Here is a 57,671-nt window from a genome sequence, read left to right as displayed (position 1 = left end):
CCCCCTCGTCGAGGGCGGCCAGGGTGCGGATGCGCTGGGTGAACAGCTCCTGCTGCTCGGCCGGGACGACCTTGCCGCCCTGGCTGTGCTTGGGCTTGTCGGAGACGTCGTCCTCGTTGAACGCCGGGGACTCCAGCGACGGCAGCGCGACGTCGCCCAGGATGTCGGTGTGCCGGTCGGCGGCCGGCGGCGGCCCCGAGCAGTCCTTCTTGGCGTAGCCCTCGCAGGTGCCGTGCGGGGCGATGAAGCTGGACCACAGGAAGAACGGCTTGCCGGCGGCCGCGAAGTCGCCGACCATCTCGCGCGACTGCTGCGCCACGGTGTCGGTGTGGTAGTCGTCGGGCCCGAACCGCACCAGCTCGCCGTCGTCGTACTGGAGGAAGTTGCGGTAGTTGGAGAGCACGCCGATGATCGGCCGCCACCGGTCCCAGCCGGGCTCGATCCCGTCCTGGTCGTCGTAGCCGTGCATGTACTTGCCGACGAAGCCGGTCGCGTACCCGGCCCGCTGGAGCCAGACCGGCAGCGCAGTCGCCGGGTCGAAGCCCTCGTGGCCGCCCCAGGGCGGCGAGTTGGTCCGCACGCCGTTGTTGTGGGCGTACTGGCCCGACAGGATCTGGGCCCGCGCCGGGCAGCAGTTGGGGTGCGGCGCGACCATGTCGTCGAAGGTGACGCCGGCGCGGCCCAGGAGACGCCTGGTCCGCGGCATCCACTCCAGCTCGACGGCGGTCTGGTCGTCGGAGGTGATCAGCACGATGTTGGGCGCGTCCGGGGCGGCGTCCTTGGACGGCGCCAGCGACGGCGTCGCGGGCCCCTCGCCGCTCGGCCCGCCCCCGCCGTCCCCGGCGGTGCAGCCGGTGACCAGGAGCAGGGCGGCGCAGCAGAGCAGGGCGAGGCGGTGAAGACGGGGCGGCACCCGAGCAGGCTAGTCAGTCGGCCACGACACGGCGACCGCGCCCGGACGCCGGCGCTGGCTAGGCTGCGGGGCGTGATCCTCCGGCTCCTGCTCCTCGTCGTCGTGGTGTCCGCCCTCGTGGCGATGGCCCTGGTGCTGCTCGCCGGGCAGCGCAGGGAGTCCGGGCGCCACGCCGCCGCCCTGGGCCGGGTCCGGCAGGTCACCGACCTGGCCTACCACCACGACGAGATCTCGCCGGCGCTGGCCGGCGTCCTGATCGAGCGCACCCGGGGCCTCGGGCCGGACTCGGCGGTCCACCAGCTCGAGTCGGCCCTCGACGACGTGCTGGCCCTGGCCCGCGAGCACCGGGCCGCCGAGCCCGACCTGGCCGCCATCGTGATCGACACCGTGCGGACCAACGAGCTGGGCTGATCCCGCCTTCGGCATGATGTGCCCGTCCCGGACGTCCCGGGGGAGCACGTCACGCAGCCGGCGCAGCCCGGCCAGCGCTGCCACAGACCACAGGGGGAACATCCGCATGCCCGAGAACCCGTCCGTCCCACAGATGTCCGGACGCCGCGGCCGCGGCGTCGCCAAGGTCGGCACGGCGGTCGCCGTCCTGGTGCTGGCGCTCCTCGTGACGCTGGTCTTCGTCCGCCCCACCACGGTCTCGACCGGGCCCGACCAGGTGGCCCTGCACTACACCGGCGGCGCCTTCACCCCGACCCGGTTCGGCGACTGCGTCGGCACCTCCTCGCGGGCCTGGCACGGCCCCGGCGACAAGCACTTCTCCTACCCGTCGTCGCAGCGCAACTACGTCTTCGGCGCCGGCGGCGACCGTGAGGGCATGACCTTCGTGACCAAGGACGGCATCGAGATGAGCGTCGACGGGGTCGCGTCGTTCATGCTCAACACCGAGTGCCAGACGCTGCGCCGCTTCCACGACCTGATCGGCAACCGCTACAGCGCCTACATGGACTCCTCCGACGGCAACGGGTCGCACGGCTGGCTCTCCATGCTCTCGGTCTACCTCTCCAAGCCGCTGGAGACCGCCGTCGACCGGGCCAGCCAGAACTACACCTACACCGACCTCTACATGGACCCCAACGTCAAGGCCCAGTGGGAGCGCGACGTGCTGGACCAGCTCCCCGACCTGGTCGGCCGGCAGATCGACGGCGACGAGGAGTTCTTCACCAACTTCTCCATCACCCTGCAGAAGCCGGTCCCGCCGGAGTCGGTGAAGGCGGCGCTGACCGCCCAGCAGGAGGCGGTCGCCAAGGCCAAGGCCAAGGAGGCCGAGGCCGACGCCCAGGTGAAGGCGGCCCAGGCCCAGGTCCAGGTCGAGAAGGCGGAGGCGCAGAAGATCCAGGAGCGGATCAACGTCCTGGGTCGCGACGGCTACCTGCGCCAGTACGCCATCGACAAGGGCCTCAACCCCTACCAGCCGAGCACCAGCGGGATCATCCAGAACCGGGAGTGAGCCGCCGGCCGCGGAAGAAGCCGTCCAGCAGGGCGGTCGACTCCGCGGCCAGCACCCCGGCCACCACCTCGGGGCGGTGGTTGAGGCGCCGGTCCCGGACGACGTCCCACAGGCTGCCCACCGCCCCGGCCTTCTCGTCGAACGCGCCGAAGACGACGCGGTCGACGCGGGCGAGCACCGCCGCGCCCGCGCACATGGTGCACGGCTCCAGGGTGACCACCAGGGTGCAACCGTCGAGCCGCCACTCGCCGCGGGCGCGGGCGGCCTCGCGCAGCGCGACCACCTCGGCGTGGCCGGTCGGGTCGGCCTCGGCCTCCCGCACGTTGCGCCCGGCGCCGAGCACCTCGCCGTCCTCGCCGAGCACGACCGCGCCGACCGGCACGTCGGTCGACGCCGACGCCCCAGCGGCGAGGTCGAGGGCGAGGCGCATGGCCTCCTCCCACCTGGAGGTCTGCACGCGTTCAGGCGGACCTGAGCCCGACGGTGGCGTCGAACTCGGGGCCGAAGCCCAGGCGGCCGGCGATCTCGGAGAGCATCTCGTCAGGGTAGAGCTCGGCGTCGTCGAGCAGCACGCGCATGTCGGTCGCGGGCATCCCCAGGTCGCCGACCAGGTCGAGGTCGCCGGCCGGCTGCGGATCCTCGTCGTCCTCGGGGATCAGCCCCAGGAACTCCACCGCGGAGCTGGCCAGCTCCCACTCGATCGCGGCGCTGACGTCGCTGAGCAGCACCCGGGCCACCGTGCCGTGCGCCCGCACCATCACGAAGAAGTCCTCGTCGATCGAGACCATGCCGATCGCCCCGGAGTCGCCGGGCAGCCGGCGCAGGCCCTGGGCCATCGCCTCGACCGAGGCGCACGAGGTCTCCGCGAGCGGGGCGACCTGCCAGGACCCCTCCTGGCGGTAGGCGGCCAGGGCGAAGTCGATGTCGTCGGCCTGCTCCGGGGCCAGTGCCACGGTCGACCCCTTCCCACGCGCCTGGTGGACCTTGTCCGAGGTCCAAGCGTGGCACGGAAGCAGGACCCGGCCAACCCCCCGCGGCCCGTGCGGGCCCGCCGGGACACGTCGGGGCGAGCGCCTCGACTAAAGTCGGCAGCATGCGCATCCAGGTCGTCGACCACCCGCTCGTGGCCCACAAGCTCACCGCTCTGCGCGACCAGGACACGGACTCCCCGACGTTCCGTCGTCTCACCGACGAGCTGGTCACCCTGCTCGCCTACGAGGCGACCCGCGACGTCCGGGTGGGAACGGTCGAGATCCACACGCCGGTCTCGCCGACCACCGGGGTCAAGATGGCCACGCCGCGCCCGCTGGTCGTGCCGATCCTGCGCGCCGGGCTGGGGATGCTCGAGGGGATGATGCGGCTGCTGCCGACTGCGGAGGTCGGCTTCCTCGGGATGGCGCGCAACGAGGAGACGCTCGAGGTCGCGACGTACGCCGAGCGCCTGCCCGACGACCTCTCGGGCCGCCAGTGCTACGTGCTCGACCCGATGCTGGCCACCGGCGGCACCCTGGCCGCCGCGGTCAGGTTCCTCACCGACCGAGGCGCCGACGACATCACCGCCCTGTGCCTGCTGGTGGCACCGGAAGGCTGCGAGCGGCTCGAGCAGGAGCTGGCCGACCTCGAGGTGCCGGTCGCGGTGGTGACGGCGGCGATGGACGAGCGGCTCAACGAGAAGGGCTACATCGTGCCCGGGCTCGGCGACGCGGGCGACCGGCTCTACGGCCTGGCCGACTGAGCCCCACCGCGGGTCCTCACGCCGGAGCCCTCACCCGGAGCCCTCACCCGGAGCCCTCACCCCAGAGGCCGGCGGGTCCGCCGGGTCCGGCGAGCCGGGGTGCGGCTGGAGCATCGAGAGGAACACGTAGGTGCGCCGGGACGCGTCCCGGCCACGGGTCCGGTGACCCCACTCCTGCAGCAGGTCGCTCAGCTCGCGGGTGAGAGCGAGCGCCTCGTCCTCGGTGAGTCGCAGGGACTGCTCGGTGACCGCCCGGTGCACCCCGTCCTGCGGGCCGCCGGTGTGCGCCGCGTCGACCAGGGTGTGCGCCCAAGCGGCGGCCTGGGAGCGGAAGACGGCCGCGGCGGCCGGGCCGCCGGGCTGCTTCTCCAGCTCGCGCAGGTCGAAGTCGAGACTCTCCTCCCGCACCCGGCGCCAGACGCGGTCGCGACGGTCCCGGCCCTCGTCCGGAGCCTCCTCGACCAGGCCGTACTTGGCGAGCTGGCGCAGGTGGAAGGAGGCCTGGTTGGCCGGGATGCCCAGCTCGCGGGAGAGGTCGGCGGCCCGCAGCGGTCCCTGGGCTGAGAGCTCGCCCAGGATCCGGTTGCGGACCGGGTGGGCGAGGGCGCGCAGCACCGTCGGGTCGTGCACGTAGGCCATGGCCGGCAGACTACCCGCCACAGATATTGCGCAAGACTAGTTGCGCAACATGTCGTGCGCATCTACCGTCGGACCGTGACCGGCTACCGCTCCCTCGCCCGCAACCGCGACTTCACCCGCCTGTGGGTCGGCGAGGCCGTGAGCCAGCTCGGCACCGTCTCGACCCTCTTCGTGCTGCCGCTGATCGGCTACGCCCTCACCGGCTCGGCGCTGCACGCCGCGGTCCCGGTCGCGGCGTACAGCCTCGGCATCGCGCTCGCCCTGCTGCCCGCCGGGGTGGTCGCCGACCAGCTGGACCGCCGCCGGGTGCTGCTGGCGGCGAGCGCGGTCGGGCTGGTGCTCAGCGCCTCGCTCGGGATCGCGGGGCTGCTCGGCTCGCTGACCCTGACCCACCTGGTGCTGGCGGCGCTGGGCTCCGGGGCGGTCGCGGGGATCTACATGCCGACCGAGCTCTCGGCCGTCCGCAGCGTGGTGACCCGCGCCGAGCTCCCGACCGCGATCAGTCAGAACCAGGCGCGCCACCACGTCGCCTCGCTGCTCGGCGGGCCGCTCGGCGGTGCCCTGTACGCCGTGGCCAGGCCGCTGCCGTTCCTGGTGGACGCCGCCACCTTCGCGGTCTCCCTGGTCAGCGTCTCCCGGGTGCAGGCAGACCTCTCCCCGACCGACCGGGTGCGCGGCACGCCGGGGCGCGAGCTGGTCGAGGGGCTGCGCTACCTGCTGGCCCGGTCCTACTTCCGCGCCAGCGCGGCCTTCTCCGCGGCCTTCAACCTGGTGGTCAACGCGGTCCTCTTCGTCGCCGTGCTCCGGCTGGCCCAGGCCGGGGTGCCGTCCACCACGATCGGCCTGGTCGAGGCGTTCGCCGGCGCCGGGGGAGTGGTGGGCGCACTCGTCGCGCCGTTCCTGGTCGAGCGGGTGCGCACGGGGCACCTCACCGTCGCGGCCGCCTGGATCTGGGTGCCGCTGCTGGTGCCGCTGGCCTTCTGGTCCTCGCCCTGGGTGGCCGGTCCCGTGCTGTGCGTCGGGCTGCTGCTCAACCCCGCCGGCAACGCCGCGAGCCAGTCCTACCGGGTGGCCATCACCCCCGACGAGCTCCAGGGGCGGCTCGCCTCCTCCTCGCAGTTCCTCTCCTTCGTCACCATTCCGGTCGCCCCGCTGCTCGGCGGATGGCTGCTGGAGGCCCTCGGTGGCACCAGCGCCGTGCTGGTGCTGCTCGCGCTGACGGTCCTGGCGGCGCTGATCCCCACGCTCACCGCGTCGGTGCGGACCGTGCCGCGACCCCGGGACTGGCCGGGGGCCTCCGGCGCCGAGGTGCAACCCGCGCCCCCTGTGACCGGCGCGATGTCGCCGTAATCCTGCACTTCAACCACCGGAGTGCAAGAATGCACTCCATGTCCGAGAGTGCAACGTCCGAGCGCGCGGCGTCCGAACCGGCGCCGAGCGCGCCCGCGACGGGCTCGCGCGAGGCGAAGCGCCAGGAGACCAGCCGCCGGATCATGCGCGAGGCGCTGCGGCTCACCTGCGACCGCGGCCTCGAGGGCTGGACGATGGAGGATCTCGCCGCCGCCAGCGAGGTCTCCCGACGCACCTTGTTCAACTACTACCCCGCCAAGCTGGACGCCGTGCTCGGGCCTGCACCCGCGCTCGGACCCGAGCTCTTCGCCGAGTTCCGGGCCGGCGGGCCGACCGGCGACCTGATGGAGGACTGCAAGGTCCTGGCCCGGGCGGTGCTCGCGGAGAACATGTTCCACGAGCGCGACCTGCGGCTCCAGCGCCAGGTGCTCACCGAGGTGCCGCGGCTGCTCGTCGCCGTGCACCAGCGGTTCGAGGCGGTCGCCGGGACGCTGGTCGAGCACATCCTCGCCCGCGAGGGGCAGGAGTTCGGCGACCAGCGGGCCCGGATGCTGGTCCGGCTGATGGTCGCCCTCTTCGACAGCTGCCTGGAGAGCCTGGCCGTGGAGCACGACGACCGCCCCCTGCCCGACCTCTTCGCCGAGGCCCTGGACACCGCCCGAGAGCTGCTCGCCTAGGCCCCGGCCCGCACGACGTACGACGCAGTTCCCGCAGACCGAAGTTCCCGCCCACCTCCTCAGGAGATCTGACCCAGATGGCAACCCTGCTCTACCGACTCGGCAAGACGGCCTACCGTCGCTGGCCGTTCTTCCTGCTCGCGTGGCTGATCGCGTTCCTGGCGATCGGCGGCTTCTCCGCCACCCAGTCCAAGCCGATGAACGACGCGCTGACCATCCCGGGCATCCCCTCGGAGAAGGCCTCGGACCTCCAGCAGGAGCTCTTCCCCAACGCCGAGGACCCGTTCGCCGAGGCGACGGTCAACATCGTCGCCGTCGCGCCCGAGGGCACGACCCTGGAGGACCCGGTGAACGTCGAGGCGCTCGAGGAGCTGCTCGCCGGCATCCCCGACCTGCCCCAGACGCCTCCGGCCGAGGAGCTGCAGCTGGTCGACCCGGCCACCGCGGCCGCCGGCCAGCAGAAGATGGTCCTCGACGCGGCCAAGGAGAGCGGCATGCCGCTCGACGTGGCGCGCGAGAACGCCCAGGTGCTCTCCCCGCTCTCGGAGGACAAGACCACCGGCATCGTCAGCTTCGAGTGGGACGTCGAGGCGTCCACCGAGGTGGAGGGCACCTCCATCGAGCAGCTCGAGGAGCTCATGGCCGACGTCGAGGACTCCAGCGGCCTGCGCCTGGAGATCAACGGCTCCGGCACCAGCGCCATCACCGAGCTCGGCCTGACCTCCGAGGCGATCGGCGTCGCGGTGGCGCTCCTGGTCCTGCTCATCACCTTCGGCTCGCTGGTCGCGGCGGGCATGCCGATCCTGATCGCCCTGGTCGCGGTGGGGCTGACCAACATCGGCATCATCGGCATGACGGCGTTCACCGACATCGGCTCCACCACCCCGCTGCTGGCCACCATGATCGGCCTCGCGGTCGGCATCGACTACACGCTCTTCATCCTGGCCCGCTACCGCAGCGAGCTGCACCACACCGACGACCGGCAGGAGGCCGTCGGCGTCGCTGTCGGCACCGCCGGCTCCGCGGTGGTCTTCGCCGGCCTCACCGTGATCATCGCGCTCGCCGCGCTGGTCGTCGTCGACATCCCGTTCCTCGCCTCGATGGGCTTCGCGGCCGCCTCGGGCGTGGCGCTGGCCGTGCTCGCCGCGCTCACCCTGCTGCCGGCGTTCCTGGGCGTGCTCAAGTCCAAGGCCTTCGGCGGCCAGGTGATCAAGCACAACCCCAAGCGCGAGGCCGACGGCCACATCATCAACAACGGCGTCCGCTGGGCCCGGCTGCTGGGCAAGGCGCCTGCCGCCTTCGCGCTGCTCGTCGTGGTGGTCCTGGGCGCGCTGGCCTTCCCGATCAAGGACATGCACCTGGCCTTCCCGACCGACGGCACCAAGCCGACCTCCACCACCCAGCGGCAGGCCACCGACCTGACCGCTGAGGCCTTCGGCGCCGGCCGCGAGGGTCCGCTCGTGGTCGTCGTGGACGCCCGCGACCTGCCCGAGGAGGAGCGCGGCCAGGCCTTCGGCGCGGTCGCCGGCTGGGCGGCAGAGATGGACGGCGTGGCCAACGCCCAGGTCGTCATGGCCAACGAGGAGGGAACCGGTGCCCAGGTGCTGGTCACCCCCACCACCGGGCCGGACGAGGAGGAGACCACCGAGCTGCTCGACGCGCTGCGCGAGGGCCAGCCCGAGATCGAGGAGGAGACCGGCGCCACCACCGGCGTCACCGGCCTGACCGCGATCACCACCGACGTCTCGGACCGGCTCAGTGATGCGCTGCCGGTCTACCTGGCGGTCGTGATCGGGCTGGCGTTCATCCTGCTGGTCCTGGTCTTCCGCTCGATCCTGGTCCCGCTGACCGCCACCCTGGGCTTCCTGCTCTCGGTGCTGGCCACCCTGGGCGCCACGGTCATGGTCTTCCAGAAGGGCACGTTCGGCATCATCGAAGGGCAGCCGATCGTCTCCTTCATGCCGATCATCCTGATCGGCATGGTCTTCGGCCTCGCGATGGACTACCAGGTCTTCCTGGTGACCCGGATGCGGGAGGCGCACGTGCACGGCATGTCGACCCGCGACGCGGTGGTCGACGGCTTCCGCAACAGCGCGCGGGTGGTGACGGCCGCCGCGGCGATCATGATCGCCGTCTTCGCCGCCTTCATCCTGCAGACCGAGCCGATCATCAAGTCGATGGGCTTCGCGCTCGCCGCGGCGATCGTCTTCGACGCCTTCATCGTCCGGCTGGTGCTGATCCCGGCGCTGCTCTACATGATGGGCGAGAAGGCGTGGTGGATCCCGAAGTGGCTGGACCGGATCCTCCCCAACGTCGACGTGGAGGGCGAGAAGCTCGACCGTCCCCACCTGCGTGCGGGAACCCGGGAGGACGACTACGTCTGACCCCCGCGCGTCCAGCGCGACGTGACGGCCACGGGCCGCGGCACCCACGGGTGCCGCGGCCCTTGTCCTTTCCGGAGGTGCCGTGCTGTTCCGAGGTCCCGACGAGTGGACGACGACAGCCCCGCGCAGCACCCGATGTACGGTGACCCCGCCCACAACTAGGAGGAACTCGTGCGGATCGGTATCCCTCGTGAGTCACGCGACGGAGAGACCCTCGTCGCGGCCACGGCCAAAACGGCGGAGCAGCTCACCGCGCTCGGCTACGAGGTCGTGGTGGAGTCCGGCGCCGGGCAGGCGGCCGACCTGCGCGACGAGTCGTACGCCGAGGCCGGCATCCGGGTGACCGACTCGGCCGAGGTCTGGTCCAGCGACGTGGTGGTCAAGGTCAACGCCCCGACCGCCGACGAGATCGCCAGGATGCGCCGCGGCGGATGCGTGGTCTCGCTGATGGCGCCGGCGCGGAGCCCCGAGCTCCTCGAGCAGCTGCAGGCCGCCGGCGTGACCGGGCTGGCGATGGACGCGGTGCCGCGCATCTCGCGCGCCCAGTCGATGGACGTGCTCTCCTCGATGGCCAACGTCGCGGGCTACCGCGCCGTGGTGGAGGCCGCGCACTCCTTCGGCCGCCAGTTCACCGGCCAGGTGACGGCGGCGGGCAAGGTGCCGCCGGCGCGGGTCTTCGTGGTCGGTGCCGGGGTGGCGGGCCTGGCCGCGATCGGGGCCGCCGGCGCGATGGGCGCGATCGTCCGCGCCTTCGACGTCCGCCCCGAGGTCGCCGAGCAGGTGCAGTCGATGGGCGCGGAGTTCGTCACCGTCGACATGGAGGCGGAGGTCTCCTCCGACGGCTATGCGCGTGAGATGACCGCGGAGCAGGAGAAGGCGACCGCGGTGATGTACGACGAGGAGGCGCGCGCCGCCGACATCGTCATCACCACCGCCCTGATCCCGGGGCGTCCGGCGCCGCGGCTGATCAGCGCCGAGACGGTGAGCCAGATGAAGCCGGGCTCGGTGATCGTCGACATGGCGGCCGCCAACGGCGGCAACTGCGAGGTCACGGTCAAGGACGAGAAGATCGTGACCGACAACCTGGTCACGATCCTGGGCTACACCGACCTGGCCGGGCGGCTGGCCGCGCAGACCAGCCAGCTCTACGGCACCAACATCGTCAACCTCTTCAAGCTGCTCACCCCCGGCAAGGACGGCGAGCTCGTCCTCGACATGGACGACGTCGTCCAGCGTGGCATCACCGTGGTCCGCGACGGCGAGTCGATGTGGCCGCCGCCGCCGGTCCAGGTCTCCGCCGCCCCGGCCGCCGCGCCCCCCGCCCCGGTGGAGCCGAAGGCGCCGAAGCCGCCGCCGGACCCCCGCCGCAAGGTCTTCGCCGCCGCCCTGGGCGCGGTCGCCTTCGCGGCGCTCGCCACGGTCTCGCCGGGCGCGTTCCTCAACCACTTCACCGTCTTCGCGCTGGCCGTCTTCGTCGGCTACTACGTGATCTCCAACGTGGCGCACGCGCTGCACACCCCGCTGATGAGCGAGACCAACGCGATCTCCGGGATCATCGTGGTCGGCGGCATCCTGCAGGTGGGCTCCGAGAGCCTGCTGGTCTCCGCACTGGCCGTGGTGGCCGTGCTGGTGGCGAGCATCAACATCTTCGGTGGCTTCCTGGTCACCCTCCGCATGCTCGAGATGTTCCGGAAGGACTGAGCCATGAACGACTTCCTGACGTCCTCGGAGCTGGTGGGCCTGGTCCAGGGCCTCTACATCATCGCCGGCGTGCTCTTCATCGCCGCGCTGGCCGGTCTCTCCAAGCACGAGACCGCCATGCGCGGCAACCAGGCCGGGATGGCCGGCATGGGCCTGGCGCTGGTCGCCACGGTGCTGCTCGCCGCCCGCCAGTCCCAGTACGCCGGCTACCGCGACCTGCCGATCACCCTGGTGCTGATCGCCGTCCCGATGCTGATCGGCGGTGCCATCGGCGCCTGGCGGGCGCGCACGGTCGAGATGACCGGGATGCCCGAGCTGATCGCGCTGCTGCACAGCTTCGTCGGCCTGGCCGCCGTGCTGGTCGGCTTCAACTCGTTCTTCGAGCACGGCACCGGCGACAAGGTCCACGCGGTCGAGGTCTTCCTCGGCGTCTTCATCGGCGCGGTCACCTTCACCGGCTCGATCGTGGCCAACCTCAAGCTGAGCGCGAAGATGAAGTCCTCGCCGCTGACGCTGCCCGGCCGTCACCTGCTCAACGGCGCGATCCTGCTGGTCTCGCTGGGCCTGATGGTCTGGTTCATGTCGTCGCAGGAGACCCTCACCGGCGACGTCGAGGTCGGGGTGGTCCCGCTGGTGATCATGACGGTCCTGGCGCTGGTCCTGGGCTTCCACCTGGTGGCGGCCATCGGTGGCGGCGACATGCCGGTCGTGGTCTCGATGCTGAACTCCTACTCGGGCTGGGCGGCGGCCGCGGCGGGCTTCATGCTGAGCAACGACCTGCTGATCATCACCGGCTCCCTGGTGGGCTCCTCGGGTGCGATCCTGAGCTACATCATGTGCAAGGCGATGAACCGCTCGTTCATCTCCGTCATCGCCGGCGGCTTCGGCTCCGACGGCGGCTCGGCCGGCGCGGACCGCGACTACGGCGAGCACCGCGAGATCACCGCCGAGGAGACCGCCGAGCTGCTCACCGGCGCGAGCTCGGTGGTCATCACCCCCGGCTACGGCATGGCGGTGGCGCAGGCGCAGTACCCGGTCGCCGAGCTCACCGCGGCGCTGCGCGCCAAGGGCGTCGAGGTGCGCTTCGGCATCCACCCGGTCGCCGGCCGGCTGCCCGGTCACATGAACGTGCTGCTCGCCGAGGCCAAGGTGCCCTACGACATCGTGCTCGAGATGGACGAGATCAACGACGACCTCCCCGAGACCGACGTGGTCCTGGTGATCGGCGCCAACGACACCGTCAACCCGGCCGCGGTCGAGGAGCCGGACTCCCCGATCGCCGGGATGCCCGTGCTGGAGGTGTGGAACGCCCGCGAGGTCATCGTCTTCAAGCGCTCCATGGCCACCGGCTACGCCGGCGTCCAGAACCCGCTCTTCTTCAAGGAGAACACCCGGATGCTCTTCGGCGACGCCAAGGAGCGGGTCGAGGACATCCTGCGCTCGGTGCCGCGGGAGGCCGGCGTCCGCTGACGGGTGCTGGGCGGTCCTCCGCCCAGCACCTCCGCTCGGCACCTCCGCTCGGCACCCGGGCAGGACCCGGGTGAGCGCCCCGGTCAGGACGTGGGGACCCCGACCGGGAGCTCGGCGAGCACCTCGTAGCGCGGGCGTCGGCGGGGCCCCTCGCCCAGGTGCGAGCGGACCAGCGACACGGTGTCGACCGGCCACTGCGGTCCGGCGTAGGAGTCGAGCAGCCGCACCCAGCGGGTGACCTCGGTCGGGCGGCCCGTCCTGGCCACCGTCAGGTGCGGGCGGAAGCGACGGCCCTCCACGGTGGTCCCGGTCCGGGAGGCCGCCGCGCGGGCGCCCTCGGCGAGCCGGCGCAGCTGGAGCCGGCCCGGCTCGTCGAGCTCCAGGCCCGCCCACAGCACCTTGGCCCCGGCCGCGTGGGGGAAGGCGCCGCCCCCGGCGATCCGGGTGCGGAAGGGGCTGCGGCGGCTCGCGGCGCGGGCGAGCCGCTCCACGAGCTCGTCGAGGTGCCGGTCGCCGACCTCGGGGAGGAACGCCAGGGTCAGGTGGAGCTGGTCTGCCAGGGTCCACCGGAACGGCGCGGCGTCGCGCCGGACCTCGAGGAAGTCGTCGAGGTCCTCCACCGCCCCGGCCGGCGGCACCACGGCCACGAAGAGCCTCATCACCCACCTCCTCCTGCTCAGGCGCCCGGCGCCGCCCTCTGCCGTCGGGCTGCTCACAGTGTGGGACAGCGGTGTCCGCTGCGCACTTCTCCACCCGCCCGCGAGGTCGCTGGCCGGACGTCGCCGCCGGGCGGCCCCGCGCCGGGCATGGACGCCCCTTGTCAAACCCACCTAGATCACTAGTCTTTTGGAATGGCGACGGATCGTCTCCCGGACTTCTTCCTGATCGGTGCCCCGAAGGCCGGCACCAGCGCGTTGCACGCCGCGCTGGCCCAGCACCCGCAGCTGCACATGAGCCGGATCAAGGAGCCGAAGTACTACATGTGCGGCGACTCGCCGCCTCCCGCCTACAAGGGGCCGGGCGACGCGCACAGCAACCGGGAGTGGATCTGGCAGCGCCGGCGCTACCTCGACCTCTTCCGCGACGTGCCCGAGGGCGTGCTGGCCGGCGAGAGCACTCCGTTCTACCTCTACAACCGCGACGCCCGCCGCCGGATCGCCGCGGACCGGCCCGACGCGAGGCTGGTGGCGGTGCTGCGCGACCCGGTCGACCGCGCCTACTCCAACTGGATGCACCTGTGGACCGACGGCCTCGAGCCGCGCGGCGACATCCTCGAGGCGGTGGCACGCGAGCAGCAGCGCATCGACGCCGGCTGGGCGCCGTTCTGGCACTACCGCAACGTGGGCATGTACGGCCGCCAGCTGGCCGACCTGCTCGACCACTTCCCGCGCGAGCAGCTGCTGCTGCTGCGCTACCGCGAGCTGGTCGACCAGCCCTCCCAGGCGCTCGACCGGGTCTTCCGCTTCCTCGGCGTCGACACCGCCGACGTGGCCTCGATCCCGCGGGACAACTCGCGGCCCTTCGTCCGCGACGGTGCCCGGGTGCGTGCGCTGGCCCCGGTGATCCGGGCCGGCGCGGCGGTGGGGCAGTTCCTCCCGCCGGAGGTCTGGCGCACCGTGAGCCGCCCGCTGGTCGCCCGGCTGCACCGCGGGGGCGACGAGTCGCGCCCCCGGCTCACCCCGGAGCAGCGGGCCTCCCTGTTGGAGCCGCACCTGCCCGACATCGCGCTGCTCGAGCAGCTGACCGGCGAGTCGTTCGCCGACTGGCGGGCCTACCGCGAGGGCGGCACCTTCTCCAGCCGCAGCGGCGCGGTCAGGGCCGGCTGAGCGAGGTCACCAGGTCGTGCGCCCCGTCGGGGCGGGCGACCTCGACGTAGAACCGGGTGGAGCCGTCGGGCAGCGGGACGGCCGAGGCGTAGCGCAGCGCGCCGTCGGAGTGCGGCGAGCGCAGCGGGGGGACGGAGTCGTCGGCGACCAGGACCCCGTCCTCGGCCCGGGCGATCCCGGTGGTCTCGTGCCAGTTGTCCTCGGCCCGGGCGCGGCCGTCGTAGAGCACCGTCAGCGGCTCCCGGGAGAGGACGGCGGTGACGCGGGCGCCGCGGGCGTCCCAGGCGCCGGGCCGCGGTGCCAGCACCGTGCCCTGCCGCTGCCAGACCAGGCCGTCGTCGCTGGTCAGGTAGGCGGTGCTCATCCGGTCCTCCTGGCCGGGCTCGGTCAGCGGGTGCTCGCACACCCACATCTCCCACCGTCCGTCGCGCTCGAGGATCACCGGGTCCTTGACCGCCACCCGCTCGTCGCCGGGCAGCACCACCGTGCGGCGGCCGGCGGGCAGGCCCTGCGGAGTGTCGGCGTCCAGCGCCTCGATCCACCAGTGCTTGGAGCCGGGGGTGGCGCAGGAGAGGTAGAGGCGCCAGCCGCCGTCGGGACGGCGCAGCACGACCGGCCGCTCGAACGACTCGGCGCCGAGGTCGTCGCGGAAGACCTGGGCCACCGTGTGGAAGCGGACGCCGTCGGCCGAGGTGGCCACCACCGTGGACAGGCCCCGGCCCGCGCTCAGCGGCCGGCGCACCCGGTAGGCCAGCCAGAAGGCGTCGTCGACCAGGGTGACCGTGGCCGCGCCGGCCCAGTGGCCGGGTCCGGACCCCGGGGCGGCGACGACGACCTCGGCTCCGTCGAGCTCGGGCAGCGGCAGGGTGGGCAGGCTCATGCGTTAAAGCGTACCGAACCTATCGAGTTTGGGCACGGGCTCAGACCTGGCCGCCGATCAGCAGCCCCACGACGTGGGTGACGACCATGGCGAAGACCCCGCCGCAGACGTTGCGGACCACCGCACGCCCCGCCGGGGAGCCGCCGAGCCGGGCGCTGACCCAGCCGGTGAGGGCCAGCATCACGGCCACGGACGCGGCGGTGATGTAGACCCGCAGGTCGACCGGCGAGAAGACGATCACCAGCAACGGCAGCAGGGCGCCGAGGGTGAACGAGAGCATCGAGGCCAAGGCGGCGTGCCAGGGGTTGGTCTGCTCCTGGGAGTCGATGCCCAGCTCGACCTCCGCATGGGCGGCCAGGGCGTCGTGCTCGGTGAGCTCCTTGGCCACCTCCAGGGCGACCCGCTCGCTGACCCCCCGGGCGACGTAGAGCCCCGCCAGCTCGGACAGCTCGGCCTCCGGGTCGTCGCGCAGCTCGGCCCGCTCCCTCTCGAGCAGGGCCAGCTCGGAGTCGCGCTGGGTGCTGACCGAGACGTACTCGCCGGCGGCCATGCTGATCGAGCCGGAGACCAGCCCCGCGACGCCGGCGACCAGCACGGCGGAGGTGGCCTCGGTGGCCCCGGCGACGCCGACCACCAGGCCCGCGGTGGAGACGATGCCGTCGTTGGCCCCGAGCACGCCCGCGCGCAGCCAGTTGAGCCGCGAGGCGAAGCTCTGCTCGTGCGGCTCGTCCTCGTGCGGGCCCGGAGAGCCGGTGGTCGGGTCGCTCATGGCCCCATCAGACCCGCTCGGGGCGGGTGGGGCAAGGGTCGGGCGGCCCTGCGTGGCGGGCTGGTCGACCGGTGGCCGAGGAACCGGTGCGGTGCGCCGAGGACGAGGCCCCGCGCACCGCACCGCTGCGCGGTGGTGCCGGGTCAGAGACCCAGGTCGCGCGCGATCAGCATCTTCATGATCTCGTTGGACCCGGCCCAGATCTTGGTGACGCGGGCGTCGCGCCAGGCGCGCGCCACCCGGTACTCGTTCATGTAGCCGTAGCCGCCGTGGATCTGCAGGCAGTGGTCGAGGACCTCGGACTGCACCTGGGTGGCCCACCACTTGGCCTTCGCGGCGTCGACCGCGGTCAGCTCCTTGCGGGTGTGCCGCATGACGCACTGGTCGATGTAGGCCTCGGCCACCTCGACCCGGGTGACCAGGTCGGCCAGCAGGAACTGGGTGTTCTGGAACTTGCCGATCGGCTGGCCGAAGGCCACCCGGTCCTTGGCGTACTGGACGGTCTCCTCGAGGATCTGCTTGGCGTGCGCGACCCCGGTGATCGCGGTGCCGAGGCGCTCCTGCGGCAGGAACTGCATCATCGAGATGAAGCCGGTGTCGAGCGGGCCGACCAGGTCGTCGTTGCTGACCCGGACGTCCTCGAAGGAGAGCTCGGCGGTGTCGGAGTCGTCCTGGCCGACCTTGTCCAGCACCCGGCCGACGGAGAACCCGGGGGTCTTGGTGTCGACGGCGAAGAGGGAGATGCCCTTGGCCTTCTTCTCCGGGGCGGTGCGCGCCGCCACCACCACGATGTCGGCGGAGCCGCCGTTGGTGATGAAGGTCTTGGAGCCGTTGATGATCCAGTCGTCGCCGTCGCGGACCGCGGTGGTCTTGAGGTTGGCGAGGTCGGAGCCACCGCCGGGCTCGGTCATGCCGATGGCGAGCAGCGTCTCGCCGGAGGCGACGCCGGGCAGCCAGCGCTTGCGCTGCTCCTCGTTGGTCAGGTGCACCAGGTAGGGGGCGGTGATGTCGGCGTGGATGCCCACGCACGAGGGCAGGGTCATGTTGACCTTGGCCAGCTCCTCGGTGAGGACCGCGTTGAAGCGGTAGTCGCCGGCGTCGACGCCGCCGTGCTCCTCGGGGATCTCGAGCCCCAGCAGCCCCTGCGCCCCGGCGTCGAGCCAGAACTGGCGGGTGAGGCCGTGGTTCTTCTCGTACTCCTCGAGGTGGGGGACGACCTGCCGGTCCAGGAATTCCTTGACCGAGGCGCGGAAGGCCTCGTGGTCCTCGTCGTAGATGTCGCGCGTCATGTCCTCAAGGTTACTCACCAGTCAGGAGGCGCGACAGCGCGCCGGGGAATACAGTCACTCGCGGAGGAGCCGTCCCGGGCCGGGCTGCCGCGGGTAGGGGGGTGCTGTGCAGGACAAGGACCGAGAGGACCGGGCCGCGGCACGGCCGCGCTCCGGGGCCTGGGGCGGTGCTACGGACCGTCAGGCGCTCCAGCAGATCGCGGAGGACGTGGCGCACCGTTCGGGCTTCGCGGTGTGCGCGATCGAGGTGCTCCGGGCCGACAGCATGCTGGAGACGGTGGCCGCCGCCGGCCGCCTGCCCCCGGAGGGGTGGCTGCTGGGCCACGGGGTGCCGCTGGAGGCCAAGGCCCCGGCGTTCACCTGCGGGGCGACCTTCGGGCAGCTGACCTTCGTGGCCGCCGAGTGGCTCAGCCGCGACGCCTACGACGTCGTCGGCCGGTACGCCTACGTGCCGGAGCTCCCCGAGTCGCCGCACCAGGACGCGTGGCGGCCCCAGGACATGCTGGTGGCGCGGCTCCACGACGACGCCGGGGAGCTGCGGGCCGTGCTCCACCTCGACCAGCCGGCGAGCGGGCGACGGCCGACGCCCGCCGAGCTGCTGGCGCTCTCGGACGCCCTGCAGCTGGCGTTCCGGGCCGTCGTCACCACCGTCGAGCGGGAGGGGCTGGCCCAGCAGGTCCGGATGGCCCAGGCGGCCCGGACGATGATCCGGAGCGCGAGCGGCCGGCTCCAGCTGCCGGAGGTGCTGCAGATGGCGACCCAGGAGCTCAAGGACGCCTTCTGCGCGGAGCGTCTCGAGCTCCACGTCCTCGACCCCCTGGTCGAGACGCGCGGGGCGGACGGCGTGGGTCGCGACTTCTTCGTCGGCATCGAGGAGGCGATGATCCGGGCCTGGCGCCACGAACGGGTGCTGATCGTCGAGCCCGAGCAGGTGTGGGGCGACCCCGACCTCGAGGCCGAGCACCACGAGCTGCTCGGCCGGAGCCTGGTCGAGGCCGGGATGGCGGCGCTGGTGCTGGTGCCGATCGGCACGGCGGGCCGCCTGCTCGGCGCCCTGGTCATCCACCGCCGCCCGGGTGGCGCCCGGTGGACCGACAGCGAGAGCTCCGCGGCCCTCGACGTCGGTCAGGACCTGGCCAGCGCGATCCTCCAGGCGCGGGCGCTGGAGAGCGAGCGCCAGCTCAACGAGGAGCTGCGGCGGATGGACGACTACCGGCAGGAGCTCCTCTCCACCGTCGCCCACGAGCTGAAGAACCCGATCGGGGTGATCCTGGGGCACCTGGAGATGCTCGACTCCGGGTCGCTCCCGCAGGACGCCGGGGAGGAGAGTCGACGCGCGATGGCCCGCGCCGCCCGCCGGGTCCATGCGCTGGCCGACGACCTGCTGGTCCTGAGCCGGCTGGGGGCCGGCGGCCTCGCACGCCGGCGGGCGCCGTTGGACCTCGGCGCCCTGATGGCGGAGGTGGAGGAAGCCCTGCGCCTCGACGTCGAGCAGCACCGGGTCACCCTGGTGGTGGCGCCTCCGCCCCCGGGGACGACCGTGCTCGGGGACCACGAGGGCCTGCTGCGGGTGCTGGTCAACGTGGTGGGCAACGCGGTCAAGTACTCCGCGGCCGGCGACACGGTCCGGCTGTGGCTGACCCCGAGCGGCCGCGGCGTGCTCCTCACCTGCGAGGACGAGGGGCTGGGCATCAGCCAGGCCGACCAGGCCCGGCTCTTCGCGCACTTCTTCCGCTCCACCAACCCCGAGGCACTGGCCCGGCCGGGGACGGGTCTCGGCCTGCCGATCGTGCAGCGGATCGTCGAGGGCCACGGCGGCACCGTGACGGTGGAGTCCGAGCTCGGCCGCGGGACCGTCGTCCGGATCTGGCTGCCGGTGGGGGCGGAGTAGGACGTCGGCCCGGGGACAGGGGAGGGCTCGGGTCAGCCCACGACCTTCCAGTCGAACCCGACGCGCAGGCCGTCGATGTCGGTCGTGGTCAGCTCGATGACGCCCTCCTCACCCGCGGAGACGGCCGTGCACTCGGTGGTCGAGTCGGGGATCCCCTCGAGCTCCTCGGGGCACTCGACCTCGGTCACGTCGATCCCCTGCTCACCGAGCTGGGCGGCCAGGGTCGTCTCCAGCGTCTCGGGCTCCAGGAACGGCATGGTGTCGTAGGAGAGCTTCTCGCCGTCGACCTCGGTGGTGGTGAACCGCACCCCGGTGCGGCCGTCCTCGGCGTCGGAGACGACGCAGTCGGCCGTGGCGTCGACCTCGGCGTCGAGGTCCTCGGTGCACTCCACGGTCAGCGTGTCGGCGTCCTCACCGGTGATGCCCTCCTCGACCCGCTCCTTGAGCGTGGCGGAGTCGATCGCCGAGGCCTGGGTGCCGCAGGCGCCGAGGGCCAGCAGCAGGGCGGCTCCGGCGGCGGGCAGGAGACGGGAGGGCATGCGTCGCATGCGGGTCAGTCAACCAGACACCGGCGCCCGCGGACCGGCCTCAGCGCCCGGTGAGCATCTCCTCGACCCAGGCCGGGACCAGCTCGGTGGCCGGGCCCTGGCGGGCGCGGGCGAAGTCACCTGCGCCCACGCTGGCGCCCAGGTTGAGCTCGAGGGTGTCGCCGCGCGCCCAGTGCACGAAGGCGGCGGCCGGGTAGACGAGTCCGGAGGTCCCGACGGCGACGAAGAGGTCGCACTCCCACAGCGCGTCCTCCACCAGGTCCATGCCGTGGGGCACCTCGCCGAACCAGACGATGTCGGGCCGCAGCTCCCGGGCGCCGCAGGCCGGACAGGGCGGACGGTGCCCGAGCGGCCCGTGCCACTCGTGGCGGGCGTCGCAGGCCGTGCACCAGGCGGAGTCGAGGCGGCCGTGCATGTGGTGCACCCGCTCCGAGCCGCCGCGCTCGTGCAGGTCGTCGACGTTCTGGGTGACCAGCAGCAGGTCGTCGCCCAGCGCCTCCTCGAGCCGCGCCAGCGCCCGGTGTGCCGCGTTGGGCTCCACCCGCCCCAGCGCCGCGCGGCGCTCGTCGTAGAACCGGTGCACGAGATCCGGGTCGGCGTCGTAGGCCTCCGGGGTGGCGACCGTCATCGGGTCGTGGCCCTCCCAGAGCCCGTCGGCGTCGCGGAAGGTGGGCACCCCGCTCTCGGCGGAGATGCCCGCGCCGGTGAGGACGACGACCTTCATGGTCACGAGTATTACCACGGGGGCCGTCACCCGGCCGTGGACCGGGCCAGGGTGCGCACCACCGGCACCATCGTCAGCAGCGGCACCAGGAAGACGGCCAGGGTGAGCGCGCCGTAGGTCGCCAGATCGACGGGGGGCACCGTCGGACCGAGGAGGCCCAGTCCCACGCCCAGCGTGGCCGGGACCACCGCCACCGTGCCGATCGCCCACGCCGCCACCCCGACCACCAGGGCCTCGACACCGGCCATCGCGACCAGCTGGCGGCCGGTGGCACCGGTCCGGCGCAGCAGGTTCAGCTCGCTGCGCCGGCCGGCCGTGGTGAGCGCCAGGGTGTTGGCGCCCGCCACCCCCACGAAGACCAGCAGGGCGAGCAGCAGCACCGTCGACAGCGTGCCGCTGGAGCCCGCCGCGCGCGCGGAGGCGACGTACTCCTGCTCGGTCATCGCGGTGAGGCCGAGGCCCGTGACGGCGTCGCGCAGAACGGTGGTGGCCCCGGCGCCCCCGGCGTCCGGGGCACGCAGCAGCACGCTCTCCAGACGGGGGTCGACGCCGTGCGCCGCGGGGGTGGCCCCGCCGACCAGGAAGTCGCCGAACCCGAGGCCCCGGTCGTAGACCGCGACCACCGTCGCCCGTGCCTCGGGGCCCTCCCCCCAGCGGACGGTGATCGCCTCGCCCACCCCCTTGCCCGTCTCGAGCCGGGCGTCGACGCTGATCGCCACGGTGTCGAGGCGGTCCAGGTCGGCGAGCGCGCCGTCCACGACGCCCACGTCGAGCGTTCCCCCGACACCGCCGGCGGGGAGGGCGGAGAGCCGCATCGACTCCCAGGCCAGGGCGCTGGTGGAGTCGCCCCCGAAGCCCCCCATCTCGTCGTCGGTGCGCACCCGGGCCGCGACCGAGGAGAGCGGGACCGCCGCCTCGACGCCGGGCAGGGCGGCGAGCTCCGCGAGGCGCGCCTCCTTCCCGCTGCCGGTGCCGGTGCCGGTGCCGCTGCCGGGCGCGACGACCAGGTCGGCCCGGAGGCCGTCGGCCAGCTGCTGGGCGGCGGCCTCCACCACGGTGTCGTCGACGGTGCTCTGCACCGTGCCCACGGAGACCGCCAGCGCGAGCGGGACCACCGCGGTGGTCAGCCGCCGCGAGAAGCCGCGGGTGTTGGCCAGCGCCAGCCGGGTGGCGGGGCCGCCGCCGAGCCGGCTGGTGGTGCCGAGCAGCCACCCGACCAGCAGGGGACCGGCGAGCGCCGCCGCCCCCACGAGCAGGAACGCCGAGAGCGCGGCGGCCGCGCTGCCGATCGTCCCCGGGACGACGAGCGGGCTGAACGCCGCGGTGAGGCCGGCGACCGTCAGGACGAGCGCGGAGACGCGGCGGGCCCGGTTGAGCCCGCGCGGCTCGACGACGCTGCCGCGGACCGCGGTGGTGGGCGGGGTGCGCAGGGTCTCGCGGGTGGCCAGCCGGGCCGCCAGGTAGGCGACGGGGAGCAGGATCAGCGTGGCGGCGACCACCGGGAGCGGCGAGGTCGTCGTCGCGAACCCCGGCGCCACCACCTGGTCGTCGACGAGCAGCGGGGTCAGCAGCCGGACGACGAAGAGGCCGGGGACCGCGCCGAGGGGCGCCGCGACCAGGGTGATCAGCACGATCTCCAGGCCGACCATCCGCCGTACCTGGCGGCGGGTCGCCCCGACAGCGCGGAGCAGGGCGAAGTCGCGCTGGCGCTGCCTCAGGGCCAGCGAGACCGTGGCGGCGACGACCAGGACGACCATCATCAGCGCGGTGCCGGAGAACGAGGTGGCGAGCGCGACCAGCAGTCCGGAGTCGCCGCCGGAGCGGAGCCCGGACTCGATCAGCACGCCGGTGGCCGAGAGCAGGGCCCCCGCCAGCGCGAGCACCAGGAAGGTGCCGGCGAGCCCGGGCAGGTGCGCGGTCGCACCGGAGCGGGCCAGCCGCCACATGGCGCTCATCGGCCCAGTCCGAGCATGCGAGCGGCGACGGTCTCGGCGGTCGGGTCGTCGAGCTGGTCGACCAGCCGGCCGTCGGCGAGGAAGAGCACCCGGTCGGCGGTGGCGGCCACCTGGGCGTCGTGGGTCACCACGACCACGGTCTGCCCGAGCCGTCGAGCGGTGTCGCGGAGCAGCGCGAGCACCCCGGCGCCGGTGCGCGAGTCGAGCGCGCCGGTCGGCTCGTCGGCGAAGACGACGGTGGGCCGGGTCAGCAGCGCCCGTGCGATCGCGACCCGCTGGGCCTGCCCGCCGGAGAGCTCGCCCGGGCGGCGGTCCTCCATCCCGGCCAGGCCGACGGTCTCCAGCAGCTGGGTCTGCCAGGCCAGGTCCGGCTCGCGACCGGCCAGCACGAGCGGGAGCTGCACGTTGTCGGTGACGCTGAGGTGGGCGACCAGGTTGTACTCCTGGAAGACGAAGCCGACGTGCTCACGGCGGAACCGGGTCAGGGCGTCGGGGGAGAGGAGGCTGATGTCGTGGCCGCCGACGACGACGCTGCCGCTGGTCGGCACGTCGAGTCCGGCCGCGCAGTGGAGCAGGGTCGACTTGCCCGAGCCGGACGGGCCGGTCACCGCGGTGAACGAGCCGGTGGGGAGCGTCAGCGAGACGCCGCGCAGGGCGTGGACCGGCGCCGCGGTGCCGTCGTACTGGCGGTGGACGTCGAGCAGCCGGATGGCGTCGGTGCCGGCATCGGTGCCGGTGCCGGTGCTGTGGACCGGGCTCCGGTCGGGGGTGGAGGTGGTCATCGGGGGCTCCTGGGTCGAGGCGGGGGGAACGCCTTCGACGTTAGGTTTCCGCCCACCCCTGCCGCGAGCGCCGCGGGATGGAGATCGGCGGGTTCCATCCTTCGATGCAACCGGCCGGCTGCGACCCCGGCGGCACCCCGGTCGGGCTCACTCGGGGATGGCGACGACCTTGTTCTGGTAGGCCCAGACCGCGGCCTGGAGACGTGAGCGCACGCCGATCTTGGGCATCATCCGGGCCAGGTGCGACTTCACCGTCGAGGTCTCCAGGAACAGCTCGGCGGCGATCTCGTCGTTCGACATCCCCTGGGCCAGCAGCAGCAGGATGTCGAGCTCGCGGGCGGTGAGCAGCTCCGAGGCCCGCCCGGCGGTGACCGGCCGGGTCTCGCGCCGGGTCACCACCTCGCGGAGCACCCGCTTGGTGAGCGCGTCGTCCAGGGTGCCGTGCCCGCGCGCCACGCTGCGCACCGCGGCGACCAGCACCTCGGGCTCGGCGTCCTTGAGCAGGAAGCCCGACGCCCCGGCCTCCAGCGCCCCGAAGAGGTGCTCGTCGATGTCGAAGGTGGTCAGCACCAGCACCGGGATCGGGTCCTCGACCCCGGGACCGCAGAGCTCGCGGGTGGCGCTGATGCCGTCCTGGTGGGGCATCCGGACATCCATGCAGACCACGTCGGGGCGGAGTCTGCGCGCGGCCTCGACCGCCTCGCGGCCGTCCGCGGCCAGCGCCACGACGGTGAGGTCCGGCTCGGCGCCGAGCAGGGTGCCGAGCCCGGCTCGCACCAGCGGCTGGTCGTCGGCGACGACGACTCGGATCATCGGTCCTCACTCTCGATCTCGTTGCGGGGGGCCCGGTCCAGGTCGGGGAGGTCGGCCCCGAGCGCACCCTCGCGCGGCATCCGCAGCACCACCTGCCAGCCGCCCTCGGGCGTGGGTCCGTGCTCCAGCTGCGCCCCGGTGAGCTCGGCCCGCTCGCGCATGCCCAGCAGCCCGAAGCCGCTGCGAGCCGCGGTGTCCGGCGGCGCCGGGGGCGGGCCGTTGCGCACCGTGAGCTGGGCCACGGCCGGGTCGCGGTCGTCGACGACCACGGTGACCTCGGCGCCGGGCGCGTGGCGGGCGGCGTTGGCCAGGGACTCCTGCACCATCCGGTAGCCGGCCAGCTGGGCCAGCGGGCCGATGCGGGCGCCGAGCGGGTCTGGCCCGGAGAGCACGGTCAGGCCGACCGTGCGTCCGGCGGCGACGGCGTCCTCGACCAGGGCGGTGACGCCGGTCAGCGACTCCGGGCGCACCCGCGCCGGATCGGCCGGGTGGTCCTGCTCGCGCAGCAGCCCGACCAGGCGGCGCAGGTCGCGCAGCACGGCGGTGCTCTGCCGGCGTACCTGGGCGACCCCATCCTTGGCGGCCGCGGGGTCGGAGTCGATCTGGGTGCCGATGGCGGCCGTCATCACCGCGATGCCGGAGAGGTGGTGCGCGGCGATGTCGTGCAGCTCGCGCGCCATCGCGATCCGCTCGCGGGCCACGGCGGCGGCCAGGAGCGCGTCCTGCTCGCGGGCGACCGCGGCGGCCTGGCTCTCCCGCGCCAGCCGGGTCTCCCGCCTGGCGGTGAGCACGACCGCGAGCACCAGCGGGAGGCCGACGCTGCCGACGCCCTGCAGCAGGCCGCCACCGAGCGCGGCCCCGGTGGCCTCCCCGGCGTCCAGGGCGCTCATCGTGATGCCGACGGCGACCAGCAGACCGGCGCCCAGCAGGGCGGGCCAGGAGCGGGCCGCCGGCAGCGCCAGCCCCAGGGTGAGGACCGCGACCATGACCGCCAGGGTGGCCAGGCCCGTCGCGTCACCCAGCCCGCAGGCGGCGGCCACCGGCACCGCCGCCGCGACCAGCAGCAGCACCGCCCTGGGCGCCGTACGGCGCAGCAGCAGGACGGCGGCCTGGGCCAGCAGCGTCCCGGCGCCCAGCCACCAGCTCGTCCCGCCCAGCGCGGGGAGCGTCAGCTCGGCGGAGGGGTCTGCCGCCGCGAGGGCGGGGACGGCGGCCAGCCCGGCGAGCGCGAGCGCGCCGCAGGCCCCGGCGACGCTCAGGTCGACCGCGGTGAGGCGCACGTGGGTAGTCATCGGCCTCGGTCCCCGACCAGGAGACGCGCGGCACCGGCTCGCGACTGAGCTACCTCCCACACGGGGACATCATGCCCGGCGACGCTCCCGCCGCGCGCCGGCGGGCCGGGTGGTGCGAGCCGAGCCGCTACGCGCGCTGCACGAAGGTGCCGCTGAACGGGGAGAAGCCGTTCGGGTACGTCGTGAACGTCAGGACGGGCGCGTTCCACTGGATGTTCTGCGCGCTGTCCATCTGCAGCAGGCCGGTCTCCCAGTCCCACGAGGGGTCGTACTTCGCCATGTCGACGGTCACCCTGGCCACCCGGTCGTTGCTCGGCTGGAAGCCGCTGATGGACACGTAGAACCTGGTGCCGTTGGACCACGGGTCGCTGAAGGTCACCCCGTCGACGGTGCACGTCCCGACGACCTCGTTGGTGGTGCGGTTCAGGATCTCGCAGCTGTCGCCGCCTGCGGTGGCCCAGGTGCCGGAGGTGGCCCGGGCGGCGAATGCGGCCCCGTCGTTCCACCCCGCGACGGTCCGGGTCGCGGTCGTCGCGGCGATGAGGACGAGGGCCACGAGCGCGCCCGTCGCGGCCAGCAGACGTCGGCGCGTGGCGGGCCAGGTCATGCGCTGGCTCCCTTCTTCATCACGTCTTCATGGTTGGAGCGGGACTGGGCGCGGCCGTGACCGGCCGCGCCCAGCAGCCCGCTCACGGGGTCTGGCTCGGCGAGGCGGCGACCAGGTCGCCTGCCCCTTCGTCGTGGTGCGGGTCGCGCGCCACGTGCTGGGGCCTGCCCGTCGGGGCGGTGCCGGGCCGGGGCATCAGGCTCAGGGCGAGGATCGCGGCGACCGCGATCACCAGGGGTACGGCGACGCTCGGGCGCGTCAGCCGCATCCAGGCCTCACCCAGGCCCGCGAACTGCCAGCGCGGGGAGAGCACCGTGTCGTCGGTGACGACGTACTCACCCGCGTCCGGGCTGTCGTTGGCGTCGCCCTGCATCCGGACGTGCCACGAACCGTCGTCGTGCTGCGCCACGTCAATGACGCGGTGCGTGACGAGCCGGTCCGAGACGTCGTTGCGCAGGGACAGCACGTCCCCGGCCTTGACCTCCTCGATCGGGACGGGTGTGGCGACCACCAGGTCGCCGGTCATGATCTCCGGCTCCATGGAGCCGGAGATGACGATGAGCGGCTTGATCACACCCATCGTGGTCGCCAACCAGACTCCCAGGCTGACCACCCCGATGACCGCGAGGCCCCAGACCAGGACGTCAGCGGCCGTGCGCAGGACGCGCACGGCCGCCGCGCGGCCTGCCATCGCCTCAGGACTCTCCGGTGAACCGCAGGGTCATCGTCCCCTCGGCGCCCTGGTAGTCCTCGGGCCAGTCATCGGGGGTGGTGACCTGCAGGATCACCGTGTCGGTGGCCCCGGCGTCGAGCGTGGTGGACGACGGGTCGTGGATGGTGGCGGTCGCCGGCTCGGATCCCTCGAACAGGGTCCCGGCCGTGGTCAGCACGCCCGTGCCGAGCGTGAGCGGCACGCTGCCGGCGTTCTTCAGCTGCAGCGAGACGGTCTTGTCCGCGCCCTGGTTGAGGTTCTCGAACGCGTCCGCAGGGATCGACACCGCATCGTTCTCGGTGTCCGCGTCGTACCAGGTGTTCCCCCCGTCGACGCTCGCCTGCAGCTCGACCTTCTCGACGGCGCTCGCGGTGCCGTCGAACCACGCGTCGTCGGTCCAGACCGCACTGGTCAGGGCCGCCCCGACGCCCAGCACGGCGACGCTGGCCAGCCCGAAGCGGACGATCGCTCCGCGGCGGCGACGCTTGTCGCGGTCCTGGTCGACGTTCACGACGTCAGTCGTAGTCATGTCTGCTCCTTTCCTCGGTTCGGCGTTATGCCGTGATGGTCGGCGCGCGCCAGACCTCCGGGCATGACCGAGCGACCGCACGCTCATGTTCGCGGGCGGTGCACCCGCCGGGCAGGCCCGGCGGGAGGGGGTCGCTGCACGACCGGGGCGGCGGGAGCCGCGACCCGGCGGCCGTCATGGACGCTCGCGCGACACGAAGGATTTTTACCCGCCCGCAGGCACTGGCCAAATGCGTCGGGCGTGACGTTGGTCATCCCCCCGGTCGACGTGAGGCGTTCACCCGAGGGGGAGGCGGATCACCTCGGCGAGGGCACCCGAGGCGTCGCCCGCAGGGTCGCCGGGGGCCGCGTCGGCAGCACGGGCGCGCCCCGCGCTCATGACCACGACCTCCCAGCCGGCGAGGTCCTGGGCGGTGCTCACGTCGACCTCCAGCGACGCCTCCTCGCCCGGCGCGACCCGGAGGGCCGCGGGCCGGACGGGGAGCCGGGCGTCCGGCCCGGTGCCCTCGGGGGACGCCCCGACGCGGACGACGAAGACCGTGTAGCGGTCCTCCTCCTGGCCTGCGTTGCCCAGGACTGCGGTGAGCACCGCCCCGGTCCGCGGCCCCACCGTGAGCCGGGCGTCGTAGGTCGCCGTGAGGTGGCCCGAGGCCGAGGCCTCGGGCGCGCTGATGCCGTCGTCCTCGGTGACCTCGGCACGGTCCGTCCCGGGCTGCAACCGCGGGTCCGCGTCCGAGCAGGCACCGAGCGCGAGCAGGAGCAGGGACGCCGCCCCCGCCACCGCACGTGAGGTGCGGTGCCAGGGACCGCGTCGGGTGCGGCCGTCAGCCGTCGGCACCCTCCGCGCCCTTCTGGTCGCCCATGCCCGGCGTGTCCTTCCCCTTCTTTCCCTTGCTCTTCGGGCCCCTGCTCTTGGGACCCTTGCTCTTCGGATCCTTCGGGTTCTTGCCGCCCTTGCGGGCCGAGTCCTGGAAGGTGGCGTCCTTGCCGGGACCGCCCCGGAGGACGTCGCGGCCAGGACCGCCGACCAGGCGGTCGTTGCCTGCGCCGCCGACCAGGCGGTCGTTGCCGGCGCCGCCGTCGAGGCTGTCGTCGCCCGCGCCGCCGAAGAGGCGGTCGTTCCCGGCGCCGCCCTTGATGACGTCCTTGCCCGCGTCGCCGCAGACGACGTCGTTGCCGCCCTTGCCGTCGATCCTGTCGTTGCCGCCGAGACCCACGATCACGTCGTCACCCGGCGTGCCCACCAGCCGGTCGGCCTTCTCGGTGCCGACGATGGTGGCTGCCCGCCCGTCGCAGGTGGCGGTCACCGCCGGGATGCTGGGGGTCGGGACCGGCGTCGGCAGGGTGGTCGGGCCAGGAGTCGGCGCCACGGTGGGGGCCGGAGTGGGGGACGGAGTGGGCGTCGCCGTCGGGCCGGGGGACGGCGCGGGCGTCGGCGTCGCGGCGTCCGCCAGCTGCTTCCTCAGCGCATCGAGGACCGCCGGGTCGAGCGTGCCGGCCGGCCCGGTGGCGAGGTTGTCGATCACCGACGTGAGCTCGGACCGGAACCCCGGGGCGCTCGGGTCGGGGGCGGTGACCGGGCCGGAGGCCGTGGAGACCCCCGCGCCGAGCAGGTTGCTGTCCAGGACGGCGGTGACGGTGTGGTCGCCCGGCGCCAGGGCGTCGGTGTGGACGGTGACCGCCACCGTGGTGCTGGAGCGCGCCGCGACCGTGACCGGTGCCGGCTGGTCGGCCGGCAGTCCGCTGACCCGCAGCGTGTAGGTCGCGGAGACCTCCGAGGGGTTCTCCACGGAGAAGTGGACGGTCTGGTCGCCGGTCCGGGGGATCAGCGTGCCCGGTCCGACGAAGCCGACCACACCGTCGCCGTCCGCGCTCAGGACGCCCAGCTCGAGGGCGATGTCGGAGGTCAGGGAGTCCTCCGGGGTGATCTGCGGCGGCGCGTCGTCCGCCCCGAGGGCGCCCACGGCCCCGCCGTTGTAGGCCAGGCGCGGCCACTCCGCCCAGGGGGCGCCGCGGGAGTAGTCGAGGCGCGAGGCCCCACCGATCCCCACGAGCTGGTAGGCGTAGTTCATCACCGAGAGGAACGTCGGGTCGTAGGCCAACGTCGTGTGGTCCGGGCCGCCGTGCTTGAGGTTGAGGTTGTGACCCAGCTCGTGCATGAAGGTGCCACGTTCCTGGGTGCGGGTGAAGCCGTGGTCGCCCCAGCCCTCGCCCCCGTCGGTGACGAGGAAGTCCGCCGCGGGGAGGCCGCGGGAGATCCCCGACGAGCAGCGGCCGGACGGGCAGTCGGTGCTGGTGCCGCCCTGGTAGGTGTCGGCGTACACGGCGTAGTGGAAGACCTGGGCGCGGGCGGTCTCGAAGTGCGCGGACTTGAGCGCGTCGAACTCGCCCCAGTCGTAGCCCTCGGCTCCGTAGGAGCCCAGGACGCTGTCGTGGGGCAGGGCGTTGCCGCGGCTGCGGTTCCCCCAGCGGGTGCCCGTCACGGGGTCCATCACGGACCCCGGTCCGGCGTCGATGTGCACGTTGACCGGACCGCCCGGCGCGTTGCGGAAGGAGGCCGCCACGTCGTTGAGCGCGGCCTGGGTGGGGGCGAACGAACGCCCGCCCCAGCAGAGCCAGAAGAAGCAGGACTCCTCGTCCACCATCCAGTCGACCTCGATGAAGAGGTCCGGCACCGCCGGGTCCGCACCCATCGCGGGGAGGTCGATGTCGATCGTGCCGTCCTTGTCGACGTCCACGCCCTCGGTCTCCCAGCTGTCGGGCAGCGAGTCGCCGTCGGCATCGGCGGCGATCGCGGTCAGGGCCAGGCCGCCGGGGTAGCCGTAGCTGTCGTACTCCGCGTACCCGTAGACGCTCACGCCGAAGGTGGTGTTCCCGGTGAGGCGGTGGGTGCCGACCTCGACCGGCAGGGACGCGGTGGAGTAGTCGGTGCCGGGGACCGCGGTGAAGGAGCCCTCGGGGAGCGGCTGACCGTCGAGCCGGATGTCGCCGACGGCACCGGTGCGCGCCACGACGTTGACGAAGTTGTGGGGGATGCCGGAGGCGGGGGTGGCCACGGTGTAGCGGTCGAGGAACTGCTCGGCCGGCGGGATCAGCATCATGAACGGGTCGGAGGTGACCCCGTCGAAGTCGCTGCTGTTGGAGTACTGGGCGAGCATGACGGGCGCGGAGGAGTCCCACTGGTGGCCGCCCTCGCGGATGGTCTCGTACACCTCGCCCCGGTCCAGCGTCGTGACGGCCTCGCCGTCGATCGAGACGACGGTGTCGTCGGCCTGGGCGACGACGCGGAAGGTGTCGCCGTTCTTCCGGGTGGCCAGGGGCGCGGAGATGAACCGCGTGCCCCAGGTGGCGGCCGGGAAGAGCTGCTCCACGTTGTGGTCGCAGGCGTAGAGGTAGACGTCGCCGGGGATGTTGGTGCACCGGTTGCCGGCGAAGACGGCGACGGGCGCGGTGGAGACCACGGTCGTCCCGGAGAGGTGGGCGGTGCCCTCGCCGGTGTTCTGCAGCTGGTAGGTCTCGCCGGCGTCGAGGGTGACGTCGAAGGGCTCGGGGACCTCAGCGCCGGCGAAGTCGCCGTCCGGGGTGATCGTGACGACCGTGTCGTCCTGCGTCGCCACCACGCCGAGCTGGGCCGCGTCGCTCTGGTGGACGAGGGTGTTCGGGGCGTCGAGGACGAAGTACTCGGTGCCGAGGATGTCGACCGGGAGGGCGAGGAAGGCGTCGGTGGTGTGCGTCTCCTGGTTCAGGCCGTAGACGGTCACCTCGTCGACGGCCTCGACCTTGAACCCGGTCTGCTGCACGCTCCCGGAGCCCATCGTCTGCAGGTCGCCCGGGAGGTCCACGGTGGTGATCTCGCCCGGCGTCACCGCGAACGGGATCGGCTGGGGCAGGAGGTCGCCCGACACCGTGCCGGTGGTGGCGCTCTCACCCGTGACGAAGAGCTGCAGATTGGCGGCGGACGACTCGTTCTCCTCGAACATGAGCCAGTACTCGATGCCGGCGGTGTCGGCCGCGGCGAGGCTCGGCCCCCCGGGCACGAGCGCGAGCCCACCTGCCACCAGCAGCGCGGAACCGTAGGAGCAGAGACGACGAAGCATGAGGCCCCCCGGCCATGAGATGCGGCCCACGCTGGGCGGCGGCCCATGCTCCTGGCTCGGATGAGTCCTCGTCAACGCCCGCGGGTCACTGGTACGGACCAGTGCGGAGGGCGTTGGTGGGTTGTGGCCGAAACCGGATTTCTTGCGGACTGTCTGCGGACTGAAACCGCCCCATCGTCCGGCACGGGCCACGGCCCTTCAATGGCGGGTTCGGCTGTTTCCGCACGGCGCCGTGCATCCACCGACGGGCCTTGGTGAGGGTCGCCGTGAAGCGGTCGGCTGTGGCGCGGCCACGTCATAGGCGGGGAAAAGACGATCTTCGATCCGCAATTCTGCCGAGGCAGATCTAAGGTCGTGACGTGAGAGAACTCCCCGTCCTCGATGCGACTGACCAGCGCATCCTCGGCAGCCTGCTGGAGAAGCAGACGACCGTGCCCGCCACCTATCCCCTCTCCGCAAAGGCACTGGTCTCGGCGTGCAACCAGACGAGCAGCCGCGACCCCGTCACCGACCTCGACCAGCAGATGGTCGAGCGGACCGCGAAGTCGCTCAAGGAGCGCGGGCTGCTGCGGATCGTGTGGTCCGACACCGGGCGCCGGACACTGAAGTACCACCAGATCCTCGACGAGCACCTCGCCCTCGAGCCCGACGAGCGAGCGCTGCTTACGGTCCTGCTGCTCCGCGGCGCGCAGGCGCCGGGTGAGCTGCGCACCCGCACCGAGCGGTTGCACGGGTTCGCCGACCGGGGCCAGGTCGAGGAGTGCCTGCGCCGAATGGCGAGCCGCCCGCAACCGCTGGTGTGCGAACTCGAGCGCTCGTCCGGCCAGCAGGATCCGCGTTGGATCCACCTCCTGGGCGCCGCGCCGGAGCAGACCTCAGCCGAAATCGACCCAGCTGGGAGTGCCGACCCGTCGCGCATCCGCGTCACGCAGATCATCGCCGACCTCCACGTACCCGACCTCCCCGCCTCCAGGAGCTTCTACAGCGACTACCTCGGGTTAGCCGAAGAGGAGTTCAACCTGGGCTGGGTGGCCCGCCACACGTCGCCGGTATCCAGGGCGACGCTCCAGGTGATGACCAGCGATGCCACCGCGCCCGTGGACCCCGTCGTCTCGGTCATGGTCGACGACGTCGAAGCCGCCTACCGCCAAGCACAGGAGCGTGGGTACGAGATCGTGCATCCCCTGACGACCGAGGCATGGGGCGTGACTCGGTTCTTCGTCCGCGCTCCCGATGGCAACGTGCTCAACGTCGTTCAGCAGCACGCAAGCTGAGGGTCTTGGTCATCCGCGGGGGTAAGACGCGACTTCCGTCGAGCACCAGCCGAACGTCGCACGTCATGAGGAGTTATCTGTGGCGCCGATGACCGCGGCGACCTGATGTCCCGCGGCTATCGAGGCGTCGTCGTCGGCAGGCACACCGCGATCAGCTATGACATCGAGTCGAGTCATGGCGACCGACCAGTGGTCGGCCTCGAGATCGGTCCACGAGGTCGACCATCCGGATGCGGCCAGCCGCGTTGCGAGCCCCCGGACCAGGGCGGGTGTCGCACACTCCGAAGGGCGAGCCGACCCGGTGGCTGTTCGACGAGCGCGGCAAGCCGTGGCACGACAACCTCGTCGACTACCGCTGGCGCTCGACCCGCGCAGACGCCCGGGTCACGTACAAGCTGCACGAGCTCCGGCACTATTTCGCCAGTGGTCTGATCGCCGCCGGGTGCGACGTCGTCACCGTCCAGCGGGCGATGGGCCACGCATCAGCGACGACGACGCTGAGCACCTACGCGCATTTGTGGCCGACGGCTGAGGACAAGACCCGAGCAGCCGCGTCAGAGATGGCCACGGCAGTCCTCGCTACCGACCTCACCGCGACAACTCGGAGGCATGTGCTGCCGGGAGATGAGACCGTTGCTCCATGAGATGGGTCCGTCGCACCAGGGTGTCCCAGGAGGACAAGGACTGGGAGCGGAAGAAGGTCGAGATCGAGGCGGCCAAGCGTCAGCGTTTCGCCCAGACCGCCACGCAGCGCGATCTTGTCACCGAGGTGTCCCGGATCCTCTTCGAGGCCGATCCAATCGGCATCAACTTCGAGTCGAACACCGACGAGTACGACGCCGAAGCCGAGACGGTCGTTATTGGCTTGGCAGGCGCGCGCAGCGCCGACGACGTCCGGTCGCTAACTCATGAGGCGTTCGTGCAGTGGTTCGACCCGCAGACGGCCGGGCCCGCCGAGCGATACACGTCTGTCGCGGCCGCAATCTGGGATGCCTGGCGCCGAGCACAGGGGCAATCAGCGCTGGCACCGGGAAGCGACGCATCTGCCGCTGTCGGCTTCGTACCTCGATGACGCGCTCGGAGACCTGGTCGCTGCTGCCGTCCTCCTGCCCGACGCAGAATCGACAATCCGGGTGTCGTGGGCCGAGGAACCTGGCGAGTTCCGCTGGGTGCTTGACCGTTCCGGGGATCAGCTGGCTGTTCGAATTCTCTGGTTCGACTCGCTCTGGGGACCGGACGCCGACGAGAAGGGCAAGGTCTTGCTCGACGCTACGTGCTCGCTGGTCGCGTTCCAGCGCGCGATCGCCTCGGGTGCGCGGGCTGTGCTGGACGAATGGGGCGAGGACGGCTACCGAGCGAAGTGGATCGACCACGACTTCCCAACTGCCACGCTCGTTGAGCTCGAGAGCGTTATCTGAGCCGAGTCCTCCCTCATAGCCGATGAGGTGTGATCCGGCCGGGTTTCGTGCGCCCGGGCATCCCGTCATGGACCGCCGTGCCAATCGCAAGGAAGCCCGATCGCGGCCTTGCATCGAACCGGCTCGCAGGTGTTTGTCGAGCCCGCCTAGCCACTCTCCAAGGTGATCGTCCTGATCGCCTGCTTTGGCTCGCCATTCTCTGTCCAGCGGGCGCTGATCTCTACTGTGTTACCCGACGCGCCCCAGCTCGGGGTAGGGATGAGGGTCGTCATTGATCGCCTCCTGGCCGTGCGCCACATTCTTTCGGCGCCCGACAGCGATTCTTGCCACGCATCTGCCACGCACGCGGCCCTAACAGGCCTCTGACCTGCACAAACCCGCCAGATCAGTAATACCAGGGGAACGGCGACCAGTCCGGCTCGCGCTTCTCCAGGAACTGGTCGCGACCCTCCTGCGCCTCGTCGGTCATGTAGGCCAGCCGGGTGGCCTCGCCCGCGAAGAGCTGCTGGCCGACCAGGCCGTCGTCGAGGAGGTTGAAGGAGTACTTGAGCATCCGCTGGGCGGTCGGCGACTTGCCGTTGATCTTGGCGCCCCACTCCAGCGCGACCTTCTCCAGCTCGGCGTGCGTCACCACCCGGTTGACCGCGCCCATCCGGTGCATCGTCTCGGCGTCGTACTCCTCGGCGAGGAAGAAGATCTCCCGGGCGAACTTCTGCCCGACCTGGCGGGCGAGGTACGCCGACCCGTAGCCGCCGTCGAAGGAGCCCACGTCGGCGTCGGTCTGCTTGAAGCGGGCGTGCTCCGCGCTGGCCAGCGTCAGGTCGCAGACCACGTGGAGGGAGTGGCCGCCGCCAGCCGCCCAGCCGGGCACCACGCAGATGACCACCTTGGGCATGAAGCGGATCAGCCGCTGGCACTCCAGGATGTGGAGCCGGGCCAGCTTGGCCCGGTCGATGACGCTCGGCTCCTCCGCGCCGGTGTCGGCGGCGCCGATCGTCTTGTCCTCGTACTGGTAGCCGGCCTTGCCGCGGATCCGCTGGTCGCCGCCGGTGCAGAAGGCCCACTTGCCGTTCTTGGCGCTCGGCCCGTTGCCGGTGAGGATCACGCAGCCCACGTCGGCGCTGGTGCGGGCGTGCTCCAGGGTGCTGAGCAGCTCGTCGACGGTGTGCGGCCGGAAGGCGTTGAGCACGTCGGGGCGGTCGAAGGCGATCCGCACCGTGCCGTGGGCCTTCGCCCGGTGGTAGGTCAGGTCGGTCAGGTCCTCGAAGCCGGGGACGACGTCCCAGTCGGCCGGGTCGAAGATCTCGGAGACTCCGTCGATCGCGCTCATGGCGGCGAGGCTACCGGTGCCCGGATCCCCGCCCGGCCGGGGATCCACGAACCTCGTGCAGGATGACGCCATGACCGACACGCTCCCCTTCGACGTCGCGCGGGTGCGCGCGGACTTCCCGGCCCTCGACCTCGGGGTCGCCCACTTCGACGGCCCCGGTGGCACCCAGGTGCCGCGCCAGGTCGCCGACGCGGTGGCGGGCACGCTGACCGCCGGACTCTCCAACCGCGGCACCGTCACCGACTCCGAGCGCCGCGCCGAGGACGTCGTCCGGGATGCCCGGTCGGCCGTCGCCGACCTGCTCGGCTGCGACGCGGCGGGCGTGGTCTTCGCCCGCTCGATGACCCAGGCGACGTACGACGTGGCGCGCGCGCTCTCGCGTCAGTGGCGGGACGGCGACGAGGTGGTCGTCACCCGGCTCGACCACGACTCCAACATCCGCCCCTGGGTCCAGGCCGCGGAGGCCGTCGGGGCGGCGGTGCGGTGGGTGGGGTTCGACCCGGTCACCGGCGAGCTCGACCTGGCGGGCCTGCGGGCGCTGCTCTCGGAGCGGACCCGTCTGGTCGCCGTCACCGCCGCCTCCAACGTGCTCGGCACCCGCCCCGACGTGCGCGCCATCGCCGACGCCGTCCACGCCGCCGGGGCGCTGCTCTACGTCGACGGCGTCCACCTGACCCCGCACGCGCCCGTCGACGTGGTGGAGCTGGGCGCGGACTTCTTCGCCTGCTCGCCCTACAAGTTCTTCGGGCCGCACCACGGACTCGTGGTCGCCGACCCGGCTCTGCTCGAGACGCTGCACCCCGACAAGCTGCTGCCCTCCTCCGACGCCGTGCCCGAGCGGTTCGAGCTCGGCACGCTCCCCTACGAGCTGCTCGCCGGCACCACCGCGGCGATCGACTACCTCGCCGCGATGGCGCCGGGGTCGGAGGCGGCTGACCGGCGGAGCCGGATCACCGCGTCGATGCGCGCGGCCGAGGCACACGAGGAGCGGCTCTTCGCCCGGCTCCTGGAGGGGCTGGAGGGGCTGGAGCGGGTGCGGCTGCACGGCAGTCCGGTACGCCGGACCCCCACCGCCTACTTCACCCTCGAGGGCGTCTCGGGGCGCGAGGTGCACGAGCGGCTGGCAGCCGTGGGGGTCAACGCGCCGGCGAGCCACTTCTACGCGATCGAGGCGTCGCGGCACCTGGGCCTCGGCGACGAGGGCGCGGTGCGCGCGGGCTTGGCGCCCTACACCGACGAGGGGGACGTCGACCGGCTGCTCGAGGGGCTCGCCGGGCTCTGACGACCCGGTCGCCCGTTCGCCTCCGGCTAGAGGGCCGGGGGCGTGGCAAGGACCCGGCGGACGTCTGCGAGCACCGTGGCGAGCGGCCGGTCGGCGTCCACGACGGTGAAGGTGGGCCACTCCGGAGCCAGGCCCAGGCTGCGGCCAGCCGCATGACCACGTGGCGGAACCGCTGCTCCACCGCCTCGAGCCGTGCGGTGCCGAGCCACGCCTGGGCGTCCGGGCGCGGCCGAGCGACTGAGCCCGCGACTCCGGGCACCCTCCCCCCACGGCTCTCTGCGCCCGGCGTCGGCGGCAGGCTGTCCCCACGAGGGCCCCCCTGATCCGTCCGGCTTCGGGCAGACTGATGGCGTGATCGAGGGTGAGCTGGGGGACTTCATTCGGAGCCGACGGGAGGCGGTGCGACCCGCCGACGTGGGCCTGCCCGCGGGAGTGCGCCGCCGCACTCCGGGGCTGCGCAGAGCCGAGCTGGCCACCCTGTCCGGGATCAGCGTCGAGTACCTGACCCGGATCGAGCAGGGTCGGGACCGCCATCCGTCGACGCAGGTGCTGGCCGCCCTCGCCCAGGCGCTCCGGCTCAGCGACACCGACCGCGACCACCTCAGGGCACTGTCGGACGTCAGTCACGGCACCGAGCTGCTCTGTGCCGCCGCCCGCGGCACCGACCGCAGCGTCCGGGCCGGCACCCGGGCGATCCTGGAGCGCCTGGACCCGACGCCGGCCTGTGTGGTCAACCACCTGTCCGACGTGCTGGCGTGGAACGAGGGCTACGACCACGTGGCCCGCCCCCTCGGGATCCTCGACGACCCCGCGCCGAACCTGCTGCGGTTCACCTTCGCCCACCCCCACGCGAAGGACGCGTTCGGGGACTGGGCCGACCTCGCCGACCATCAGGTCGCCAGGCTCCACCGGCTGCGGCGTGGCGATCCCGCCGTGGCGACCCTGGTCGCCGAGCTGGAAGGGTCCGCCGAGTTCGCTCGACGATGGGAGCGGCGACCCCTCGATGACGAGCGAGGATCACGGGTCACCGCTCTGGTGCACCCACGGGTCGGCACCCTGCGACTGGCCGAGGAGACGCTGCGGCTCTCCGATCACGGTCTCCAGGACCTCGTCATCCTCCTGCCCGCGGACGACGCGACCTCGAGCGGGCTGGACCTGCTCGCCGGCCGCAGACCCGGTGCCCTGCGCGCCGTCACCCACTGACCCCGCTCCCGATCCGACGAGACCACTGAACCGGAGGACCCGCACGTGCACGCGATCATGCGCTACGAGATCAGACCCGCCGAGCTCGACACCCACCTGAGGCTGCTGAGGGCCGTCTACGCCGAGCTCGCCGCACGACAGCCCGAGGGCCTGGTCTGGGCGAGCTATCAGCTGGAGCGGCCCACCGAGTTCCTGGAGGTCATGGGCGGCCCCGATCTTCCGCACCCGCTGCCGGGCCTCCCCGCGTTCCAGGCATACCGCGCGGGTCTGGAGGATCGCTGCGAGGCCCCGCCCCAGTTCAGTGAGGTCGGCCTGGTGGGCGCCTACGGTCACGGCGACCTCGCGGACCCGGTCGAACGGTGAGTGACGCGTGAGTGCGTCCCAGGAGAAGCCGGCACCCGCCCCGCGGCACGACGAGTACGACGTGGTGGTGGTCGGGTCCGGCGGAGCCGGCCTGACGGCGGCGTTGGCGGCAGCAGTCCGGGGCGCCCGGGTGCTCGTCGTCGAGGCCGCCGACAGGTTCGGCGGATCCACGTCTGTCTCGGGGGGCCAGGTGTGGGTGCCGGGGAACCACCGTGCGACAGAGCTCGGCCCGCAGCACAAGGACACCCTCGAGGACGCCCGCGAGTACTGCACCCACCACTCCCCCGGACGTGACCCGACGTTGATCGACGCTTTCCTCGCCGCCGCCCCGCGGATGGCCCGCGCGATCGAGGAGCACACGCCGATCCGGTTCCGGCCGATGCGCTCGCCGGACTCGCTCGCGGACGGGCCCGGCGGACGGCTCGCGGGCCGCAACCTCGAGGTGGCTCCGGTCGCGAGCGGCGACTTCGCCCCCTGGCAGGAGTGGGTGTGGTCGCCGCCCTACCCCGCGGTGCTCACCAACGAGGAGGTGACAGACCATCGGCTGGTCTTCGGAGGCGAGGTGCCGATGGAGCTGATCGGGCCGCGGATGGCGGCCGGGCAGGTGACCCTGGGCGTGGGACTCGTCGTCGGCCTGCTGCGGGGGTGCGTCGCCGCGGGGGCCGAGCTGGTCCGCGGCTGCCGGGTGATCGAGCTGGAGCAGGACGCCGATCGCGTCACCGCGGTGGTCGTTGAGCAGGCGGGCGTCTCGCGCCGCCTGGGGGCGCGCCGAGGAGTGGTGCTGGCCACCGGCGGGTTCGAGCACGACCGAGGACTGGCGGCTCGGCTCCTCGCGCTGCCCGATCCGCACCCGGCGACACCACCGGTGAGCCACGGTGACGGTCTGCGGCTCGCCGCCAGAGCGGGGGCGATGGTCGGGCACCTCTCCGAGAGCTGGTGCTGGCCGGTCAAGCCCGCCACCGCGACCTGGGCCGGCGCCACCGGCACGCCCCGGCCCGAGATCATCCTCGCCGAGCGGGCGCTGCCGCACGTGGTCTGGGTCAACCCGGCAGGCCGTCGGTTCGTCAACGAGGCCAGCCACAACTGTGCGCTGAGCTTCACCGAGCTCGACCCCGCAACCAACCGAGCTCGCAACCTGCCCGTCTACGCCGTCGGCGACGCCCAGTACCGCCGTGCCTACACGCTGGCCGGGGCCGCGCCCGGGGACCCTCTGCCGGACTGGGTCGTGGTGGCCGACACGCTCACCGAGCTGGCGGTCGAGATCGGCGTGCCCGCCGAATCGTTGAACGCCACCATCGCCGCCTTCAACGAGTCGGCGTCGGCCGGTCGCGACGCCGAGTTCGGTCGGGGCGACGGTGCCTACGACCGGCATCTCGGGGACCCCGCCGCCGCCCACCCGAACCTCGGCACGGTCGAGGCGCCGCCGTTCTTCGCGATGCCCGTGCTTCCGGGCCTGGTCGGGACCAAGGGCGGTGCCTGCACCGGCACCGACGCGCAGGTCCTGGGCTGGGAGGGCCGGCCGGTCCCCGGGCTCTACGCCGCCGGCAACGCAGCCGACTCGGTGATCGGGCCAGGCATCCTGTCCTCGGGCATGACCCTAGGCCTGGCGCTGACCTGGGGCCACGTCGCCGGGTCGGCCGCCGTCGAGCCAGCGGCAGGTTGAACCGTCGCTGCGGACGCTCACTCCTCCAGCGCCCGCAGCGCTCGGCCGCGGGTCGTCCGCAGCCGCCCGAGCGGGCCGGCCCAGCGAGAGACGTCGAGGTCCCGACGGCTGGTGAGCTGGTGCGGATCGGTCTCGAGGTCGTAGAGCTCCCACTCGCCGCGCTCGTGGTGGTCGATGAAGACGTGAGGCCCCTCGCGCAGCATCGCCCACCCGAGGTTAGTGTTCTCCACCAGCAGCCGGCGGCGCCAGGCCGACCAGTCGCCGGTGCGCAGCGGCTCCAGGAGCGAGCGGCCGTCGAGGTCGCGGCCGGCGTCGGGGTCGAGCCCGGCGATCTGCAGGGTGGTCGGCATGAGGTCGACCTGGGAGACCAGCGCGTCGCTGACCGCGGGCGTCACGCCGGGGCCGCGGATGACGTACGGCACCCCGGCGGACTCCTCGTAGGGCTGCTCCTTGCGGAAGAGCCGGTGCTCGCCCATCAGGTAGCCGTTGTCGGAGAAGAAGAAGACCCAGGTCCGCTCGTGCTGGCCTGTCTCGCGGAGCACGTCGAGCACCCGGGCGACCTGGTCGTCGAGGTCCTGCAGCTCCTCGAGCTTGCCCTCGAGGACCTCGCGCATCCGCGCCGGGTCCTGCGGTGGGAGGTCCCGCATCCAGCTCGGCTTGTCCGCCATGTCGGGCTCGTTGAGGGCCGGCGGGTCCCAGCGCACGCCGTCGAAGTCGTCGCGGTGCCGCCGGCTCGGCGTGTAGGGGTCGTGCGGGGCCGAGGTCGACCAGACGGCGAACCACGGGCCGCGCCCCGCCTGCCGTTCCAGGTACGTCGTGAGCCGGTCGAGCGCGAACCGGTCGGCCGCCCGCTGGGAGCCGGCCTCCCACTTCTCGCCGTCGACGTTGACCCCTCCGCCCGACCCCACGGTCGTCACCCAGCGCCGCCAGCCGGGCGCGACGTACGCCGGGTCCCGGGAGAGTCCGTTCATGTACTTGCCGAAGTACCCCGTGTCGTAGTCGGTGCCGGCAAGGAGCCGGGTGGCGACCGTGTCGCGGTCGAGTCCCTGCTCCACGAACGGGCGGTGCGTCTGGTTGGTGCTGCACCCGTGGTGGTGGGGGTAGCGGCTGGTCAGCATCGACGCCCGCGCCGGCCCGCACCAGGGCATCGCGGCGTACCCGCGGTCGAACCGGACGCCGCGCCCCACCAGCCGCTGCCACGTCCTCGGCATCCGCTCCAGGGTGGCGCGCGGTTGGTCGTCGGTGATGATCCACAGCACGTTGTCGGACATGCTGCGGCAGCGTAGCGGTGGCCACCGCGCCCGCAGGCCCACCTCGACGGCGGTGGTCCCCGGAGATGCCGGGGTGTTCACGCCGTCGAGCCTCCGCAGCCACGCCGCTGCCGCCTCCGCGTTCAGCGCCCCGGACACGCCCAGCCGGAACAGCTTCCGCTCGGTCGTCGCGTAGGCACCCCACACCGTCCACACCACCTGCGACTTCGCGCGCCGCTTCCCCTGGCTGACCGTGGACAGGAACCCGAACTCGTCCAGGGCGACAACCGCCGGCCACGACTCGCCAGCGAACACCGGGCCGCACACCACCGGGGTGAACGCCGCCGTCCAGTCCCCGGCCAGCTGCCCGTTTGCGCCGAACCTGTGCGCACCCGGCCAGTGACGGGCACGCCCGACCGCGGCCCGCGCCGCCCGCGCCGAGTGCCGGTAGGAGGTTCCCGACCCCACCCTGATGAGCGTCTCCGCGATGAGCCGGGCCGCAAACTCGTACTGCCGCGGATGCTGAGGCCCCTCGAAGGCCGCGACCTGGGTCTCGCACGAGGGACAGGAGTGGCCCCCGTCAGCCAGGAGCGCGCGAGGCAGCTTCTCGGAGAACCGGTGAGCAGGTTCCCCCTCGGGACGGCACCACCACAGATGCCGGCGCGCGCCCGCACGGCCGTAGGTTCCGGCCCGCACCACCTGGGAACCCTCGTGTCCCCGAGGGCAGCTCCGGGATGGGAGAACCAGGGGTCGTGCGCGCCACCACCCGCCTACTTCAACACGCTTCCGTAGCCCGCGCACCCGCTACGACCGAACCGCACGTTGCTCGCGCCCTTCGTATCAACGGTATGCGACGCTCAACGCGTGTCCAAATAGTGGCATAGACGGGCTGTTCTGAGCGTAAGTTGTCGGTGGTTCCTGGTTGAGTTGTCGCATCGGTCGGGGCCCGTTCGGGGGGCTCCGGCCTCTGGTGACGGGGGTCCGGGGATGTACGTCGACGACACAGTGGGTGCGGGGGTGGGGACGCACCCGATCTCCCGTGCCTGCACCGTGATCTCGGCCGCGTTGGACGCCACCGTCGAGGTCGATCCGGTGTTCTTGTCCGCGGCCGCGCACCGGGAAGCGTTGTTGGAGCTGACCCGGTTGGGTGACCGGCTGGAGTCGTTGCGGATGCGGGTCATCCACGCCGCCGGCGCCCCCGGCGGCATCGCCGAAGCCGACGGGGCCCGGTCACCCGCCGCCTGGCTGGCCGCACGGACCCGGTCGGGGTTCGGACCCGCCCGCGCCGCGGAGAAGCTCGCCGACGCGCTGACCACCCGGTGGTTGCTGGTCGGGGCCGGGTTGGAGGACGGGCGGGTCACCCTGCCCCAGGCGAGGGTGATCGCCAAGGCGTTGGATGCTTTGGTCACCGACCCCATCCCCGGCGAAGAGATCCCCACCGACGTGCTGGCCCGGGCCGAAGCCCACCTGGTGGAGGCCGCGACGATGTTCGACCCGGTGCACCTCGAACGGCTCGGCGCGAAGATCCTCGAGGTCGTCGCCCCCGGCACCGCCGACGAGCACGAGAAGAGGGCCCTGGACCGAGCCCAACACCGCGCCAACACCGCCACCCGGTTGACCTTCCGCCGGCGCGGTGACGGCGCCACCGACATCGCAGCCCGGGTCCCCGACGCGGTCGCGGCCCGGTTGCGCACGGTGTTGGACGCGTGGACCTCCCCCAAGCAGGACGCCGGGAAGGATGCTGGGGCGGCGACGCCGTTCGGCGGGTTCGCCCAACGCGACCCCGCCACCGGGATCCGGCTCCCCCAAGAGCGGTTGCACGGGCAGGCGTTCCTGGCGTTCTTGGAGGCCGCCGACCCCAACCGGATGCCGATCCACGGCGGTGCCGGCACCCGGGTGGTGGTCACCATCGACCTCACCCAGCTCCGCCAAGACCTGGGGATCGGGACCATCATCAGCAACGGTGACCAGGCCACCCCGATCACCGCCTCGGAGGCACGACGGCTGGCCTGTCAGGCGGGGATCATCCCCGCCGTCCTCGGCACCGACGGGGTCCCGCTCGACATGGGGAGGTCGACCCGGTTCTTCACCCCGCAGCAGCGGCTGGCGAAGTCGCTGACTCATCGGGTTTGCGCCACCGAGGGGTGCACGGTCCCGTCGACGTGGTGCGAGGCCCACCACGGCCGTGATCCCTGGGGCCACGGCGGCAACTCCGACCTCGCTGATCTGACCTTCCTCTGCCCCTGGCACCACCACCGCGCCCACGACACCGCCTACACCACCCACAAGCTCCCGAACGGAGACGTCCGCTTCACTCGCCGCACGTAGACCGCAAGCAGCGGGATCCGTCACCAGTCGAAGGCCAGCTTGGCCGCCACGAAGAGCATCGTCGCCGCGATCACCAGCTCGAGCACCTGCCAGGCCCGGGGGCGGGCCAGCAGCGGGGCGAGCCCGCGGGCACCGAATCCGAGTCCGCTGAACCAGACGACGCTCGCGACGACCGCCCCCGTGCCGAAGGCCCAGCGCCCATCGACCAAGCCCTCGCCGAGCCCGCTCACGGGGCCGCTGTGGGTGGCCGCGATGGAGCCCACGAGCAGGACGGTGTCGAGGTAGACGTGCGGGTTGAGCCAGGTCAGCGCCACCGCCTTGCCGACCACGGTCCTCCGGGACTCCGAGGAGTCGGACCCCGCGCGATCGGCGCGCAGCGACTCGCTCGCGAAGGCCCGGCGCAGCGAGTGAGCGGCGTACCAGAGCAGGAAGGCCACGCCGAGCCATCGGACGACGTCGACCACCCACCCCGCGCGGTCGACGATCGCCCCGATCCCGCTGACCCCGGCCGCGATCAGCACCGCGTCGGAGACGGCACAGACGAGCACCACCGGCCCGACGTGCTGCCGCAGGATCCCCTGCCGGAGCACGAACGCGTTCTGCGCCCCGATGGCGACGATGAGCGAGCCGCCGGTCAGGAAACCGGCCAGGAGAGGTGCGAGCACGTGCGCACGCTAGAGCGTCGACGTGTCCGACCGACAGCGACCCCTGCTTCAGCCGGTGAAGGAGCCTTCATCATTCAGCCGAGCCCCGAGCCCCGAGCCCCGAGCCCCGAGCCCCGAGCCCCGAGCCCCGAGCCCCGAGCCCCGAGCCGGGCCAGCGCCGACGCCGCGGCCGCCGCGCCGCCGGCCGACGCGAACGACTTCGCGATCCGGGTGGCGGCACCGCGCAGATCCTCGTCGGTCAGCGCGGTGCCGATCGCGGTGCGCAGCTCCTCGGCCCGCACACGGGCGAACCGCACCCGGACTCCGGCCCCGGCCTGCACCACCTGGTCGGCGACCACCGGCTGGTCGTCCCGGATCGGCGCCACCACCAGCGGGAGCCCGGCGGCCAGCGACTCGCAGACCGTGTTGTGGCCCGCGTGCGAGACCACCGCGTCGACCCGCTGGAGCAGCGCGAGCTGCGGTACCCGGGGCCGGACCACGACGTTGGCCGGCGGGTCCGGGACCAGCTCGGGGGGTGCCACGAAGACCGCCTGCCACGGCTGGTCCCGGCACGCCTCGGCGGCGACCCCCCAGAAGCGGGCACCCGCTTCCGCATTGAGGGTCCCGAGCGAGACCAGCACGGTCGGGAGCGAGGCGTCGAGGAGCTCCCAGTCGAAGTCGTCCTCCTCCGGCCGTCCGGCGACGGCCGGGCCGACGAAGGTGACCGGGGAGTCGACGGCGAGCGGTCCGACCAGCTCGGCCGTCGTGTAGGCCAGCAGCAGGTGCTCGGAGACCCGGAGGTCTCCCGCCTCGGCCACCTCGGTGGGGATCCCGTGGACCAGCTGGAGCTCGACCCGCTTGCGGTGCATCGCCTCCGCGACCAGCGGCAGCCCCGACAGTGGGTCCACCAGCTCGGCGGACGTGGTCGCCGACGTGGCCCACGGCAGGCCGCGGCGCCGCCCGACCACGGCCCCGGCCAGCGCCTGCTGGTCGACGACGAGCACGTCGGCCCCGAATGCCGCGACCGCGGCGTCGACCCCCTCGACCATCGCGTCGGCCAGCGGCAGCAGCACGTCCTCCTGGAGGAACTTGAACGCCGCGGCCCCGCGCAGGTCGCTGCGCCGTGCGCCCATCTCCTCGGCGTACCCCGTGACCTCCGCCGTCGTCGCCGCCAGGAACGTGGCGCCGGCGGGCAGCAGGTGCTCGACCGTGCCCGGGACGCCGGTCCAGGCGACCCGGTGCCCGGCGGCCACCAGCTCGGCGGCCACCGGCACGGTCGGGTTGACGTGCCCGGTGAACGGCGGGACGACGAAGAGGAAGCGCAGGTCGGTCGGGGTCGCCTCGGTCATCAGGCTCAGGCTCCGGCGGTGGCAGCGGTGATAGCGGTGGCGGCGGTCGAAGGGGACGCCGCGGTCGCAGCGGTGGGAGCGGTGGGAGCGGCGCGCTGGCGCGCCATCCACTCCAGCGCCCGCTCGCGGACCAGCTCGCTGCGCTCGGTGAGCAGCGAGTGCGTGGTGCCCGGCACGATCTCGAGCTCGCAACCGGGGATCTGGGTCTCCAGCGCCTCGGCGAGGTGGAGGATGTCGGACTCGCTGCCGTACATCGCCCGCACCGGGCAGGCGATCTGCGGCAGCCAGCCGATCGGCTGCTCGTCCTTGAGGTCCTGGATCAGCGTGGTGTCGGCCAGGAACCGCTCGGCCCGCCGGGCCAGGCGGGACATCCGGCGGTCCCCGTTGTTCTCGATCCACTCCTGCGAGGTGTTCTCGTCGAGGCCGAACGCCGCCAGCGCGAGACTGCCGGCCATGTGCTCGGCCCACCCCTCGACGGCGAAGTGGGCCTCGACCAGGAAGAGGCTGGCCACCCGCTCGGGGTGCCGGTTGGCGAGCGCCAGCGCCACCACGGCGCCGAAGCTGTTGCCGAACAGGTGCACCGGCTCGTCGATCTCCCACTCGTCGAGCAGCGCCACCAGGTCGTCGACCTGGTGCTCCACGCCGTAGCCGGACGCCGGCTGGTCGGTGCGCCCGTGGCCGCGCAGGTCGTAGAGGTGCACGTCGCAGGTCAGCGCCAGCGGGTGGGCCAGGGTGTAGAACCAGCTGGAGAGGTTGTCGATCACCAGTCCGTGCAGCATCACCACGGGCGGGCGGGGGCCGCCGTCCGCCGGCTCGCCGTCGCCGCGGATCACCTGGACGTGGAAGCTCAGCCCGTTGGCCTGCACGTGCGGCACGCCGTCAGCCCTTCACCGAGGTGACCACGAAGTCGACGACCTGACCGACGGTGAGGCCGATGACCTCGTCGAGCTGCATGCCGGCCATCCAGCCGACGAAGTCGACCCGGTCGCCGTAGGTGGCCAGCAGCTGGTCGGCGAGCGCGACGAACTCGATGCTCTCCAGCTGCAGGTCGGCGTCGAACGACGTCTCGTCGGTCAGCGGGCCGTCGAGCAGCAGGTCGTCGCCGACCACGTCGGTGAGGATCCGCTCGAGGTCGGCCCGCACCTGCTCGCGGCTCGGTACGGCGGTGGTCGCCTCAGTCATGGTTGGGGGCGGGAACTGTCCAGGCAACGACGTACTCCTCACGTGCGGCGGACGCCGGGGTGGCGGCCGCGGGGTGGTGTGCGGGATCGGGGTGGGTCAGGGAGCGGGTGGCGACCCACTGGTCGCCGACGCGCAGGTGGTTGCGGTCGACCTCGACGACCTCGAAGTCCTTGGGCCGGCCCTGCAGCCCGGTGCCCAGGGCCTTGGCCGCGGCCTCCTTGGCGGCCCACCACCGGGTGAGCTCGCGGTCCCGGTCGCCCCCGGAGACGCGCTCGAAGAGCTCGTGCTCCTCGGCGGAGAGGGAGGCGGCCTCGAAGATCGCCGAGCGTTCGGCGACGAGCTCGATGTCGATGCCGACCGGCTCGCCCAGGGAGGTGAGGGCGACCCCGAGCGCGCCGGAGTGCGCGATGGAGACCGACAGGTCCAGCTCGGTCGGGGTGGTCACCACCGGGCGGCCGGACTCCTCGTTGTGGACCTGGACCTCCACGGGGAAGAGCGGCCGCAGGCCCCGCTCGAGCACCTCGCGGCGGACGGCGTCCTTGGCAGCGATGCGCCCCAGCAGCCAGGTCCGCTGGGCGCGGGGGTTGCGGGAGTGGTAGTCGGCGCGCTCGGCCACGCCGAGGAAGCGGCGCATCACCAGGTCGCGCGAGGGCGAGTCGGGCCACCCCTCGCGGACCAGCATCCAGCCGCCGGGCTGGGGCTCGGCGAGCAGGTGGGGCCGCGGCGTCTTGAGCACCGCGAAGAGCCGGTCGTCGGACTGGAAGCGCCGGTCCTCCCAGCCCTCGATCCGGCACCACAGCTCGCCGTCGACGAGCAGCTCGAGGTCGGCCCGGACGGCGTCGTCGGTGAGCTCGGTGCAGTGGGCCACGCAGTCGACGGGGGTGCCCGGCGCCGGGTGCGGACCGAAGTAGGCGATCGAGTCCATGGTGGTGGGCAGCACCATCCGGTCCTTGTCGACCGCGCACGCGAACCAGTAGCCGAAGAGCTGGCCGGCGTTGTCGAGCAGTGCCCCCGGCGCGTTCTGGCTCTCCAGGGTGCCGCGGACGCCGTCGCCGCCGAAGACCTCGATCGAGCGGATGCCCTGGTAGGCGGGGCCGTGGAAGAGGTGGCGGCGGGAGTAGATCTCCGGGACCGGGCACGGCATCTCCAACCGGCCTCGGATCGCCCGGTCCCACGGGCGCGGCGGGGCGGGGTGGCGAGCCGCGACGTGGACCAGGGCGCGGGCGTGGCCGTCGACGCTGGTGCGCACCACGGTCGTCCCCACGGGGGCCTGGGCGGTGGCGATGGGGTCGATCGCGGCCCGCACGGTCACCTCGACCGGCGGGTCGACCGCGAGCCACTTGAAGGCGCGGATCGACTCCACCCGGACCGTCACCGCGCCGGGGACGAGGGCCTCGGCCTCCTCGGTCAGCATCTGCACGATCCCGGTCATCGGCACCAGCGGGAAGGTGTCCTCGGTGTCGGGCCAGTCCGGGGGCTGCTCGAAGAAGGCGTGGTCGAGCCACCACGGCTGGTCGACGACCGAGAGCCGGGCCGTGCGCTGACGGCTGGCCGCCGGCCCCGCGGCGGGCGCGGGGATGCCAGCCGGGACGCCGCCGGGCATGCCGCCCGGGATGCCGCCCGGGATGGCACCCGGCGCCGACGGGACGCCCGGTGCCGGCGGGGGGACGGGTGCGGGTCCGGTGCCGGCCGGTCGCGCCGGGGGGAGCGGGGCCGCCGGGGTGTGGTGCGCGGCGGGGGCGCTGCGCACCCGGCGCACCGGGCGCACCAGACCGGGGGTGGTGGCGGCGTGCAGGACCGCGCGCGCGGCGTCCGCGCTCTCGGTGAGGAACGCCTCGTACTCGGCGAGCAGGGCGGCCGGAAGGCCGCGTGTCGTCTCGCTCGGCGCAGGGGATCGGGCGGGGGCGGGCGCCTGCGTGGTGACGGGCACGGGGGCGGTCGCGGCGGCCCCCGGGAGCTCGAGGGCACTGAGGTCGATCTCCGCGCCGGTGCTCCACAGGGCGGCGGCCACCCGGCGCAGCTGGCCCAGGCCGCTGGTCCGCGCGCTGGCGGCCGCGACGGTCAGCACGTCCTCGTGGCGCAGGGTGTCGTCGACGAACCCCAGCAGGCTTCCCGTGCCGAGCTGCACGAAGGCCCGCACGCCCTCGGCGTGGAGACGCTCGGTGAGGCCTCGGAAGCGGACCGGCTCCACCAGGTGGCGCAGGGAGAGGGCGGTGATCCCCTCGCGGTCGTCTGGATAGGTGGCGCAGGTGGTCGCCGACCACAGCGGCACGCGCGCGGGCAGCAGCGGCAGGTGGCTGAACTGGGACCACATCGCCTCGACCAGCGGAGCGAAGAGGGGGGAGTGGAAGCCGGAGCGGAACGGCAGCTCCTGAGCGAGCACCTTGCGGGCCGCCGCCCGCTCGCGCACCGTCTCGGCGGCCCCGGCCGGAGCACAGACGATCGACTGGTGCGGGCAGTTGTCGTGCGAGACGTGGGCGTCGTCGAGGCCCGCCACCAGCTCCTCGGTGACCTCCACCCCGCACCCGAGCGCCACGAAGACCACGTCGGAGAACTGGATGTCGCCCGGGCGCAGGCTCGCCAGCAGTGCGTCGAGGGAGGCGTCCGGCACCATCCCGGAGACCACCTGACCGGTCCACTCGCCCAGGCTGTGGCCGGCGATGAGGTCGGGGCGGACCCCCATCCGCTCCAGGGCCCCCGCCAGCAGCCGGCCGACGGCGATGATGCCGCGGCCCTGGTCCTGCAGTTCGGTGCTGTCGGGCAGGCCGGGCCAGGGCAGGTCGAAGTGTTCGGCCACGTCGCCGACCCGCGGGGCGAACTCGGGCTCCACGCCCGGGAAGAGGAACGCCACCTTGCCGCCCGAGGAGACCAGGCCGTCGGGGTCGAACCAGACGTCGTTGCGGCCCCGGAAGGCGGTCCCGCGGGCCAGCACCTTGGCGGCCAGCGCCAGCCGCCGGGCGTCGGGAGCCACCACGGCCAGCCGGGCGGGGCCCCCGGCCGGCACCGGCCGCTCGACGCGCTCCTCGGCGGGCGGGGCCGTCCACGCCTCCAGCTGGGCGGTCAGGTCGGCAGCGTCGCGCCCCGCGAGGAGCAGCAGCTCCTCGCGCTCGGCGACAGGGTGCGGGCCGGGCCGGCCCGTCGGGTCAGTCACGGCCCGGCGAGCCCGGCATCCGTGAGTCCTGCAGCGGCGAGCCGTGCAGGTGCTGACCGAGCCCGGAGCGGTCCAGGGGAGGTGCGAAGGCCTCGGGGTCGCCGCACATCACCACCAGCTGGGAGGGGCCCTCCTGGGCGGCGACCTGCTGGAGCAGCGCCCGGACGCCGTCGTGGGGGTCGAGCATGCCGATGCCGCGACGGGCGTACTCGCGCTCCAGCTCGGGGGAGACCATGCCGCCCCCGGCCCACGGGCCCCAGTCGAGGCTCAGCACCCGGCAGCCCTGCCGTCCGTCGTGGGCGCGGGCCAGCGTGTCCAGCGCGTCGTTGGCGGCGGCGTAGTCGACCTGGCCCTTGTTGCCGAAGACCCCGCTGACGCTGCCGAAGAGGGCGACGAACCGCATCCCCAGGTGGAGCCGGGACAGGATCGTGAGGGCGCCCTCGACCTTGGTCCCGTAGACGCGGTCGAAGCTCTCGTCGCTCTTGTCGCGCGCCAGCCTGTCCTCCAGCACGCCCGCCCCGTGGACGACGCCGTCCAGCCGGCCGAACCGCTGGTGCAGGTCGTCGAGGAGCAGGCCGAAGCGGGGCGAGCGGACGTCGAGGGCGACGTACTCCACCTCGGAGCCGAGCGCCCGGAGCCGGGCGAGGGTGGCGCGCACCTCACGCCCGGCGAGGATCCGGGAGCAGGTGGCCTCGATCTCGGCGGGGGTGCGCAGCTCGCCGATCTCCAGCAGCGCCCGGCGCAGGGCCCGGGTGTCTCCGGCGGCGGCGGTGCGCGGGTCCTCCTCGCCCTCGGGCAACGGGGAGCGGCCCACGAGGACCAGGCGGCAGGCCGCCCGCTGGGCGAGGGCCTCGGCGACCCGGGCGGTGATGCCGCGGGCGCCGCCGGTGATCACCACCACCGACTCCGCCTCCAGCGGCAGGCCGGGGTCCTGGTCGGCGAGGCGGCGGGCCGGGCCGACGGTGCGGCTGGCCCGGTGGCCACCGACCCAGGAGATCGAGGTCGGGGCGTCGAGGTCGAGCAGCTCGTCGACCAGGGTCGCGGAGAGCGGCACGAGGTCCTCGTCGCGGAGGTCCGCCTCGCAGACCTCGACCGCACGGACCAGCACGTCGGAGCGCTCCCGGGCCAGGGAGCGCAGCAGGCCGGCGACGCCCGTCGGCGTGCCGTCGGAGTGCAGCGCGACGCCGACGGTGAGCAGTCGGCGCGCCTTGCCCTCGAGGGCGGGGCGCAGGCCGGCGAAGACCCGCCGGGCGTCCGTCGCCGGGTCGCCCGCGGTCGCCGAGAGGTCGACGAGGACGTCGGCTCCGCCCAGGTCGGCCTCGCCCCGGACGGTGGGCCGGCCGGAGGCGTCGTGCGTCACGGTGACGACCGCCGCGCCGGCGTTGGCCAGGGCCCACTCGACCCCGGCGGTGAGGCCGGGGTGTCCGGCGACCAGGGCCACCCGGGAGCCCGCCAGGTCGCCGAGGGGGACGGTGGGGCCCAGCGGCTGGCTGCGCACCTCGAAGAGGTGGGTGACCGCCGGGACGGCGTGCTCCGCGGGGGCGGGCTCCTGCGGCGCCGGTGCCGGTGGCGGTGCCGGTGCCGTTACGGCGGCGGGCTGGGCGACCGGCGTCGGGTCGACCGGCGTCGGGTCGGCCGGCGTCGGGTCGGCCGGCGTCGGGTCGGCCGGCGTCGGTTGGGCGGCGGGGCCCTGCTGGGACTCGATCCAGCCGACCAGGGCGCGGAGCGTCTTGTGCTTGGCGAGCTCCTCGACGACCGACTCGTCGAGCCCGGCCCCGTCGAGCCCGGCCCCGTCGCTCCCGGGGACGGCGGGCCCGCCCAGTCCGATGCGCTCGGCGAGCTCGCCGACGATCTCGATGCGCTTGATGGAGTCGATGCTGAGGTCGGCCTCGAGGTCGAGGTCGGGGTCGAGCATCTCCACCGGGTAGCCGGTGCGGTCGCTGACCACGCCCTGGACGGCGGCGAGCAGCTCGGCACCGGAGAGCTCGGCACCGGCGGGCACGGCGGCGGGCGCGGCGGCGGGCGTTGCGCGCTCGGGCGCGGCCTGCTGGGGCGCGGCCTGGTTCGCTGCGGCGGCGGGCTGGTCGGCCGGTGTCGGGTCGGCCGGCGTCGGTTGGGCGGCGGGGCCCTGCTGGGACTCGATCCAGCCGACCAGGGCGCGGAGCGTCTTGTGCTTGGCGAGCTCCTCGACGACCGACTCGTCGAGCCCGGCCCCGTCGGTCCCGGCCCCGTCGGCCCCGGGGACGGCGGGCCCGCCCAGTCCGATGCGCTCGGCGAGCTCGCCGACGATCTCGATGCGCTTGATGGAGTCGATGCTGAGGTCGGCCTCGAGGTCGAGGTCGGGGTCGAGCATCTCCACCGGGTAGCCGGTGCGGTCGCTGACCACGCCTTGGACGGCGGCCAGCAGCTCGGCCGTGCTCCGGACCCCCGCAGGTGCGGCGGGTGCCGGGGCAGCGGGCACAACGGCGGGTGCGGCGGCCATGGGAGCCGCGCTCGCGGCGCCAGGGTGAGCGGTCGGAGCGGCGCCGGCGGCCGGCCCGACACCGGGCACGACGGCGGGCACGGCAGCGGGCGGCAGCCCGGGCAGCGCAGGCAGGCCGGGCGCCCCGGCCGCCGGCACCTCGGCGCCCAGGTAGCGCAGCATCACGTCCCGCTCGGCGGAGACCATCTCGCGCAGGCCGCGCAGGTACTCCTGCACGACCACGGAGACGCCGTCGTCCGGCGCCTCGGCGAACCCCGCCGGGGCGGCGGTGAACCCAGCCGGGACGGCGGTGGGCGCAGCCGGGACCGCGGCGGCGTCAGCGGGATCAGAGCTCACGGGTGCTCCCTGGGGGTAGGCGGTGGAGGCGGCCCCGGGCCCGGCGTGGGCGCTCGCGGCGAGCGGCGGCATCGTGGGCGCGGCCTGGAAGCTGCCCCGGATCGGGCTGCCGTCGGCGCCCCGGACGAACGCGCCGTCCACCGTCCAGGCGGGGCCGGGCGCCGGCAGTGAGGGCAGGTCGAGGGCCTCGGTGCGTCCCTCGAAGAGCGCGGTGGGATCGACGGGCACGCCGAGGGTGGCGAGCTGGCCGACCGCGGCGAGGAAGCGGCGCAGGCCGGGCTCGCCGGAGGCGTCGGTGGCGACCATGGCGTGCGGGCGGTCGCCGAGGATCTTGGCGACCTGCTGGGTCAGCACCCGGCCGGGGCCCGCCTCGACGAAGACCCGGACGCCGGCGGCGTACATCGACTCGACCTGCTCGACGAACCGGACGCCGGTGCTCACCTGGTCGGCGAGCAGTCGGCGTACGGCCTCGGGGTCGTCGCCCGGGTAGGGCTCGGCGGTGGTGTTGGACCACACCGGGAACCGGGGGGCGGCGACCGGCAGGTCGGCGAGCCGGTGGGCGAGGAGCTGTCCGGCCTCGGCGACCAGGGGCGAGTGGAACGCGCAGGCCACCGGGATCACGGTCGCCTTGACGCCGTCGGTGTGTAGGACGGCGACGGCCTCGTGGACGGCGTCCGTGGGGCCGGAGACGACCACCTGGCGCGGGCCGTTGTGGTTGGCCACCACCAGGGTGGGCCACGCCTCGAGCCGGGCGGAGACCTCCTCGATGGGCAGCGCGACGGCCGCCATGGTGCCGGGGTCGCCGCCGGAGCGCTCGACCGACTCCAGGATCGCCGCGCCCCGCGCGGCGCTCAGCTCGAGCAGGGTGGCGTCGTCGAAGGAGCCGGCCGCGGCCAGGGCGGCGAGCTCGCCGTAGCTGTGGCCGGCGGCGACGTCGGGCTCCACGCCGAGGCGTCGCAGCAGCCGGGTGATCGCCAGGGAGGCGATGCCCAGGGTCGGCTGGGCCACGTCGGTGGCGGTGATCGCGGCCTGCTGGTCGGCCCGCTCCTCGCGGGAGAACGCGGTCGGCGGGAACATCGTGCCGGTCCACCGCGACCCCAGCCGGAGCAGGTCGTCGAGGCCGCCGAAGGTGACGAAGAGGTCCTGGAGCATCCCGGGTCGCTGGCTGCCCTGTCCGGGGTAGAGGAAACCGACCCGGGGGACGCCCGAGGGGTCGAGGCCGGCCTCGGGGTGGGCGACGAAGACGCCGTGGCGGGCGTCGCTGCCGCCGGCGACCCGGTCGAGCTGGGTGGCCAGCTCCTCCAGGCTGTCGGCGACCAGGGCCACCTGGACCGGGCCCCGGCCGCTGTGCGCGACGGCGGCGGCGAGGTCGCGCAGCCGGTGCCGCTGGCCCGCCGGGTCGCTCGCGCGGATCGCGGCCACCTGGTCGGCCAGCTCGGCGACCGCGCGGCGCGCCTCCTCGGCGTCGGGGGCGCGCAGCAGGAAGAGCTCGTGCGGCCAGTGGTCGGCGCCGAAGGCGGGACGGTCGCCCCCGTCGTAGGAGGAGACCAGGGCGTGGAAGTTGGTGCCCCCGAAGCCGAAGGCGCTCACCGCCGCCCGCCGGGTCTCCTGCGGCCAGGGCGCCGGCTTCTCGTGGAAGCGGAACGGGCTGGTCGCGGCGTCGTAGTACGGGTTGGGCGCGACCATGCCGGCGGTCGGCGGCAGCACCCCGTGGTGCACCGCCTTGACGACCTTGATCAGGCCGGCCAGCCCGGCGGCGCACTTGGTGTGCCCGATCTGGGACTTCACCGAGCCCAGGACCGCGGCGCCCGGCTCCACGCCGGACTCGGTGAACAGCTCGGTCAGGGTCGCCATCTCGGTGCGGTCGCCCACCACCGTGCCGGTGCCGTGCGCCTCGACCAGGCCGATCTCGGCGGCGCTGCGGCCGGCCAGGGTCAGTGCTCGCACCACGGCCCGCTGCTGGCCCTCCTTGCGGGGGGCGGTCAGCCCCAGGTGGCGGCCGTCGCTGGAGCCGGCGACGGCGTCGATCACGGCGTAGATCCGGTCGCCGTCGCGCTCGGCGTCGACGCGGCGCTTGAGCACCACGCAGGCGATGCCCTCGCCGAGGGCGATCCCGTCGGCGCTCGCGTCGAAGGTGCGGCAGCGACCCGTGGGGGAGAGCGCCTTGACCGAGGAGAACATCAGGTAGTCGTTGAGGCCGTTGTGCAGGTCGGCGCCGCCGGCCAGCACCAGGTCGGACTGTCCGGTGCGCAGCTCCTTGCAGGCGGCGTCGAGGGCGGCCAGGGAGGAGCCGCAGGCGGCGTCGACGGTGAAGTTGACCCCGCCGAGGTCGAGCCGGTTGGCGATGCGACCGGCGATGACGTTGGCCAGCACGCCGGGGAAGGAGTCCTCGGTGATGGTCGGCAGCCACTCGTCCAGGTCGTCGGGCAGGTCGCCGAGCAGCTGCGGCAGGAACGAGCGGACGCCGTACGCGCTGCCCAGCTCGTTGCCCGACTCGGCGCCGAAGACCACCGAGGCGCGCTCGCGGTCGAAGTGGCGCGTCGCGTAGCCGGCGTCGGCCATCGCCCGGCGGGCGACCTCGAGGCTCAGCAGCTGGACCGGCTCGATCGCGGCCAGCGAGGCCGGCGGGATGCCGTAGGCGAGCGGGTCGAAGCAGATCGCGTCCAGGAAACCGCCCCACTTCGAGGGGGTGTGGCGCCCGGCCTTCTTCGAGTAGGCCTCGGCGTCGTGGTAGAGCTCGGGGTCCCAGCGGTCGGCGGGCACCTCGGTGACCTCGCTGCGACCCGAGAGCACGGTGGCCCAGAACTCCTCGGCACTGGTCGACCCGGGGAAGAACGACTCCATCCCGATGACGGCGATGTCGAAGGGGTCGGCCTCCGGCTCGCGGATGCGGAGCGGCGAGGTCGCCGGGGCGCCCGGGTCGGAGGCCAGCGCGGCGCTGCCCAGGCTGATCTCGGCGTGCAGGGAGGCCACGGTGGTGACCTGGTCGCGCAGGGTGGCGACCTCGCCGATCATGTACATCCCCTGGGCGCGCTGCCGGTCGGCGTCGACCGGAACCAGACCCTCCTCGGTGCGGACGAGGCCCTTGGAGGCGATGCGCAGCCGGCCGAGGTTGAGCGCCTCGAGCTCGGCCCACCGGGCGTTCGCCTCGGTGCCGGCGCTCTCCAGGTCGGCCTTGCGGCGGGCGAAGGCCCGGACGAAGTCGGTCTCCACGCAGCGGGTGGCGTGCCCGGGGGCGGTCTCCAGCAGCACCGTGGTGCCGCACTCGAGCGCGACCTCCTGGAAGGCCGGCTCGATGGCGCCGGCGGCGACGGCCTCCTCGGTGAAGAGGTAGGCGGTGCCCATCAGGACACCGACCTTGGCGCCGCGGGCGGCCAGCGGGGCGAGCACCGCGGCGGCCATCGCGGCCGAGCGGGCGTCGTGGATGCCGCCGGCGAGCATGACGCGCAGCTCGGAGGGGTCGGCGACCTGCATCAGCCGCTCCACCTGGGCGTCCCAGAGGGCGAAGCTGGAGCGGGGACCGACGTGACCGCCGCACTCACGGCCCTCGAAGACGAAGGAGCGCGCACCGTCCTTGAGGAAGCGGTCGAGCAGGCCGGGCGAGGGCACGTGGAGGTAGGTGGCGATCCCCGCCTCCTCCAGCGGAGCCGCCTGGGAGGGCCGCCCGCCCGCGATCAGCGCCAGCGGGGGTGCCACCTCGTGGATGACCTCCAGCTGCTCGGCGCGCAGCTCGGCCGGGGCGAACCCGAGCACCCCGACACCCCACGGGCGGTCGCCGAGGAGCTCGGCGGTCTCGGTGAGCAGCGCCCGGACCTCGTGGCCGGGCATCAGGGCCAGGGCCAGGAACGGGAGCCCGCCGCCCTCGGCGACGGCCGCGGCGAACGACGCGCGGTCGCTGACGCGGGTCATCGGCCCCTGGGCGATGGGGTAGCGGGTGCCGTGCGCGGCGGCGATCCCGGCGCCGGGGGAGAGCGGCGGGGCGGCCGTGGCGGCCTCGAGGTGCTCGGTGACGGCCGACCGCACCGCCTGGACGACGCCGCCCACCGTGACGAACCGCGCGGCCAGCGCGGCGGCCGAGCCGCTGTCCTGGCCCAGCGGCACCAGCTGGCGGTGCAGGTCGGGCCCGAGCATGGCGCGCACCGCGGCCGGGTCGCTCTGCTCCTCCAGCGAGGCGGCCGGCAGGTCGGGGCGGGTGTAGAACCGGACCCCGGCCACGACCCGGGTCTCGCTGCCGTCCATGGCGGCCAGGGCCCGGCGGGCCTCCGCGCCGAGGGAGGACTCGCGCAGCAGGCCGAGCTGGGTGTCCAGGACGACGCCGGCGCCGCCGCCGGCGAGGACGGCGGGCGCGGTGCGCAGGCCGATGCCGCCGCGCAGCCAGACCGGGACGCCGAGCCCGACGACCTGCTGGAAGAGGATGAAGGCCTCGGTCGGGCCGACCACGCCGCCGGCCTCGCGGCCGGAGGCCAGCAGCCCGTGGAAGCCGGCCGCGACGGCCGCCTCGGCCTCCTCGCGGCTGGTGACCTGGGCGAGCAGGGTCCGCCCGGGAGCGGTCCAGGCGGTGACGAGATCGGTGAGGGTGGAGAGCGCTGCGGAGTCCGCGCGGCCGGTGAGCGCCAGCACGACCACCCCGAAGAGGTCCGGGGAGGCGGCGCCGGGGGTCACCGCGGCGCCGGGACGCAGCCAGCACGACGGCGTACGGCGGCGCCGCAGGTCGTCGGCGGCGGTCGCCAGCGCGGCGTCGTGGGGTGCGTCGAGCAGGCCGGTGCCCCCGGCCCGGTGAGCCGCGGCCACCAGACCCGGGTTCGGCTGTGCGCACGGGTCAGCGGCCACGACCACCTGCTGTGATCCGGGCTCGACAGCGCTCATCGCAAGACTCCCTCCGCCTGATGCGACCTCCGCCGGAGCGGATCGGAGCCTGGGAACCTCCCTAGTTACCAGACGGTCACATTCGGTGAGGAGCCACTGTAAGTCGAAACCTACCCAAGCGTAACCGATGTGACGCAGGTCACATTTACCCTCGCGGGAACCATCCTGAACGTTCCACCGTTCGGAATGGATCTGGTGACGTGGCTCACTCGACGTGCGATGCTCTGCGGTCACTGCGAGTCGCCCGCACCGGGGCGGCCAAGCGCTCGAGGCGCCCTTCGGGGGTGCCGGCGGAGGGACGTACGAAGGCATGCATCGACTCGTCGGAAGCGACACCGGCTTCCTCGCCATCGAGGGCCCGAGCCAGACCTCGACCTGCGTCGACGTGGTCCTCCTCGACCCCGGCGCGCAGGGGCCGCTGGACCTCGCCGGTCTCCGGGAGCGGATCGCCTCGCGGCTGCCGGCCACCCCCGGTCTGCGGCGCCGGCTGCGCGAGGTGCCGCTCGGGG

47 protein-coding genes (2 of these 47 only partly in view) are annotated in these 57,671 nt (G+C 73.5%); 20 read left to right on the top strand and 27 right to left on the bottom strand.

The features are described 5' to 3' along the window. A protein-coding gene (locus tag AC4BGE_RS06540) for a sulfatase family protein (protein ID WP_490574733.1) crosses the window boundary here: on the bottom strand, positions 1-913 show its 5' portion. 599 nt of this gene lie to the left of the window's left edge; only the first 913 of its 1,512 coding nucleotides appear in the window; it begins with the start codon at positions 911-913; the stop codon falls past the left edge of the window. 72 nt (positions 914-985) lie between these two features. On the opposite strand from AC4BGE_RS06540, the gene AC4BGE_RS06535 reads away from it, so the two are divergent. Together AC4BGE_RS06535 and AC4BGE_RS06530 are read left to right on the top strand one after the other, a co-directional pair. Continuing rightward, a complete protein-coding gene (locus AC4BGE_RS06535; protein ID WP_490572500.1) occupies positions 986-1,324 on the top strand; it encodes a hypothetical protein in 339 nt (112 codons plus the stop codon). Positions 1,325-1,430: 106 nt separating this feature from the next. Next, positions 1,431-2,372, top strand: a complete 942-nt coding sequence (locus tag AC4BGE_RS06530) for an SPFH domain-containing protein (RefSeq protein WP_490572501.1) — start codon at positions 1,431-1,433, stop codon at positions 2,370-2,372. Here the strand turns inward: AC4BGE_RS06530 and AC4BGE_RS06525 are convergent. After that, positions 2,353-2,802, bottom strand: coding sequence for a nucleoside deaminase (locus AC4BGE_RS06525; protein ID WP_490572537.1), 450 nt, complete (start codon positions 2,800-2,802; stop codon positions 2,353-2,355). The genes AC4BGE_RS06530 and AC4BGE_RS06525 overlap by 20 nt on opposite strands. A gap of 31 nt (positions 2,803-2,833) precedes the next feature. Further along, on the bottom strand, positions 2,834-3,325 hold the full coding sequence (locus tag AC4BGE_RS06520) for a tRNA adenosine deaminase-associated protein (RefSeq protein WP_490574732.1): 492 nt from the start codon (positions 3,323-3,325) through the stop codon (positions 2,834-2,836). Between the two features lie 140 nt (positions 3,326-3,465). Here AC4BGE_RS06520 and upp point away from each other — a divergent pair, with 140 nt between their 5' ends. Continuing rightward, positions 3,466-4,107: a uracil phosphoribosyltransferase gene (gene upp / locus AC4BGE_RS06515; RefSeq protein ID WP_490572503.1), complete on the top strand. Its 642-nt coding sequence runs from the start codon at positions 3,466-3,468 to the stop codon at positions 4,105-4,107. 30 nt (positions 4,108-4,137) lie between these two features. On the opposite strand, the gene AC4BGE_RS06510 is transcribed toward upp, so the two are convergent. Continuing rightward, positions 4,138-4,746 carry a winged helix-turn-helix domain-containing protein gene (locus tag AC4BGE_RS06510; protein WP_490574731.1) on the bottom strand — a complete coding sequence of 203 codons (609 nt, stop codon included), beginning with the start codon at positions 4,744-4,746 and terminating at the stop codon, positions 4,138-4,140. 75 nt (positions 4,747-4,821) lie between these two features. Between AC4BGE_RS06510 and AC4BGE_RS06505 the strand changes: the two genes are divergently transcribed. The 5 genes from AC4BGE_RS06505 (at position 4,822) to pntB (ending at position 12,328) form a co-directional block, all read left to right on the top strand. Further along, positions 4,822-6,096: an MFS transporter gene (locus tag AC4BGE_RS06505; RefSeq protein WP_490574730.1), complete on the top strand. Its 1,275-nt coding sequence runs from the start codon at positions 4,822-4,824 to the stop codon at positions 6,094-6,096. A gap of 38 nt (positions 6,097-6,134) precedes the next feature. Beyond that, the gene (locus AC4BGE_RS06500) at positions 6,135-6,773 is read left to right on the top strand and encodes a TetR/AcrR family transcriptional regulator (RefSeq protein ID WP_490574729.1); all 639 of its coding nucleotides are present in this window, start codon (positions 6,135-6,137) and stop codon (positions 6,771-6,773) included. 77 nt (positions 6,774-6,850) lie between these two features. Next, positions 6,851-9,157, top strand: coding sequence for an MMPL family transporter (locus AC4BGE_RS06495; protein WP_490574728.1), 2,307 nt, complete (start codon positions 6,851-6,853; stop codon positions 9,155-9,157). 171 nt (positions 9,158-9,328) lie between these two features. Beyond that, a complete protein-coding gene (locus tag AC4BGE_RS06490) occupies positions 9,329-10,858 on the top strand; it encodes a Re/Si-specific NAD(P)(+) transhydrogenase subunit alpha (protein ID WP_490574727.1) in 1,530 nt (509 codons plus the stop codon). A gap of 3 nt (positions 10,859-10,861) precedes the next feature. Next, on the top strand, positions 10,862-12,328 hold the full coding sequence (gene pntB / locus AC4BGE_RS06485; protein WP_490572509.1) for a Re/Si-specific NAD(P)(+) transhydrogenase subunit beta: 1,467 nt from the start codon (positions 10,862-10,864) through the stop codon (positions 12,326-12,328). Positions 12,329-12,411: 83 nt separating this feature from the next. Here pntB and thpR read toward each other — a convergent pair whose 3' ends face one another. After that, the gene (gene thpR / locus AC4BGE_RS06480) at positions 12,412-12,987 is read right to left on the bottom strand and encodes an RNA 2',3'-cyclic phosphodiesterase (RefSeq protein WP_490574726.1); all 576 of its coding nucleotides are present in this window, start codon (positions 12,985-12,987) and stop codon (positions 12,412-12,414) included. Positions 12,988-13,179: 192 nt separating this feature from the next. Between thpR and AC4BGE_RS06475 the strand changes: the two genes are divergently transcribed. Beyond that, complete coding sequence (locus AC4BGE_RS06475; protein ID WP_490572511.1) at positions 13,180-14,154, top strand: sulfotransferase family protein; 975 nt, start codon at positions 13,180-13,182, stop codon at positions 14,152-14,154. On the opposite strand, the gene AC4BGE_RS06470 is transcribed toward AC4BGE_RS06475, so the two are convergent. From AC4BGE_RS06470 to AC4BGE_RS06460, 3 genes are all read right to left on the bottom strand, one after another. Next, on the bottom strand, positions 14,141-15,034 hold the full coding sequence (locus AC4BGE_RS06470; RefSeq protein WP_490572512.1) for a glycoside hydrolase family protein: 894 nt from the start codon (positions 15,032-15,034) through the stop codon (positions 14,141-14,143). The two genes, AC4BGE_RS06475 and AC4BGE_RS06470, sit on opposite strands and share 14 nt — an antisense overlap. A gap of 40 nt (positions 15,035-15,074) precedes the next feature. After that, complete coding sequence (locus AC4BGE_RS06465; protein WP_490574725.1) at positions 15,075-15,803, bottom strand: VIT1/CCC1 transporter family protein; 729 nt, start codon at positions 15,801-15,803, stop codon at positions 15,075-15,077. 143 nt (positions 15,804-15,946) lie between these two features. After that, positions 15,947-17,092, bottom strand: a complete 1,146-nt coding sequence (locus AC4BGE_RS06460; RefSeq protein ID WP_490572514.1) for an acyl-CoA dehydrogenase family protein — start codon at positions 17,090-17,092, stop codon at positions 15,947-15,949. 106 nt (positions 17,093-17,198) lie between these two features. On the opposite strand from AC4BGE_RS06460, the gene AC4BGE_RS06455 reads away from it, so the two are divergent. Beyond that, on the top strand, positions 17,199-18,983 hold the full coding sequence (locus AC4BGE_RS06455) for a GAF domain-containing sensor histidine kinase (protein WP_490574724.1): 1,785 nt from the start codon (positions 17,199-17,201) through the stop codon (positions 18,981-18,983). A 32-nt stretch (positions 18,984-19,015) separates the two neighbouring features. On the opposite strand, the gene AC4BGE_RS06450 is transcribed toward AC4BGE_RS06455, so the two are convergent. From AC4BGE_RS06450 to AC4BGE_RS06400, 11 genes are all read right to left on the bottom strand, one after another. Continuing rightward, positions 19,016-19,531, bottom strand: coding sequence for a DUF4333 domain-containing protein (locus AC4BGE_RS06450; protein WP_490572516.1), 516 nt, complete (start codon positions 19,529-19,531; stop codon positions 19,016-19,018). Positions 19,532-19,571: 40 nt separating this feature from the next. Then, the gene (locus AC4BGE_RS06445; protein ID WP_490574723.1) at positions 19,572-20,255 is read right to left on the bottom strand and encodes an NAD-dependent deacylase; all 684 of its coding nucleotides are present in this window, start codon (positions 20,253-20,255) and stop codon (positions 19,572-19,574) included. Positions 20,256-20,281: 26 nt separating this feature from the next. After that, the gene (locus AC4BGE_RS06440; RefSeq protein WP_490574722.1) at positions 20,282-22,210 is read right to left on the bottom strand and encodes an FtsX-like permease family protein; all 1,929 of its coding nucleotides are present in this window, start codon (positions 22,208-22,210) and stop codon (positions 20,282-20,284) included. Next, positions 22,207-22,992: an ABC transporter ATP-binding protein gene (locus AC4BGE_RS06435; protein WP_490574721.1), complete on the bottom strand. Its 786-nt coding sequence runs from the start codon at positions 22,990-22,992 to the stop codon at positions 22,207-22,209. The genes AC4BGE_RS06440 and AC4BGE_RS06435 overlap by 4 nt, the downstream gene beginning before the upstream one ends. 147 nt (positions 22,993-23,139) lie before the next feature. Continuing rightward, positions 23,140-23,805: a response regulator gene (locus AC4BGE_RS06430; RefSeq protein ID WP_490572520.1), complete on the bottom strand. Its 666-nt coding sequence runs from the start codon at positions 23,803-23,805 to the stop codon at positions 23,140-23,142. Further along, positions 23,802-25,097, bottom strand: coding sequence for a sensor histidine kinase (locus AC4BGE_RS06425; RefSeq protein WP_490574720.1), 1,296 nt, complete (start codon positions 25,095-25,097; stop codon positions 23,802-23,804). Before AC4BGE_RS06425 ends, AC4BGE_RS06430 begins: the two co-directional genes overlap by 4 nt. A 127-nt stretch (positions 25,098-25,224) precedes the next feature. Next, the gene (locus AC4BGE_RS06420) at positions 25,225-25,704 is read right to left on the bottom strand and encodes a hypothetical protein (RefSeq protein WP_490572522.1); all 480 of its coding nucleotides are present in this window, start codon (positions 25,702-25,704) and stop codon (positions 25,225-25,227) included. A gap of 82 nt (positions 25,705-25,786) precedes the next feature. After that, positions 25,787-26,395, bottom strand: a complete 609-nt coding sequence (locus tag AC4BGE_RS06415; RefSeq protein ID WP_490574719.1) for a signal peptidase I — start codon at positions 26,393-26,395, stop codon at positions 25,787-25,789. Positions 26,396-26,399: 4 nt separating this feature from the next. Continuing rightward, on the bottom strand, positions 26,400-26,945 hold the full coding sequence (locus tag AC4BGE_RS06410; RefSeq protein WP_490574718.1) for a hypothetical protein: 546 nt from the start codon (positions 26,943-26,945) through the stop codon (positions 26,400-26,402). Positions 26,946-27,221: 276 nt separating this feature from the next. Next, positions 27,222-27,782, bottom strand: coding sequence for a hypothetical protein (locus tag AC4BGE_RS06405; protein ID WP_490574717.1), 561 nt, complete (start codon positions 27,780-27,782; stop codon positions 27,222-27,224). Further along, entirely contained in the window at positions 27,769-31,041 is a 3,273-nt protein-coding gene (locus AC4BGE_RS06400) for a hypothetical protein (RefSeq protein ID WP_490574716.1), read from the bottom strand. The genes AC4BGE_RS06405 and AC4BGE_RS06400 overlap by 14 nt, the downstream gene beginning before the upstream one ends. 359 nt (positions 31,042-31,400) lie before the next feature. On the opposite strand from AC4BGE_RS06400, the gene AC4BGE_RS06395 reads away from it, so the two are divergent. The 4 genes from AC4BGE_RS06395 to AC4BGE_RS06380 all read left to right on the top strand — a co-directional run bounded on the left by AC4BGE_RS06395 (position 31,401) and on the right by AC4BGE_RS06380 (position 33,733). Next, the gene (locus tag AC4BGE_RS06395; RefSeq protein ID WP_490574715.1) at positions 31,401-32,315 is read left to right on the top strand and encodes a DUF480 domain-containing protein; all 915 of its coding nucleotides are present in this window, start codon (positions 31,401-31,403) and stop codon (positions 32,313-32,315) included. A 269-nt stretch (positions 32,316-32,584) separates the two neighbouring features. Continuing rightward, positions 32,585-32,959, top strand: coding sequence for a tyrosine-type recombinase/integrase (locus AC4BGE_RS06390; protein WP_490574714.1), 375 nt, complete (start codon positions 32,585-32,587; stop codon positions 32,957-32,959). 20 nt (positions 32,960-32,979) lie between these two features. Further along, entirely contained in the window at positions 32,980-33,387 is a 408-nt protein-coding gene (locus AC4BGE_RS06385) for a hypothetical protein (protein ID WP_490574713.1), read from the top strand. Further along, the gene (locus AC4BGE_RS06380; RefSeq protein ID WP_490574712.1) at positions 33,305-33,733 is read left to right on the top strand and encodes a hypothetical protein; all 429 of its coding nucleotides are present in this window, start codon (positions 33,305-33,307) and stop codon (positions 33,731-33,733) included. Before AC4BGE_RS06385 ends, AC4BGE_RS06380 begins: the two co-directional genes overlap by 83 nt. Positions 33,734-34,118: 385 nt before the next feature. On the opposite strand, the gene AC4BGE_RS06375 is transcribed toward AC4BGE_RS06380, so the two are convergent. After that, on the bottom strand, positions 34,119-35,063 hold the full coding sequence (locus tag AC4BGE_RS06375; RefSeq protein WP_490574711.1) for a 1,4-dihydroxy-2-naphthoyl-CoA synthase: 945 nt from the start codon (positions 35,061-35,063) through the stop codon (positions 34,119-34,121). A 70-nt stretch (positions 35,064-35,133) separates the two neighbouring features. Here AC4BGE_RS06375 and AC4BGE_RS06370 point away from each other — a divergent pair, with 70 nt between their 5' ends. The 4 genes from AC4BGE_RS06370 (at position 35,134) to AC4BGE_RS06355 (ending at position 39,574) form a co-directional block, all read left to right on the top strand. Continuing rightward, a complete protein-coding gene (locus tag AC4BGE_RS06370) occupies positions 35,134-36,345 on the top strand; it encodes a cysteine desulfurase-like protein (RefSeq protein ID WP_490574710.1) in 1,212 nt (403 codons plus the stop codon). 351 nt (positions 36,346-36,696) lie between these two features. After that, positions 36,697-37,548, top strand: a complete 852-nt coding sequence (locus AC4BGE_RS06365; protein ID WP_490572533.1) for a helix-turn-helix domain-containing protein — start codon at positions 36,697-36,699, stop codon at positions 37,546-37,548. 45 nt (positions 37,549-37,593) lie between these two features. Further along, positions 37,594-37,911 carry an OrsD domain-containing protein gene (locus tag AC4BGE_RS06360; RefSeq protein ID WP_490572534.1) on the top strand — a complete coding sequence of 106 codons (318 nt, stop codon included), beginning with the start codon at positions 37,594-37,596 and terminating at the stop codon, positions 37,909-37,911. A 7-nt stretch (positions 37,912-37,918) separates the two neighbouring features. Further along, entirely contained in the window at positions 37,919-39,574 is a 1,656-nt protein-coding gene (locus AC4BGE_RS06355) for an FAD-dependent oxidoreductase (protein ID WP_490574709.1), read from the top strand. A gap of 17 nt (positions 39,575-39,591) precedes the next feature. Here AC4BGE_RS06355 and AC4BGE_RS06350 read toward each other — a convergent pair whose 3' ends face one another. Continuing rightward, positions 39,592-41,292 (bottom strand): sulfatase-like hydrolase/transferase, encoded by a 1,701-nt coding sequence (locus tag AC4BGE_RS06350; RefSeq protein WP_490574708.1) that lies wholly within the window; start codon positions 41,290-41,292, stop codon positions 39,592-39,594. 519 nt (positions 41,293-41,811) lie between these two features. Between AC4BGE_RS06350 and AC4BGE_RS06345 the strand changes: the two genes are divergently transcribed. Beyond that, positions 41,812-43,152, top strand: coding sequence for an HNH endonuclease signature motif containing protein (locus AC4BGE_RS06345; protein WP_490574707.1), 1,341 nt, complete (start codon positions 41,812-41,814; stop codon positions 43,150-43,152). A 20-nt stretch (positions 43,153-43,172) separates the two neighbouring features. On the opposite strand, the gene AC4BGE_RS06340 is transcribed toward AC4BGE_RS06345, so the two are convergent. From AC4BGE_RS06340 to AC4BGE_RS06315, 6 genes are all read right to left on the bottom strand, one after another. Continuing rightward, on the bottom strand, positions 43,173-43,817 hold the full coding sequence (locus AC4BGE_RS06340) for a LysE/ArgO family amino acid transporter (RefSeq protein ID WP_490570645.1): 645 nt from the start codon (positions 43,815-43,817) through the stop codon (positions 43,173-43,175). A 74-nt stretch (positions 43,818-43,891) separates the two neighbouring features. After that, positions 43,892-45,145, bottom strand: coding sequence for a glycosyltransferase (locus AC4BGE_RS06335; RefSeq protein WP_490574706.1), 1,254 nt, complete (start codon positions 45,143-45,145; stop codon positions 43,892-43,894). A 5-nt stretch (positions 45,146-45,150) separates the two neighbouring features. Continuing rightward, complete coding sequence (locus tag AC4BGE_RS06330) at positions 45,151-46,020, bottom strand: alpha/beta fold hydrolase (RefSeq protein WP_490574705.1); 870 nt, start codon at positions 46,018-46,020, stop codon at positions 45,151-45,153. A 4-nt stretch (positions 46,021-46,024) separates the two neighbouring features. Continuing rightward, entirely contained in the window at positions 46,025-46,327 is a 303-nt protein-coding gene (locus AC4BGE_RS06325) for a hypothetical protein (protein ID WP_490570642.1), read from the bottom strand. Next, positions 46,320-49,478, bottom strand: coding sequence for a type I polyketide synthase (locus tag AC4BGE_RS06320; RefSeq protein WP_490574704.1), 3,159 nt, complete (start codon positions 49,476-49,478; stop codon positions 46,320-46,322). Before AC4BGE_RS06320 ends, AC4BGE_RS06325 begins: the two co-directional genes overlap by 8 nt. Continuing rightward, positions 49,471-57,162 carry an SDR family NAD(P)-dependent oxidoreductase gene (locus AC4BGE_RS06315; RefSeq protein ID WP_490574703.1) on the bottom strand — a complete coding sequence of 2,564 codons (7,692 nt, stop codon included), beginning with the start codon at positions 57,160-57,162 and terminating at the stop codon, positions 49,471-49,473. The genes AC4BGE_RS06320 and AC4BGE_RS06315 overlap by 8 nt, the downstream gene beginning before the upstream one ends. Before the next feature lie 310 nt (positions 57,163-57,472). Between AC4BGE_RS06315 and AC4BGE_RS06310 the strand changes: the two genes are divergently transcribed. Continuing rightward, on the top strand, positions 57,473-57,671 hold the beginning of the coding sequence (locus AC4BGE_RS06310; protein ID WP_490574702.1) for a wax ester/triacylglycerol synthase family O-acyltransferase. Its footprint extends 1,220 nt past the window's final position; the window shows 199 of its 1,419 coding nt (coding positions 1-199); it begins with the start codon at positions 57,473-57,475; its stop codon lies off the right edge, out of view.

The organism is Nocardioides sp. Z50_6 (genome assembly GCF_058215755.1).
Note: the sequence above shows the minus strand (reverse complement) of the source record. Positions and strands in the feature narration are given on the sequence as shown.

Bases quoted from the DNA above. Each gene is read 5' to 3' on its own strand.
- AC4BGE_RS06530 (WP_490572501.1), top strand. From the start codon at position 1,431: ATGCCCGAGAACCCGTCCGTCCCACAGATGTCCGGACGCCGCGGCCGC.
- AC4BGE_RS06525 (WP_490572537.1), bottom strand. From the start codon at position 2,802: ATGCGCCTCGCCCTCGACCTCGCCGCTGGGGCGTCGGCGTCGACCGAC.
- upp (WP_490572503.1), top strand. From the start codon at position 3,466: ATGCGCATCCAGGTCGTCGACCACCCGCTCGTGGCCCACAAGCTCACC.
- AC4BGE_RS06510 (WP_490574731.1), bottom strand. From the start codon at position 4,746: ATGGCCTACGTGCACGACCCGACGGTGCTGCGCGCCCTCGCCCACCCG.
- AC4BGE_RS06500 (WP_490574729.1), top strand. From the start codon at position 6,135: ATGTCCGAGAGTGCAACGTCCGAGCGCGCGGCGTCCGAACCGGCGCCG.
- AC4BGE_RS06495 (WP_490574728.1), top strand. From the start codon at position 6,851: ATGGCAACCCTGCTCTACCGACTCGGCAAGACGGCCTACCGTCGCTGG.
- pntB (WP_490572509.1), top strand. From the start codon at position 10,862: ATGAACGACTTCCTGACGTCCTCGGAGCTGGTGGGCCTGGTCCAGGGC.
- thpR (WP_490574726.1), bottom strand. From the start codon at position 12,987: ATGAGGCTCTTCGTGGCCGTGGTGCCGCCGGCCGGGGCGGTGGAGGAC.
- AC4BGE_RS06475 (WP_490572511.1), top strand. From the start codon at position 13,180: ATGGCGACGGATCGTCTCCCGGACTTCTTCCTGATCGGTGCCCCGAAG.
- AC4BGE_RS06470 (WP_490572512.1), bottom strand. From the start codon at position 15,034: ATGAGCCTGCCCACCCTGCCGCTGCCCGAGCTCGACGGAGCCGAGGTC.
- AC4BGE_RS06465 (WP_490574725.1), bottom strand. From the start codon at position 15,803: ATGAGCGACCCGACCACCGGCTCTCCGGGCCCGCACGAGGACGAGCCG.
- AC4BGE_RS06460 (WP_490572514.1), bottom strand. From the start codon at position 17,092: ATGACGCGCGACATCTACGACGAGGACCACGAGGCCTTCCGCGCCTCG.
- AC4BGE_RS06450 (WP_490572516.1), bottom strand. From the start codon at position 19,531: ATGCGACGCATGCCCTCCCGTCTCCTGCCCGCCGCCGGAGCCGCCCTG.
- AC4BGE_RS06445 (WP_490574723.1), bottom strand. From the start codon at position 20,255: ATGAAGGTCGTCGTCCTCACCGGCGCGGGCATCTCCGCCGAGAGCGGG.
- AC4BGE_RS06440 (WP_490574722.1), bottom strand. From the start codon at position 22,210: ATGAGCGCCATGTGGCGGCTGGCCCGCTCCGGTGCGACCGCGCACCTG.
- AC4BGE_RS06435 (WP_490574721.1), bottom strand. From the start codon at position 22,992: ATGACCACCTCCACCCCCGACCGGAGCCCGGTCCACAGCACCGGCACC.
- AC4BGE_RS06430 (WP_490572520.1), bottom strand. From the start codon at position 23,805: ATGATCCGAGTCGTCGTCGCCGACGACCAGCCGCTGGTGCGAGCCGGG.
- AC4BGE_RS06425 (WP_490574720.1), bottom strand. From the start codon at position 25,097: ATGACTACCCACGTGCGCCTCACCGCGGTCGACCTGAGCGTCGCCGGG.
- AC4BGE_RS06420 (WP_490572522.1), bottom strand. From the start codon at position 25,704: ATGACCTGGCCCGCCACGCGCCGACGTCTGCTGGCCGCGACGGGCGCG.
- AC4BGE_RS06415 (WP_490574719.1), bottom strand. From the start codon at position 26,395: ATGGCAGGCCGCGCGGCGGCCGTGCGCGTCCTGCGCACGGCCGCTGAC.
- AC4BGE_RS06410 (WP_490574718.1), bottom strand. From the start codon at position 26,945: ATGACTACGACTGACGTCGTGAACGTCGACCAGGACCGCGACAAGCGT.
- AC4BGE_RS06400 (WP_490574716.1), bottom strand. From the start codon at position 31,041: ATGCTTCGTCGTCTCTGCTCCTACGGTTCCGCGCTGCTGGTGGCAGGT.
- AC4BGE_RS06380 (WP_490574712.1), top strand. From the start codon at position 33,305: ATGCCTGGCGCCGAGCACAGGGGCAATCAGCGCTGGCACCGGGAAGCG.
- AC4BGE_RS06375 (WP_490574711.1), bottom strand. From the start codon at position 35,063: ATGAGCGCGATCGACGGAGTCTCCGAGATCTTCGACCCGGCCGACTGG.
- AC4BGE_RS06370 (WP_490574710.1), top strand. From the start codon at position 35,134: ATGACCGACACGCTCCCCTTCGACGTCGCGCGGGTGCGCGCGGACTTC.
- AC4BGE_RS06345 (WP_490574707.1), top strand. From the start codon at position 41,812: ATGTACGTCGACGACACAGTGGGTGCGGGGGTGGGGACGCACCCGATC.
- AC4BGE_RS06335 (WP_490574706.1), bottom strand. From the start codon at position 45,145: ATGACCGAGGCGACCCCGACCGACCTGCGCTTCCTCTTCGTCGTCCCG.
- AC4BGE_RS06325 (WP_490570642.1), bottom strand. From the start codon at position 46,327: ATGACTGAGGCGACCACCGCCGTACCGAGCCGCGAGCAGGTGCGGGCC.
- AC4BGE_RS06315 (WP_490574703.1), bottom strand. From the start codon at position 57,162: ATGAGCGCTGTCGAGCCCGGATCACAGCAGGTGGTCGTGGCCGCTGAC.